At 44.5% G+C, this 57,671-nt stretch carries 43 protein-coding genes and 1 pseudogene (2 of these 44 running past the window's edge); 21 read left to right on the top strand and 23 right to left on the bottom strand.

Annotated elements, in window-relative coordinates; translation table 11 throughout:
- From AB8613_RS18700 to AB8613_RS18670, 7 genes are all read right to left on the bottom strand, one after another.
- A protein-coding gene (locus AB8613_RS18700) for a family 20 glycosylhydrolase (protein WP_372385546.1) crosses the window boundary here: on the bottom strand, positions 1 to 1,648 show its 5' portion. 803 nt of this gene lie to the left of the window's left edge; only the first 1,648 of its 2,451 coding nucleotides appear in the window; it begins with the start codon at positions 1,646 to 1,648; its stop codon lies beyond the left edge, outside the window.
- Positions 1,649 to 1,725: 77 nt separating this feature from the next.
- Complete coding sequence (locus AB8613_RS18695; RefSeq protein ID WP_017111229.1) at positions 1,726 to 2,421, bottom strand: oligogalacturonate-specific porin KdgM family protein; 696 nt, start codon at positions 2,419 to 2,421, stop codon at positions 1,726 to 1,728.
- 174 nt (positions 2,422 to 2,595) lie between these two features.
- Positions 2,596 to 3,225, bottom strand: a complete 630-nt coding sequence (locus AB8613_RS18690; RefSeq protein ID WP_146491170.1) for a bifunctional 4-hydroxy-2-oxoglutarate aldolase/2-dehydro-3-deoxy-phosphogluconate aldolase — start codon at positions 3,223 to 3,225, stop codon at positions 2,596 to 2,598.
- Between the two features lie 19 nt (positions 3,226 to 3,244).
- Positions 3,245 to 4,192, bottom strand: a complete 948-nt coding sequence (locus tag AB8613_RS18685; RefSeq protein WP_372385544.1) for a sugar kinase — start codon at positions 4,190 to 4,192, stop codon at positions 3,245 to 3,247.
- A gap of 92 nt (positions 4,193 to 4,284) precedes the next feature.
- Positions 4,285 to 5,799: a sodium:solute symporter family protein gene (locus AB8613_RS18680; RefSeq protein WP_146491172.1), complete on the bottom strand. Its 1,515-nt coding sequence runs from the start codon at positions 5,797 to 5,799 to the stop codon at positions 4,285 to 4,287.
- Between the two features lie 206 nt (positions 5,800 to 6,005).
- Positions 6,006 to 6,398 carry a RidA family protein gene (locus tag AB8613_RS18675; RefSeq protein ID WP_061016111.1) on the bottom strand — a complete coding sequence of 131 codons (393 nt, stop codon included), beginning with the start codon at positions 6,396 to 6,398 and terminating at the stop codon, positions 6,006 to 6,008.
- 104 nt (positions 6,399 to 6,502) lie between these two features.
- Positions 6,503 to 7,936 carry an amidohydrolase family protein gene (locus tag AB8613_RS18670; RefSeq protein ID WP_372385541.1) on the bottom strand — a complete coding sequence of 478 codons (1,434 nt, stop codon included), beginning with the start codon at positions 7,934 to 7,936 and terminating at the stop codon, positions 6,503 to 6,505.
- A gap of 176 nt (positions 7,937 to 8,112) precedes the next feature.
- Between AB8613_RS18670 and AB8613_RS18665 the strand changes: the two genes are divergently transcribed.
- Both AB8613_RS18665 and AB8613_RS18660 read left to right on the top strand, forming a co-directional pair.
- Positions 8,113 to 9,387 (top strand): amino acid deaminase, encoded by a 1,275-nt coding sequence (locus tag AB8613_RS18665; RefSeq protein WP_372385540.1) that lies wholly within the window; start codon positions 8,113 to 8,115, stop codon positions 9,385 to 9,387.
- Between the two features lie 89 nt (positions 9,388 to 9,476).
- On the top strand, positions 9,477 to 10,340 hold the full coding sequence (locus tag AB8613_RS18660) for a MurR/RpiR family transcriptional regulator (protein ID WP_229647596.1): 864 nt from the start codon (positions 9,477 to 9,479) through the stop codon (positions 10,338 to 10,340).
- On the opposite strand, the gene AB8613_RS18655 is transcribed toward AB8613_RS18660, so the two are convergent.
- The gene (locus tag AB8613_RS18655; protein ID WP_372385538.1) at positions 10,337 to 10,876 is read right to left on the bottom strand and encodes an isochorismatase family protein; all 540 of its coding nucleotides are present in this window, start codon (positions 10,874 to 10,876) and stop codon (positions 10,337 to 10,339) included. The two genes, AB8613_RS18660 and AB8613_RS18655, sit on opposite strands and share 4 nt — an antisense overlap.
- Before the next feature lie 189 nt (positions 10,877 to 11,065).
- Between AB8613_RS18655 and AB8613_RS18650 the strand changes: the two genes are divergently transcribed.
- The 3 genes from AB8613_RS18650 (at position 11,066) to AB8613_RS18640 (ending at position 14,302) form a co-directional block, all read left to right on the top strand.
- The gene (locus tag AB8613_RS18650) at positions 11,066 to 11,638 is read left to right on the top strand and encodes a porin family protein (protein ID WP_171732682.1); all 573 of its coding nucleotides are present in this window, start codon (positions 11,066 to 11,068) and stop codon (positions 11,636 to 11,638) included.
- Between the two features lie 226 nt (positions 11,639 to 11,864).
- Positions 11,865 to 13,487: a phosphoethanolamine transferase gene (locus AB8613_RS18645; protein WP_372385536.1), complete on the top strand. Its 1,623-nt coding sequence runs from the start codon at positions 11,865 to 11,867 to the stop codon at positions 13,485 to 13,487.
- Positions 13,488 to 13,669: 182 nt separating this feature from the next.
- Positions 13,670 to 14,302, top strand: a complete 633-nt coding sequence (locus AB8613_RS18640; RefSeq protein WP_327784637.1) for an acetyltransferase — start codon at positions 13,670 to 13,672, stop codon at positions 14,300 to 14,302.
- A 166-nt stretch (positions 14,303 to 14,468) separates the two neighbouring features.
- Here AB8613_RS18640 and AB8613_RS18635 read toward each other — a convergent pair whose 3' ends face one another.
- Positions 14,469 to 15,443, bottom strand: a complete 975-nt coding sequence (locus tag AB8613_RS18635; RefSeq protein WP_372385534.1) for an arginine deiminase-related protein — start codon at positions 15,441 to 15,443, stop codon at positions 14,469 to 14,471.
- A gap of 544 nt (positions 15,444 to 15,987) precedes the next feature.
- Here AB8613_RS18635 and AB8613_RS18630 point away from each other — a divergent pair.
- Positions 15,988 to 17,838, top strand: a complete 1,851-nt coding sequence (locus AB8613_RS18630) for an ABC transporter ATP-binding protein (protein WP_215402661.1) — start codon at positions 15,988 to 15,990, stop codon at positions 17,836 to 17,838.
- A 285-nt stretch (positions 17,839 to 18,123) separates the two neighbouring features.
- Positions 18,124 to 18,828 carry a DUF445 family protein gene (locus tag AB8613_RS18625; protein ID WP_239718625.1) on the top strand — a complete coding sequence of 235 codons (705 nt, stop codon included), beginning with the start codon at positions 18,124 to 18,126 and terminating at the stop codon, positions 18,826 to 18,828.
- Between the two features lie 113 nt (positions 18,829 to 18,941).
- Here the strand turns inward: AB8613_RS18625 and AB8613_RS18620 are convergent, their stop codons facing one another.
- On the bottom strand, positions 18,942 to 19,430 hold the full coding sequence (locus tag AB8613_RS18620) for an Lrp/AsnC family transcriptional regulator (protein ID WP_004732526.1): 489 nt from the start codon (positions 19,428 to 19,430) through the stop codon (positions 18,942 to 18,944).
- A gap of 278 nt (positions 19,431 to 19,708) precedes the next feature.
- On the opposite strand from AB8613_RS18620, the gene AB8613_RS18615 reads away from it, so the two are divergent.
- Complete coding sequence (locus tag AB8613_RS18615; protein ID WP_086714671.1) at positions 19,709 to 19,879, top strand: hypothetical protein; 171 nt, start codon at positions 19,709 to 19,711, stop codon at positions 19,877 to 19,879.
- An 876-nt stretch (positions 19,880 to 20,755) separates the two neighbouring features.
- Here the strand turns inward: AB8613_RS18615 and putP are convergent.
- The 4 genes from putP to AB8613_RS18595 form a co-directional block, all read right to left on the bottom strand.
- Positions 20,756 to 22,282 carry a sodium/proline symporter PutP gene (putP, locus tag AB8613_RS18610; protein ID WP_186728108.1) on the bottom strand — a complete coding sequence of 509 codons (1,527 nt, stop codon included), beginning with the start codon at positions 22,280 to 22,282 and terminating at the stop codon, positions 20,756 to 20,758.
- A 149-nt stretch (positions 22,283 to 22,431) separates the two neighbouring features.
- Positions 22,432 to 23,136: a 1-pyrroline-5-carboxylate dehydrogenase gene (locus AB8613_RS18605; protein WP_372385532.1), complete on the bottom strand. Its 705-nt coding sequence runs from the start codon at positions 23,134 to 23,136 to the stop codon at positions 22,432 to 22,434.
- Between the two features lie 11 nt (positions 23,137 to 23,147).
- Positions 23,148 to 26,285 carry a bifunctional proline dehydrogenase/L-glutamate gamma-semialdehyde dehydrogenase PutA gene (putA, locus tag AB8613_RS18600; RefSeq protein WP_372385530.1) on the bottom strand — a complete coding sequence of 1,046 codons (3,138 nt, stop codon included), beginning with the start codon at positions 26,283 to 26,285 and terminating at the stop codon, positions 23,148 to 23,150.
- 182 nt (positions 26,286 to 26,467) lie between these two features.
- Positions 26,468 to 27,292 (bottom strand): AraC family transcriptional regulator, encoded by an 825-nt coding sequence (locus AB8613_RS18595; RefSeq protein WP_123305774.1) that lies wholly within the window; start codon positions 27,290 to 27,292, stop codon positions 26,468 to 26,470.
- A 517-nt stretch (positions 27,293 to 27,809) separates the two neighbouring features.
- Here AB8613_RS18595 and AB8613_RS18590 point away from each other — a divergent pair.
- From AB8613_RS18590 to AB8613_RS18580, 3 genes are all read left to right on the top strand, one after another.
- Complete coding sequence (locus AB8613_RS18590; protein ID WP_372385528.1) at positions 27,810 to 28,913, top strand: PEGA domain-containing protein; 1,104 nt, start codon at positions 27,810 to 27,812, stop codon at positions 28,911 to 28,913.
- 187 nt (positions 28,914 to 29,100) lie between these two features.
- Positions 29,101 to 30,930, top strand: coding sequence for an SUMF1/EgtB/PvdO family nonheme iron enzyme (locus tag AB8613_RS18585; RefSeq protein ID WP_371714092.1), 1,830 nt, complete (start codon positions 29,101 to 29,103; stop codon positions 30,928 to 30,930).
- A gap of 374 nt (positions 30,931 to 31,304) precedes the next feature.
- Positions 31,305 to 32,087 carry a PAS domain-containing protein gene (locus tag AB8613_RS18580; protein WP_372385527.1) on the top strand — a complete coding sequence of 261 codons (783 nt, stop codon included), beginning with the start codon at positions 31,305 to 31,307 and terminating at the stop codon, positions 32,085 to 32,087.
- 124 nt (positions 32,088 to 32,211) lie between these two features.
- Here AB8613_RS18580 and pdxH read toward each other — a convergent pair whose 3' ends face one another.
- Complete coding sequence (gene pdxH / locus AB8613_RS18575; RefSeq protein ID WP_061015981.1) at positions 32,212 to 32,847, bottom strand: pyridoxamine 5'-phosphate oxidase; 636 nt, start codon at positions 32,845 to 32,847, stop codon at positions 32,212 to 32,214.
- A 167-nt stretch (positions 32,848 to 33,014) separates the two neighbouring features.
- On the opposite strand from pdxH, the gene AB8613_RS18570 reads away from it, so the two are divergent.
- From AB8613_RS18570 to AB8613_RS18545, 6 genes are all read left to right on the top strand, one after another.
- Positions 33,015 to 34,952, top strand: coding sequence for an ATP-binding protein (locus AB8613_RS18570; protein ID WP_372385526.1), 1,938 nt, complete (start codon positions 33,015 to 33,017; stop codon positions 34,950 to 34,952).
- Between the two features lie 68 nt (positions 34,953 to 35,020).
- On the top strand, positions 35,021 to 36,316 hold the full coding sequence (locus AB8613_RS18565) for a sigma-54 dependent transcriptional regulator (RefSeq protein WP_285953448.1): 1,296 nt from the start codon (positions 35,021 to 35,023) through the stop codon (positions 36,314 to 36,316).
- A 112-nt stretch (positions 36,317 to 36,428) separates the two neighbouring features.
- A complete protein-coding gene (locus tag AB8613_RS18560; RefSeq protein ID WP_327784632.1) occupies positions 36,429 to 37,820 on the top strand; it encodes an HlyD family type I secretion periplasmic adaptor subunit in 1,392 nt (463 codons plus the stop codon).
- 59 nt (positions 37,821 to 37,879) lie between these two features.
- A complete protein-coding gene (locus tag AB8613_RS18555) occupies positions 37,880 to 38,548 on the top strand; it encodes a transglutaminase-like cysteine peptidase (RefSeq protein ID WP_186728107.1) in 669 nt (222 codons plus the stop codon).
- A gap of 5 nt (positions 38,549 to 38,553) precedes the next feature.
- A complete protein-coding gene (locus AB8613_RS18550; protein WP_285953429.1) occupies positions 38,554 to 40,464 on the top strand; it encodes a LapD/MoxY N-terminal periplasmic domain-containing protein in 1,911 nt (636 codons plus the stop codon).
- 18 nt (positions 40,465 to 40,482) lie between these two features.
- A complete protein-coding gene (locus tag AB8613_RS18545) occupies positions 40,483 to 42,597 on the top strand; it encodes a type I secretion system permease/ATPase (protein ID WP_060980817.1) in 2,115 nt (704 codons plus the stop codon).
- Between the two features lie 148 nt (positions 42,598 to 42,745).
- On the opposite strand, the gene AB8613_RS18540 is transcribed toward AB8613_RS18545, so the two are convergent.
- From AB8613_RS18540 to AB8613_RS18525, 4 genes and pseudogenes are all read right to left on the bottom strand, one after another.
- Positions 42,746 to 44,416, bottom strand: a complete 1,671-nt coding sequence (locus tag AB8613_RS18540) for a DUF342 domain-containing protein (RefSeq protein ID WP_146492678.1) — start codon at positions 44,414 to 44,416, stop codon at positions 42,746 to 42,748.
- A 391-nt stretch (positions 44,417 to 44,807) separates the two neighbouring features.
- Positions 44,808 to 46,909 (bottom strand): annotated as a pseudogene (locus AB8613_RS18535) (tRNA(Met) cytidine acetyltransferase TmcA).
- A gap of 93 nt (positions 46,910 to 47,002) precedes the next feature.
- Positions 47,003 to 47,977 (bottom strand): ParB/RepB/Spo0J family partition protein, encoded by a 975-nt coding sequence (locus AB8613_RS18530; RefSeq protein ID WP_371714099.1) that lies wholly within the window; start codon positions 47,975 to 47,977, stop codon positions 47,003 to 47,005.
- A 5-nt stretch (positions 47,978 to 47,982) separates the two neighbouring features.
- Entirely contained in the window at positions 47,983 to 49,200 is a 1,218-nt protein-coding gene (locus AB8613_RS18525; protein WP_285953426.1) for a ParA family protein, read from the bottom strand.
- A gap of 1,259 nt (positions 49,201 to 50,459) precedes the next feature.
- On the opposite strand from AB8613_RS18525, the gene AB8613_RS18520 reads away from it, so the two are divergent.
- On the top strand, positions 50,460 to 52,439 hold the full coding sequence (locus tag AB8613_RS18520; RefSeq protein WP_086714653.1) for a replication initiator protein RctB domain-containing protein: 1,980 nt from the start codon (positions 50,460 to 50,462) through the stop codon (positions 52,437 to 52,439).
- Between the two features lie 381 nt (positions 52,440 to 52,820).
- On the opposite strand, the gene AB8613_RS18515 is transcribed toward AB8613_RS18520, so the two are convergent.
- From AB8613_RS18515 to AB8613_RS18505, 3 genes are read right to left on the bottom strand one after another with little or no spacing between them, the layout of a single operon-like run.
- Positions 52,821 to 53,339: a transcriptional regulator gene (locus tag AB8613_RS18515; RefSeq protein ID WP_371714101.1), complete on the bottom strand. Its 519-nt coding sequence runs from the start codon at positions 53,337 to 53,339 to the stop codon at positions 52,821 to 52,823.
- Positions 53,336 to 54,268: an ATP-binding cassette domain-containing protein gene (locus AB8613_RS18510; RefSeq protein ID WP_285953424.1), complete on the bottom strand. Its 933-nt coding sequence runs from the start codon at positions 54,266 to 54,268 to the stop codon at positions 53,336 to 53,338. The genes AB8613_RS18515 and AB8613_RS18510 overlap by 4 nt, the downstream gene beginning before the upstream one ends.
- A 9-nt stretch (positions 54,269 to 54,277) precedes the next feature.
- Positions 54,278 to 55,102, bottom strand: a complete 825-nt coding sequence (locus tag AB8613_RS18505; RefSeq protein WP_146492671.1) for an ABC transporter ATP-binding protein — start codon at positions 55,100 to 55,102, stop codon at positions 54,278 to 54,280.
- A 362-nt stretch (positions 55,103 to 55,464) separates the two neighbouring features.
- On the opposite strand from AB8613_RS18505, the gene AB8613_RS18500 reads away from it, so the two are divergent.
- Both AB8613_RS18500 and AB8613_RS18495 read left to right on the top strand, forming a co-directional pair.
- Positions 55,465 to 55,659, top strand: coding sequence for a PA3496 family putative envelope integrity protein (locus AB8613_RS18500; RefSeq protein WP_372385520.1), 195 nt, complete (start codon positions 55,465 to 55,467; stop codon positions 55,657 to 55,659).
- Positions 55,660 to 55,849: 190 nt separating this feature from the next.
- Positions 55,850 to 56,410, top strand: coding sequence for an NADAR family protein (locus tag AB8613_RS18495; RefSeq protein WP_261886730.1), 561 nt, complete (start codon positions 55,850 to 55,852; stop codon positions 56,408 to 56,410).
- Between the two features lie 228 nt (positions 56,411 to 56,638).
- Here the strand turns inward: AB8613_RS18495 and AB8613_RS18490 are convergent, their stop codons facing one another.
- Positions 56,639 to 57,397 (bottom strand): substrate-binding periplasmic protein, encoded by a 759-nt coding sequence (locus tag AB8613_RS18490; RefSeq protein WP_372385518.1) that lies wholly within the window; start codon positions 57,395 to 57,397, stop codon positions 56,639 to 56,641.
- Positions 57,398 to 57,485: 88 nt separating this feature from the next.
- Here AB8613_RS18490 and AB8613_RS18485 point away from each other — a divergent pair, with 88 nt between their 5' ends.
- Positions 57,486 to 57,671 carry the start of a response regulator gene (locus tag AB8613_RS18485; RefSeq protein ID WP_285953422.1) on the top strand. 2,220 nt of this gene lie beyond the right edge of the window, so only the first 186 of its 2,406 coding nucleotides appear in the window; it begins with the start codon at positions 57,486 to 57,488; the stop codon falls past the right edge of the window.

Raw genomic sequence — 57,671 nt, 5'->3', positions numbered from 1 at the left:
TCACGCAGCCTTCAACATCACTGCTCGCGATCACTTCCCCTGTGGTTGGCCAACGCACGTTACCTATCAACTGGTAGCTGCCTTCAGCAAAGCCATTCGGATTCAGGTTCAAGTTAAATTCCGTGTAAGACATGAAGTTATCAAAGTAGCCGACAAAAGTTTTACCCGGCACATAATCAAGAATGTAGATCTCTTCGCGAGACTTGCCGTTGTAATCACTGAACGCTCGGAAAGTACCGTCTTTCGCTTCAATGATAGTTAGTGTTCCCTTACGTGGGCTGCCCTTAGAGCGAGGCTTTTGCCATTGGTAAGTCACAAACTTCTCACCACTGTGCAGCTTGTCATCAACAGTGATGCCACTTGGCATTGGATCATTTCGATAGTGGTAACTGGTTGGCTGAGGTTGGTCTAGGTAGTAACCGGTAGACAGAATACCTGGGTAGCCCTCTTTCGCTGCACGACCAATGCTGTCGTGTCCTTGCCAGCTTTGAATCACAATAGAAGTTGGCAGATCTTTATGCCAAATCTCATCCCAACCGGTCATCTTCTTGCCGCGCTCTTCCAGCATCTTTTCAACTTTTACGTTGAGGTAAGACTGTAAGCCGCGCTCACCATCGATATTGTTCTCTTCGATAAACTGTTGGTGCTTTTCACTGTTTTTCCACTGCGCATAATTTGGCTCATCGCCACCAATGTGGAAGTACTCATCTGGGAACAGTTCTGTCACTTCATCAAATACGTCGCCCAGCATTTCATAGAGCTCTGGGTTTAGTGGGTCCATCAATGGCTCAAATACGCCCCAGCCACGTTCTTGTTCGTAGCTTTGACCTTCACCACCCGACATCAAACGTGGGTAAGCGTGCGCCACAGCAGAAGAGTGACCCGGCAGCGAGACTTCAGGAATCACACGAATACCAAGATTACGAGCATACTCAACTAGGTAACGAACTTGGTCTTTGGTGTAGTAGTTACCATCGGCGGTTTCTGACCATAGACGCGGCCAAGATTCCGTTTGAATACGGATACCTTGGTCGTCCCAGAAGTGCCAATGGAACACATTCATCTTCGCCGATGCCATCGCATCTAACTGACGAATCAGCACATCGAATTCAATAAAGTGACGTGAAGTATCGTAAGAAACACCACGCCAGCGGAAGCGAGGCTCATCGACAATGGTTACGGCAGGAATATGGTAACCAGTCGCTGTCGTTTCAACGAGCTGTAAAAGGGTTTCGATGCCGTGAATTGCGCCATAAGGGCTTGGTGCGCTCAGCGTGATTTGCTCACCCTGAGTGGTAATTTTGTAGGACTCTTCGGAGTCGATATTTTGTACTTCAGACTTTGGGGCAGCGTCAATATCAATGATCAGGTTCGCTTCGTCTTCACTATCAACCTGCCAGTCTAGAATCGGCACACCCGTCTGACGCTCAAGGCGATCAATAAAGCGTTTCGCTGTATATTCGACACGGTCAGAGTTAAAGCCTTTGATATAAACTTTAAAATTACCATCTACTTTCACTTGGCCTGATTTTAATTCCACAGTTTGTGGATAAGGCATTAAATTCAAGTCTGTATTTGGAGCCATTGCTAAAGCCATTGGAGAAACTACTGAACCGGATATCAATAGTGACAATATAGTTTTTTTCATTATTAATTTTCCTATGTAACTTTCATTGTATTTTATTTATCAGAGCCTATTCACAAAAATAACTAGGCTATGTTGTTTTAGAATGAGAAATTAACACCAACTCGGAAACGCCAATCCGTTTTATCGTTTTCTGATTGCACCGTATCCGCATCAACCACTTCAGCGTATGGCCTCACTGTTGGTTTCCATTTGTAGACTGCTTTGACGGTATGCTCGCGGGCATTTAGATCGCCGGTTGCAAGCTCTGTCGTATGATGCGTAATCTGATCGAAATACGTAAAGGCATACGAAATCATGTATTTGTCTGTATTGTATCCCGTCCAAATATCATAACGGTTTCGCTTTGCTGTCTCTTCATTGCCATAGTCATTCACTAAAGCTTCGGTCGAAAAGTCATAACGATAACGGCCATGTACAAAGAGCCCATTGTCAAAGTTGTAATTAAGCTTTAGATAAGGCATCAAGAAGGTATTTGAGCCTTGAAAATTCATCACTACGCCAGGGTTCAGCATAAAATTGTCATTGATGGCATAGGTGTAATAATGGGTAAACTCGGTATTAATCACCTTCGTTTCGTCATACGCTCCCGCTGCATGTCGAACATTCGTCAGTGTTTCTAAACCATACCCATTATCAAAATGGTGACCAACAATAAAACGACTTCGATACTGATCTGTCGTACTTCGATACTCTGCCCTTAAATCGACATAACCCCCGGCAGTTGAGGTCATTGGTAATAATGCTAGTAGTGTTAAAGGAAGTAATTTTTTCATAGTTCACCGATATTATGATTATAAAAACCCATCGCACATTGATATATGCAGAAAGATGTAAATTCGGAGACTACCTTTTTATTTCTTATTAATTATTTTGATTGTATGAAGTGTATTTATAGCTACTGCTCATATTCAGTAGCTATTATTTATTTTTATAAATGCTTAATTTGACTATTTCACCAATTCAACGGCTTCACGAACCAACACTGCGATCTCATCCCATTGCTCGTTCTCAATCATCTTCGGAGAAACCATCCAAGTGCCACCACAACACACCACGCGATCCACCGCTAAGTAATCATTCACGTTATGCTTGCCGATACCACCTGTAGGCATTAGTGACACGTCAACATATGGCGCTAACAAAGATTTCACCATGTTGATGCCACCAGAGGCTTCCGCTGGGAAGAACTTCAAGAAGTTAAGGCCCAGTTCCAGCGCTTGCTCAACTTGGCTTGGGTTGTTTACGCCAGGAACGATTGGCATACCGATCTCTTGGCAACGCTTAACCGTGTTTGGGTTTAGGCCCGGCGCTACGATAAACTCACTGCCCGCTTCTTTTGCAAGGTCGATCTGTTCTGATGTTAATACCGTTCCGGCACCAATACACATCTCTGGGTAGGCGTCACGCATCGCACGAATAGCATCTGCTGCTGCTTCAGTGCGGAATGTCACTTCAGCGACTGGCAGGCCGTTTTCTACCAACACTTTGGCTAGTGGAACCGCGTGCTCAACCTTGTTGATTTGGATAACAGGGATAACTTTGAATTGCTTAAGTGTGTTGATCATTTCTTGAGACATAATAGTTCCGCTTTTTATTTTATTTTTTAATCAGTTGGCTCATAGCGCTCATAGGGATGATTGCGCCTGAGTATTGAATAACGATGGAAGCCAGTTTGTGGCCGAGTTCAGCCGCTTCAGTAGCGCTCTCGCCCGTTAGGCGTGCCGCTAAATAGCCCGCTGCAAATGAATCGCCAGCTGCGCAAGTATCGACAACGTTCGCTACAGCTGTAGCTGATACGTAGTACTCTACTACCTTGCCGCTTTCTAGCTGAACGATTTTGCATGGCTCACAGCCACGCTTGATAACGATCTCTTGGCAACCCAAACGAAGGCAGCGTTGCTGAACGCTCTCTAAGTTGCCCCATACAAGCAAGTCGTCGTCTTCGGTTATCAGCGCGATATCCACCAGCGGCAGTAACTTGGCATACCAATGTTGTGCTTGTTCGGTGCTCCAAAGCTGTGGGCGATAGTTATTATCAAAAATAACCTTGCCACCTTGGTTTGAGAAAACGCTAATAGCTTTAAGCAAGCGCTCACGAGAAGCGTTATCCAGAATCGCGATACTAATACCGCTGATATAAACCGCATCAACTTGCTTCTCTGTCAGTGCGATTTCAAGCTTATTCAAATCATTAGCGTGAAAGTAAGATTTTACTGCCGCATCGTTACGCCAGTAATGAAAATGTCGCTCACCCGTTTCGTCGGTTTCTACCATGTATAAGCCCGGCAGCTTGTTTGGGATGCGTTCAACGAAATTGGTTTGAATACCCTCTAACTGCCAGTTATCAATCATGTTCTGAGACAACTCATCGCTACCCAGACCCGTCGCGTAATGAACCGATAGATTTTGATGTTGAGTTAAACGAGAAAGGTAAAGCGCGGTATTAAGCGTGTCACCGCCAAACTTTTTGGTTAATGGAGAGCCGCTTATTTCGACCATACATTCGCCGAAGAAAGCAATATTGAACAGAGAAGATGCCGACATAGCCGCTCCTAAAAATAGAGGTAATTAACTTTAGAAAAGGCCCAACCGCTAAGCAGGGCCTGAATTAAGCAAACCAGTTGTGGAGACTAGGTTTAGCTTGTTTGATTTGCAGGACGTTGTGGTGCCGCTTCTTCTTCAAGTACACCTGATTCAGACATTTCCATCTCCATAAGAGCACGCTCATCATCAAGAATCGCTTTTGCCATTTCTGGTGTTACTTGGTTAGCCGGAGTACATAGGCTCACTGCGACACCTGCTGCTAGAGCAAACAGACATGAAGGAATCACAGGGTTGCCCCAGAATGCTGTGTAGTCAGCGTTTAGCATTACTACGAATGAAGCCACAGAAGCACCCGCTAGCGTCGCAAGAGCACCTTGCCAGTTGTAGCGTTTCCAGAATTTACCCAACATACCGCACACGAACATGCCCGACATTACCGTTGAAATCATCTTAGTAATGTAGCCAATGATGTCGTTTGACGTAAGGGCGAACAGCAATGCAAAACCAATGACCACAACCAGAGCTAAGCGAGAGTAGTTCAGCATCGACTCTTTATTTGGTACACGGCCCGTGAACATCACGTAAACATCACGCAGTAGGATAGACACGCCCGCAATCGCATCAGAGCTTGCACTCGACATCGTTGCAGAAAGACCGGCGATAAGAACAATCATGCCAACGCCAACCGGAAGCACCGTTGCAGCTACGTAAGGGAATGAGTAGTTCGGGTTATCCAATGATGGGTCGATTGCGTGCGCAGCCATACCAATGATTGCAGGGATGATTGAGAAGAATAGGTACAACACACCCGAGGCTACAAATGAGCGACGAATGGTTTTAACGTCTTTGCCTGAATAGATACGTTGGCGGAATGAAGGCGTTGCAAGTACACCCACACCGATAACCACAGCCAGAGAAACAGCAGGCAGAAGACCCAGTTTATCGATTGCTAAAAAGCTCGTAGCAGCAGGGTCCATCGCAGCATAAAGGTTATCCATGCCACCGATGTGATCCACAGACATTACCGCCATCAAGATGAAGCCAGCAAAAAGGATGATAGCTTGGATAGTATCGGTCCACACAACCGCTGTGTAACCACCGATCACTACGTAGATAGTGAATGCCGCAGCAATAATGATTTTCGCAAGGTTAAGGTCGATGTCAGCAATCCACGCTAGGTACATGCCACCGCCTAGAATGTGCGCACCCAACCAACCGATTGACGCGATAAAGATAAGCAGACCAACCACGTTTTTCACGATGCGGTTAGCGCCTACATAGTAAGCCAGCTCTTCACTCATGGTCATGAAGTTCAACTTACGAACCGGAGCAAACCAAAGGGCTAGCAATAGGATGCCTATAGCACCACCAATGCCGTACAGAGCGCCTGCCCAACCATTCGCATAGCCGAAACCAACCGCACCCATACTTGAACCCGTACCGACCATTGTCGCGACGGTTGTACCAAGTACTAAGAATAATGGTAGGCCACGGCCGCCTAATAAGAAATCTTCGCCAGATTTTTGATTACGCGAGACAAACCAGCCTAACCAAATTAAAAAACATACGTACACGCCGAAGCCTGTAAGAAAAAGTGTGCTGTTCATTTGACACCTCTCAGTGAAATATTAAGATCATTCCTGAACTTTTATTTATGATTCATTCATTTTATATTTCATATAATTACTTTATTTGTTTTGTATATTTTAATTAAAGTAATTTTTATAAATGTAGGGTGAGAGTATTAAAAGATAATAACAGGGATGACTACCCTCTAATACTCTCTAAGTAGGTTATTGTGATTAGGTTATAACTAAACGCGATCAGCGCGGTAGCAAGTCACATCTACTTCAACTTTCACGTCTACTACTAGGTCACAGACCATGCAAATACGTGCCGGTGGGTTAGCACCGAAGAACTCTTTGAATACCTTATTAAAAGATTGGAAGTAACGAGAATCCGTTAGCACAACCTTTACGTGTACTACGTCTTCTAGGCCGTAGCCCGCTTCAGTCATGATATCGACACAGTTTTGGATCGCAAGGCGAGACTGGTCAACAATACCGCCCTCAACCACTTCACCATCTGTCATCGGTGTCTGGCCAGAAACGTATAGGAAACCACCCGCTTCAGTTGCGCGTGCAAATGGTAAATGTTGTCCGCCTGTACCTGTACCGCCTTCAACACCGTAACGTTTAATAGTCATTTTTTAACTCCACTTCTTTATAGATAATATTGGTTCTGTTCCAACATATTTAAATTAATTCGTCATTTTTATATTTACCGTAAATTTAATTTGATAATTAAACTTTAGTTTCGGTAAATAAAAACGCCTGAACGATTATCTTTTACTTTTCCTTGCTGGTAAGTTAACTCACCATTTACAAATACGCTTTCTATTCCCGCAGCAACTGAAATAGGATTTTCAAATGTTGCTGTATCTTTAATATTCTTTGGATCAAATAAAACTAAATCAGCAAAGGCACCACAGCGAACTTCGCCTCGGCCCGCTAAGTTGTAACGCTGAGCCGACATTCCAGTCATCTTGTGAATCGCTTCTGGCAACGAGAACAGTTTTTCATCTCGGCAGTAGTGACCTAACACTTTCGGGAAGGTGCCCCACAATCTTGGGTGTGGATGCGGGTCATTAGGTAAACCGTCTGAACCAACCATGGTCAGTTTATATTTCAATACGCGCTTTACGTCGTGCTCATCCATGCAGTGGTAAACCGCACCCGCTGGTTGAAGCGCTTTTGCTGCGTCCATCAGGGGTAGGTTCATTTCACCAGCAATCTGCTTCAGCGTTTTGCCTGCATGTTCTGGTTTTGCTTCAGACCAAGTGATGAAGATGTCGAAATCGTCGGTCACTTGTTTCAAATCTAATGTCGAAGAGCTCGCAGAGTATGGGTAGCAGTCGCAAGACACATCTTGATGCTCAGAAACCTTGTCCATCAAATCGAGTACTTCAACCGTTCTTCCCCAGTTGCCCGCACCTGCACATTTAAGGTGGGAGATAACCACTGGAACTTTCGCATATTGTCCTGTCTCAAACGCTTCTTCCATCGCGCTTAAGATCTCTTCAAATTCGGTACGCATATGCGTGGTATAGATGCCGCCATGGCTAGACAGCACTTTCGCTAACTGCATCACTTCGTTAGCGTTCGCTTGTTTAGCGCTTGCGTAAGCCAGGCCTGAACTCAAACCTAATGCGCCTTGCTCCATTGCTAAATCAAGGTTGGTTTGCATCTCTGCAATTTCTTCTTCGCTTGCAGTGCGTTGCAGATCGTCCATCACTTGGTTACGCAATGTGGTGTGACCCACTAACGCTGCTACGTTTACTGCGGGTTGAGCTTGCTCTACCGCTTGCGCATACGCCGCAAAGGTTGGGTATTTAAAATCAGCCTGCGCGCCTAAAAGGTTCATTGGGTCAGGTGGGTCGCCAGCCAAAACCGTTGGCGATGCGCTGATACCACAGTTGCCAACAATCACGGTTGTGACACCTTGACTGATCTTAGGTAGGCAGTCTGGGTAACGAATTACGTTGGTATCGTCATGTGTATGTACATCGATAAATCCAGGAGCCAATGCTAAGCCTGCTCCCTCAACCAATTGGCCACAATCTTCGTGATCGATCTGACCAATTTCGGCGATTTTTCCATCGCGGATTGCTACATCGGCACAAAACGATTGTTCGCCGGTGCCGTCAAACACCTCTACATTTTTGATTATCGTATCGAACAACATCTTTCACTCTCTCAATCCACTGTGTTGATGGAGCTATATTAAGAATCCAGCCGATTATTTTCAGTGACAAAACACACATAATATTTTAATTTGTGTGATAGTTTCTATCACAAAACGAACACAAGATGTATTTAAACATTAAATAACAACCACTTAAATCATGTTAGGAATCAGCAATGAAACATAACCCTGCACAAAAAGATGTTATAAAGTATCAAGAAGATTGTTTCGTCTTGACTGAAAGAGGCCAAAAAGGGAGAGCAATATCACAAACTGAGAACGGCGTTTATCGACTGGTTGATGAAGATATTTCGCTTCCGGTAGCAATTATCAAACAATCAGCGTTGACCAATAACCTAAATTGGATGCAATCATTCGCCGATCACCATCAGGTTAAATTGTCGCCGCATGGTAAAACATCAATGACCCCTGCATTTTTCCGCCAACAACTAGAAAATGGCGCTTGGGGTATTACAGTAGCGACGCCTGCACAGGCAGAAGTTGCCGCTATGGCGGGTGCAAAACGAATCATCATGGCCAACCAATTGGTGGGTAAAACCAACATGGCGATCGTTGAACAACTTATTCGTGAATTCAACGTCGACTTTTACTGTTGTGTTGATTCATCGGCAAACGTGCTGCGACTTAGCCAATATTTCGCCAACACCAAACAGACACTAAAAGTACTGATCGAATTTGGTGTACCGGGCGGTCGCTGTGGTTGTCGTTCACCTCAAGAAGTTCTTGAACTGGCGCAAGTTATCCAGGATACACCTACCCTTTCACTCGCGGGAATTGAGGTGTACGAAGGTGTTATTCATGGAGATAACGCAGAGCAAGATATTCGTACCTTCCTAAATCAAGCTCTAACCTCTGTAGAAAGCCTCGCATCAGATGGCCTAATTACAGGGCAACCTATCATCACTGGCGCGGGTTCTGCTTGGTATGATGTGGTTGCAGAGTGTTTGGCGAATTTAACCGATTCTTTGGCGATCATCCGCCCAGGTTGTTACGCCATTCACGATACTGGGATCTACCTAGATGCCCAAAGCAAGGTGTTGCAACGAGCTCAAGCCAATCAAGGCTATGCGTGTGAATTGGGTGGTGATTTAGAGTCGGCACTTGAAGTGTGGGCATATGTTATCTCTCGCCCAGAGCCGACCAAGTTCGTGATTGGATTAGGTAAGCGTGATGTGGCCTTCGATGCCGGTTTACCAATAGCAGAGCGCGGCTATCGTAACGGCGAAGCTATCTCAGTAAAAGGGCTCACTGCTACCGCGGTAATGGATCAGCATACCTTTGTTGAAACAGACGGTTCTTCTGAGATTGAAGTCGGTGACATGATTGCTTTCTCAACCTCACACCCGTGTTTGACTTTCGATAAGTGGCGTTACATAGCTATCAGCGATGACGACTATCAGGTAACAAACTGGGTAGAGACCTGCTTCTAGCTCGATTTTTCAATAAGCTAGAATCAGCGAAGCATTCAGATATACTAACGGGGCTAAGGCATAGCCCCATCAACAAAGGATCAGGATCTTTGAGTTTAGAAGTAGATATCATTTCACAGATAACAGAGCGTTTTCCCGTTCTCCGTGATGCAGAGAAGAAAGTGGCTAAGCTAATCATGGACGACATTGATTTTGCTGCCAATGCCAGCATCACAGAGCTTGCTGAAAGTGCTCAAGTGAGTGAAGCCACCATTACGCGTTTTGCTAAGGCTATCGGCTGCAGCAACGTACGTGATATGAAGATAAAGCTTGCTCAAACACTGACAGTCGGCCAGCGTTTTATTCTCGAACCTGTTGACCAAACGGGTTATCAAGGTATCTACGAATCGATCAAGCAGAGCCTAGACATCAACCGCACCTTGTTCAAAGAGCAAGACGTTGAAACCGCTGTCAGCTGGCTGCATAACGCGAGACAAATCATTGCTATCGGCATGGGTGGTGGCTCGACCATCGCTTCTCAAGAGTTGCAACATCGACTGTTCCGACTGGGCTACCCAGTGGTCTCTTACAACGATGGATTGATGTCACGTATGGTTGCCGCAACAGCCGATGCCAATGATGTTATGGTGATGATCTCAGCAACCGGTTTTACGCCAGTAATCACTGAAACGGCAGAACTGGCCAAGCAGTATGGCCTTAAGATCATCGCAATTACCCCACAAGATACACCGCTGGCAAAGATTGCCGATATATTGCTACCCATCAAACACATGGAAACAGACTTCATCTACAAACCGTCGGCGTCTCGCTACGCAATGTTAGCCTTAGTGGATGTGCTTTCTATGGGGATAGCAGTCAATCACAAGAACCGATCTCGCGACAAACTACGCCGCTTGAAGGTTGCGCTTGATTCCTACCGAGGCGGAGGCGATAGACAGCCCCTAGGTGACTAACGAATTAAGGATAAAATGAGCTTAAATTCTGGCGAGCGGCAGTCCTTTACCAGCTCGTATAAGCTCATTTCTAACCCTGTAATTTGCACGCCTACAGCTACTAGTCGACGGATTGCCAGATCCTTGTTGAATGCCGTTCGCGAGCTAATACAGTCGCCAACTACCTGAACCTTGCACCCAAGTTCTAACAACCCCATTGCGGTTTGATACACGCAAATATGAGCTTCAATACCACACACCAGCCAAGTCTCGACATCCTTGGCTTGCACCGCCTCAACAAACTTGGGCTCATCACACGCGTTGAACGTGAATTTAGTTACTGGCTCAACATCGCTCAATAAGTCATTCAGTTCGCTGACTGTTGCTCCCAATTTATCTGGATTCTGTTCCAAGTAAATGATGGGCAACCCCAAAACCTGCGCGCCCTTAATCAGCTTCCGACAGTTAGAAATAAGTGTCTCACTCTCATCAACAAGGCGTGCGAGCTTGCCCTGAACGTCCACAACCACCAAGCCTGTCTTTTGTCTCATTAGCATGTGTATTCCTTGTTTTGGCAGCCTAACTTACTAAGCAATCTGATGAGTATGTTTTCTACTATGTAACGATTTAGCTTACAAAGCCATACAGTAATACGTATAAGACTACGGAATAATACTCACCAACGGTCGAAAGGCCGAAAACAAAAATAATTGATACTGCATGACATTAAAGAGTGAGTAAGAACAATGAACAAATTCGCGAAATCAGCATTAGCACTGGGCTTAATCGGCGCGGTTTCTCTTCCAGCATTAGCAGCAGGCACTAACGGCGGTGCGTACATCGGTGGTGGCCTTGGTGTGTACCAAGATTCTGATACAGACGGTCAAGGCAACCTAGACTCAGACGGCATGGGTTACAACCTATATGGTGGCTACCAGTTCAATCGTATTGTTGGTGTTGAACTTGGCTACAACGATTACGCTGACTACAAAAAAGGTGCAGAAAAAATGTCTCCGACGTCTGTTTCTGTATCTGCAAACCTAGGTTACACGTTCGACAACACAATTCGTCCGTTCGTATTGGCTGGTCTTAGCTCTGTTGACCTAAACGCAAATAAGAGTGCTGGTTACGCTGATGACAGCGGTACAGGTTTCCACTTTGGTCTGGGTGTTGAATACACGCCAATCGAAAACCTAACACTTCGCCTAATTTCACAAGCTGATGCTGTGAGCGTAGAAAACTACTACGGTCCATTCAAAACCGAAGATAAGACACTGGCATTCAGCAGTGTTAGCCTAGGTGGTTCTTACAACTTCTAATGTAGCGAGCCTACGTAGAACACCCTAACGTAAATAATTCACTTTGCTGTTCCACCTTGTCATGAAGGTCACTCAGTAAAGTGAATTTTTTGTTTCTACACACCTATCGCGTCATTTCACTTTAGTCGGTTTATCGCCGCCTATCTGAGCTTTATGCGTTGATATTAGAGCTTTCTTGGTAGCCAGACTAAAATAAAGGGATAAGAGACGCAGGAAAATAAGACCTATGAATCTACCAAGCTTAAACATGTCGATAAACAAGCTGCCTTTTGTGTTGGCCGTGTATTACCTGCTTGTAATCAACCTACCTCTCACCCAAGAGCTGTTTAGTATTGTTCAGGCATCCAAGTCTGAAAGCGTTGCCTTTCTTATATCCATCCCTATCTTCTTCCTTGCTGCCTTCAATTTTATCTTCCAAGTCTTCAACTGGCCGATATTCTCCAAGCCATTTTTTATCTTCTTGCTGATCACCTCAACACTCGTCAGCTACAGCATGTTCAATTACGGCATTTATGTAGACTATGGGATGATAGAGAACGTCTTCGAAACCAATAGTGGCGAAGCAGCAAGCTATGTAAGTACCCACTCCATCTTGTGGTTATTTGCGATGGGGATTGTCCCGTCACTGCTGCTACTCTTTACCAAGCTTAAGCGAGAGTCATGGAAAGATTTCTTTGTCTGGAAGTCGATTGGATTGCTCTCTTCATTGATTGTCATCGCGATTATTGCAGGACTGTTTTACAAAGATTACGTCTCGTTTGGCCGCAATAACTCGCACATCAAAAAGATGATCATTCCGACTGAGTATGTGGCATCAACGGTGAAATACATCAATAACACCTACATCAAACAGCCCATCCCATATCAAGAACTGGGCTTAGATGCTCAACTCAAACCACAAGCAAAAACGGCAAGCAAGCCGACCTTATTGGTGTTTGTACTTGGCGAAACTGCTCGCGTGTATAACTACCAGTATTATGGCTATGAGAGAGAAACCAACGCTCATACCAAGCCTTACAACCCGATATTTTTCTCTGATGTTCAGTCGTGCGGAACAGCCACCGCGGTTTCTGTACCGTGCATGTTCTCGAACATGAATCGCAGCAACTACGATCGGGACAAAGCCTACAACCAAGATAACGTAGTCGACATTATGAACCGCGCGGGCATCCACTCTATCTGGCGAGAGCATGATGGTGGGGATAAAGCTGTCGCGCATCGAATCAAAGAGATGACGCTCGTCGCCAAAAACAGCGATCCATTGTGTAATAACGATGTGTGTTACGACACGGCGATGCTAGAGAACTTCGAGCAAGATACTCAAGATCTTAAACAAGATAGCATCATTTTCTATCATATTTCGGGTTCTCACGGCCCAACGTACTTTGAGCGTTACCCAGAAGAACATAAGAAGTTTACGCCTGACTGCGCTCGTGCAGATATTGAAAACTGCACCAAAGAGCAAGTGGTTAACACCTACGACAACACGATTTTGTACACAGATTTCTTTCTCTCACAGGCGATTCAAAAGCTAGAGAAACTCACCGATAAGTACAACGTTGCACTGATGTACATTTCCGACCACGGTGAATCTTTAGGGGAAAACGGCGTCTACTTGCACGGCATGCCTTATTCATTGGCACCGAAAGAGCAAACCCACGTTCCTATGATCATGTGGATGTCTGATGGCTTTGCAGAACAGAAAGGAATAAACCAAACCTGCTTAAGAAAGGCAGGCAAAGAACAGAGCTTCTCGCAAGACAACCTGTTCGACTCTTTGCTCGGCTTGATGGACGTGCAAACCAAAGAATACCGAGAGAACCAAGATATCTTCGCTTCCTGCCGCTAGCTTGAAAGAGTGACTCATACATATTCCAACCAATGGGGCTCATTTATGAGCCCCTTTTTCTAGCCAAAACTGTCGTTTTTATTGAAAATATCTCTGTCTGTTACATCCCATTCGCAGCAAGTTTTGTTGAGTTTAGAATTGCGACTCCATATACTGGAAACATCATCAGACGGAGGGCAATAATGAATAATAAAAACAAACACATAGTGTTAATTCATGGTCTGTATATGCCTGCGTTGATCATGCAATATCTGGATAGAAATTTCAAAAAACGTGGCTTTACAACGCACAAGTTCGCTTACAACTCACTGCGTTTCCCTTCTGCTGCTAAACGCCTCAACCGCTTCGTGAATGCACGTTTTGATGAACACGATGAGGTCTACTTCTTTGGTCACTCGCTCGGTGGCTTGCTGATTCGTCATTACTTTAAGTTCTACCAACCCGACTTTGCCGACACCTGCATCATTACCGCGGGGACTCCACACAATGGCGCGACTATCGCGAAAACACTGTCGAATCATGGTCTTGGTTTTATATTTGGTTCGAGCAAAATGATCTTAAGTGATGGTTTGGGTGACTACGATATTGATGTGCCAATTGGCGTAATTACGGGTACCTACGACGCTGGTGTTGGACGTATCGTATTGGGCCGAAACCCAGGGGATGGTACCGTTACGCTCGAAGACGCCAACTTAAGAGGCGCGACAGATACTTGCGCCCTCAAGCTTAATCACACCGCGCTTGTGTACTCTAAGGAAGTGGTGGCACTCTCAACTCAGTTCATCGAACACAGGGCTTTTAAGAGCGCTTCATAGCTTTTTTCCGTTAGCTTTTGCGCGCTAGTTCCTGTATCAAGCTTTGGTTTTGTTATTTCTGTTTTCTTATTTGTGATAGATAAATACAAAAATACCACTCTGCTATGAGAGTGGTATTCAGAAATTCATGACTGAAGTCAGTCGCTTGCTACACTTTCTATACTTGCTACAGGAGATTAACTCGCGTTGGCAAGAACACCTCACCCAACATGCATCTCACCGAACCACCACCGATGTCTTCGATCGTTTTCACGTTAAACGGTAGTAGCTTTCCGTGTGTCGAAAGCTGAGCTAACTGAGCGGGAGAAAACGCATCGTAAGCCGATTGAGACATCGCGATTACCTTATCGCCATTCACTGTTTCCAGTTGCAGAATGTTGCCGCAGAATCGGTTCATCTGATCGATCGAGATAGAGATAACCTGCTTGTCTTTAGCAAGTGATTTCACCACAAAGCGGCGCTCAAATTCTGGAATCACTTCATCACAAATCACGCAGAAGTTATCACCAATCGCCATCATCACATTGGTATGGTAAATCGGCTGACCCGACGGTAATGCTGTTTGGAAGGAAACCACGCGAGAATAACCAATACGCTTCGCATAGTCTTCTAACACTTCACGGTCACAACGCTGAGAAAGCGCGGCGTAAATGGTCTTATTGATATGGTCGATCACCATCACGCCAGTGCTCTCTAGGTAAGAACCTTGAGCGATGTAAGACTCTAGAGACTCGCTGTGGTTAACAATGCGACCAGATGCTTCAAGCGCTTCAATAAGGGCACTTGGCTTCACTTCATTTTGGCGGTTTTCACACGCCATAGGGAACGTAAATAAGCTTCCGTCACCACAGGTGCTGAACCAGTTGTTAGGGAATACCGCATCTGGGGTTTCCACACCAAGTTCTGGGTAATCAAACTCTACAACTTGCACACCTTCTTTACGCAACGAAGCGACCATCGCCTTAAATTCGGCCATGGTTTCTAATTTTACCTCAGCTTCAGTCAGATTAACTCTGTGCTGAAACTCATTATCTTGTGCCGTTTCTTCATTAAATTTAAATTCTTTTGGCGGCACCATAACAACGCAATTGGCGTTTTGAACATTAGTAATGTGAAGTGATTTTTTGTGTAGGTTTAACATCTCAACCGTCCCTATCTTTTATTTACCTCAGAATTGTAAACAACTTGTTACGATAAGATTCACTGAAAAGAATAATGATTTGAATATTTATCCCAAACAATTACTGCAAAACTCAGTTTATTCGGTAAATTTTACTGCAAGATAACAGCACATCAGAAAGAACCAACTGTTTGCATATTAGATACAGAATTTGTTGAATAAATATCCGAGCTTCATTCTCTAGCTTGCTGCGGGTTTAGGTTACAATTTAATCCATTTAGCGTTAGGATTATCACCGTTGCATAACAATCAATTACGTTTGAAATAAGCTTAACTTTTCCTGTCCGATTCACTCTAAAATACGCGTCATGAAAGACACTCTTTGGACCTTTCCTGCGGCATCGCTTAAACCAAAATCCATCGAATGACTTAATGCTTATAAGAACGAATTGGCACTTATATAATTTCAAACTAAGACTGTAAAATTTCAAATCAAACCTATAAAAACAAAGCTACACAGACGATGCAGTTGCTAATCGATGCATTCGTTTATAAAGGGAAATCTATGTACAAAAAATTTGAAGGCTTTACTGAAGCCTTTCCAAAGGGAGAGCCGATACAACCTCCTACTGGAATACTGGCATTTTGCCGCCATTACACTCGTGGTTTTGAAAAGCCGTTAATCTTGCTCGGCCTAATGAGCATGACCATCGCGATCATCGAAGTCGCGCTGTTCGGTTACATGGGTCAACTGGTTGATTGGCTATCAACCAGTAACCCAGAAACCTTCTTAGCCGATAACCAGTCCACTCTTATGGGTCTTGGTGTGCTGCTGTTGGTCGTGATGCCAATCTTGATCAGTGTTTACTCGCTTTTGCTTCACCAAACTTTGCTGGGCAACTACCCAATGTCGATTCGTTGGTTAGCGCACCGCTATCTTTTGAAGCAGAGCTTGTCATTCTATCAAGATGATTTTGCTGGCCGCGTCGCCACCAAAGTAATGCAAACATCGCTCGCAGTACGTGAAACCGTGACCAAGATGGTTGATGTGTTTGTCTACGTGACGGTTTACTTCACCGCGATGCTGTTCATGCTGGCTGAATCAGATTGGCGCTTAATGGCTCCGATGCTGATTTGGCTATTCGTTTACATCGGAATCCAACTGCACTTTGTACCAAAGCTAAAAGACGTTTCTTCAGAGCAAGCGGATGCGCGTTCATTGATGACAGGTCGTATTGTTGATAGCTACACCAATATCGCAACCGTGAAACTGTTCTCACACAGTAAAAGAGAAACTGAATACGCCGAAGAAGGCATGGAAGGTTTCTTAGATACAGTACATCGTCAAATGCGCTTAGTTACTGGCTTCAATATCTGCGTTGAATTCGCTAACTATCTGTTGGTGTTCAGCATTGCGGGTATCTCTATCTACTTATGGTTAGACAACGCAATCACTGTGGGTGCGATCGCGATTGCGGTCAGTTTGGCTCTGCGTATTAACGGCATGTCGAAATGGATCATGTGGGAAATCGGTGGTCTGTTTGAAAACCTAGGCACTGTGATTGATGGTATTAAAACCCTGTCTAAGCCCATCGCTATCGAAGACAAGAAAGACGCAAAACCTTTGGACGTTCCACAAGGTGGCATCCATTTCGACAACGTGAGCTTTAACTACGGTGAGAATAAGGGCGTGATCAACAACCTTAACCTCAACATTAAGCCGGGTGAAAAAGTGGGCTTAGTGGGCCGTTCAGGTGCGGGTAAGTCTACCCTAGTGAACTTACTGCTGCGTTTCCACGATGTAGAGAGTGGTCGCATCCTGATTGACGGTCAAGAGATCTCAACAGTGACGCAAGATTCGCTGCGCAGCAACATCGGTATGGTGACCCAAGATACTTCACTGTTGCACCGTTCGATCAAAGACAACATTCTTTACGGTCGACCTGAAGCATCAGATGAAGAAGTTTACGCAGCAACCAAACAGGCTCACGCACATGAGTTTATCGAAACTCTAACCGACCCGTTTGGCAACGTGGGCTACGATGCTCAAGTAGGTGAACGTGGCGTTAAGCTATCTGGTGGTCAGCGTCAACGCGTCGCTATATCACGTGTTCTTCTGAAAAATGCTCCGTTACTTGTTCTCGATGAAGCAACTTCTGCACTCGATTCTGAGGTAGAAGCGGCCATTCAAGAGAGCTTGATTGAGCTAATGGAAGGCAAAACGGTTATCGCGATTGCACACCGCCTGTCGACCATTGCTGCGATGGACCGCCTGATCGTGCTTGATGCAGGCAATATCGTAGAAGAAGGCACGCACCAAGAGCTAATTAATCAAAATGGCATCTATGCACAACTATGGAATCACCAAACAGGTGGCTTCATTGCCGATGATCTTGAGCAAGCTACGAGCGCTTAATTTTTGTGCTATTTTAAAAGTGCGGCGTGATTCACACCAATTTGTTAATTAGCGGTAAATTACACGTGGCAGAATGTTATGTCGTAATTATATAATGACATTAATACCAAAGACGCCTCGCTTGCGCGTTCTGGAATAAGGCTAGACTTCGGGGGAGGCTAGCCTTTTTTATGCCTGTTATTTGGCCCTCTTTACTACCTGTCCAATAAACTTCATCGATCCTTTTGTTTTTTTCTTGGCGTTTTTTTCTTAAAATGCGCGCAATATTTTTTCTAGAGATTAACCATGAACAAAAGTGTCTTAACTAACGTTATTGCGTTAGCACTGCTTGCTGGCGGCTATGTCACAGCAAACCAATACTTGCTTTATGCAGGTCTATTCGCATTTTCTGGTGCCATCACCAACTGGCTTGCGATTCACATGTTGTTCGAGAAAGTACCCGGTCTATACGGTTCTGGCGTTATTCCAGCACGCTTTGAAGAGTTCAAGGCTGCCATCAAGCAACTGATGATGGAACAGTTCTTTACTGAAAGTAACATCGACCGTTTCCTAAGCAGCGAGATGACAGGAAAGTCACTCAATCTAGAGCCTGTAATTCAGAAGATCGACTTTAATCCAGCATTCGACTCGTTAGTAAACGTTATCGAGAATTCACAGTTTGGTGGCATGTTGGCAATGTTTGGTGGCACAGAAGCACTAGAGCCTATGAAAGCGCCATTTGTGGAGAAGATGCAAGAATCTGTGATTGAAATCAGCAAGAGCGATTCAGTGAAGAATGCCATCAAGGAAGAGCTGGAATCGCCAGCAATGATGGACGAAATCAAAGAGAACATCGAAGCAATCATTGATCAACGTTTGAATGAACTGACACCTAAACTGGTGAAAGAAATGGTTCAGACCATGATCAAGAAACACCTTGGCTGGTTGGTCGTCTGGGGCGGTGTATTCGGCGGTGTTATTGGTCTTATTTCAGCGGCGATTACACTGTAAAGCGCCTATGACTGCGCTTATCTGATTGTCCTTTCTGGCAGTCACAAAAAATGGAAGCTCATCAGCTTCCATTTTTTATATCTAGACAAGCATGATTGAAGTAAAAGCCAGCCCTATTTTAAGGTTGCCAATAACTCAGGGTTAACACCAAAGCCCTTCTTATGCTCTTCAATCACCACTTCACTACGTGTCTGAATCACACCAGGTAAGGTACCCAACTTAGTGGCCATAAATGCTTGGTACGCCTTCATGTCTTTCACTCGAACCTTAATCATGGTGTCGAAGTCTCCCGATAGTGAATAGCACTCTTCTACTTCGGGCATCATTTCCACGGCTTGAGCAAACTTATCAAAGATTGAAAAACTGGTTTGGTCAAGACGAATATGAATGAAGACTTGAACATCGAGTCCCAACTTCTCTGAGCACAGCTCAGCATGGTAACCCGTTATGTAGCCCTCTTTTTCCAATCGCTTGAGTCTATCAGAGCAAGGAGACGTGGTTAGGTTGACCTGCTTGGCCAACTCAACCACGGGTAAACGCCCTTTCATGTGCAGAATTCTTAGTATCTCTTTATCGATACGATCAAGTTGATGCTGAGACATAACATTCCTTAAACATTCTAAATTCTGCTCAGTATATTCCATACCTAGAGCAATCGAAGAAAACCCCGCTCACACATTTAAAAACTAAACGCACAAGTGACATTCATATCAAATATAAATCAATACAAACCGATAACACGCCTTATAAATCAAACCCTGGTTATTAACAAATTATTATAGAAATGACCCGATAAACAAATAAGTTGAGCCAGAAACGAAAGAAAGGATATATGGCAAAGTGAATAATAGAATTATCAAAGAGAAAGGATGACTCTATTATGAAAACACAAGAACTCGCATATAAGCCTTACGGTATTGGTTCATGGACACACGTAACGGTATCAAAAGATGTGGCTCAGGCACTAGCAAATGAGTACTCAAGCTATGGTTGGGATGTGAAGATTGATGGCGACGCCATTGACGCTGAGCTAGCACTCAAAGCCGCATAGAAACGCAAAAACCTCCTAAAGCGGAGGTTTATCGATCTAAGTTAGCAAGCACTTACTATAAGTTAAGCTAAACCAACTTGGGGTACAGTACTTCCTGTTTCGCAACGGCAATTACACGTTCGGCAAAAGTGCTGCGTTTCCATATCATAATATAAGTTGCCACTAAATAGCTTTGAGGTCCATTGCATCATACGGCCAGAGGCTGTCTCGGGCTCTGATTCACAACGTTTCATTATAGACTTATGTAGTGTTGTTTTTTTACATCCTTTGCAATAGAGATCAGGCATACCTTTGTCCTATAGGTCTTTAGTGGTTACTGACAATTGACACATCATGTCCAATTCAGTTCAACAATTCACCGAGCTAATGACAAAAGTGAGCGCTAAGTTCAAAAAACAGCCAATTTTCCCTTTGTTTTTTGATATCAAGCGTCATCAAGATCCTTCTTCTATTTATCCCCCCTTTAATCATTCGGTTTCGATTTACATTGTAAAACCCGATAACGGCAGTACTTCACCCGAATTTGAAATAAGACAAAAGTCGCACCCACATAAAAAACTCGGCTTTTAATGATCACAAAAAACATATTGATCGAGCACGAAGCAATAAACACCAATATTGATAAGGAACACTAGGGTCACGTCATGGAGAATTGCGGGGGCAATGAAGAGACATGTACAACTGACACAAGCTGTTTGAGATGATGGAGCCAAGTGCCCATCAAAAGAGTTTGGAGTCATTGAAGATAGACCAGCACGAGGTCGAAAGCATTAGGAAATGGTCAAAAAAATAGAGCCACCGAAGTGACTCTATTGTTTTTATCAATTGGTTGTTGCCAATGTTCTTAGCTAATTTACATCTGCTTTACAATGTAAATTAGTCTAGCTCAACTAGGTTCTTCTCGAACTCAGCATGTTGCTTCTTAACTTCATCTTCTGGCTCGCCAGTAATCAAGCTAACCACAACGATAGAAATCGTTGATAAGATGATTCCCGGTACGATCTCGTACACATCGAACCAACCGCCTGTGAACTGTTTCCAAAGTACAATCGTAACACCACCAACTACGATACCCGCTAGAGCGCCGTTACGGTTCATACGAGACCAGTACAGGCTCAATACGATAGCTGGACCGAATGCAGCACCAAAACCAGCCCATGCGTAAGATACAAGGCCAAGTACTGAACTGTCTGGCGTCATCGCTAACACAAGAGCAATCAGAGAGATTAGGATAACCGCGAAGCGGCCTACACGAACGATCTCTTCAGACGTCGCATCTTTCTTAAGCACTTGCTTGTACAAGTCTTCTGCCATTGCAGATGAAGAAACAAGAAGTTGTGAATCCGCAGTACTCATGATTGCCGCTAGGATTGCAGCAAGTAGGATACCTGCGATTACTGGATGGAACATCGCGTTCACAAGAAGCATGAAGATCTTCTCGCCATCGTCTAGCTTAGGTGCGCCAGAGTTCGTCACGTAGATTAGACCAACAAGACCCACCAGCATTGCACCAATCATAGACAGTGCAGTCCATACCACCGCGATACGACGCGCTGTTGTTAGGTCTTTATTGCTACGTGTTGCTTTGAAACGAGCAAGGATATGTGGCTGACCGAAGTAACCTAGACCCCATGCCGCTAGCGAGATGATCGCGATAGCAGAAAGAGGCTCACCTTTCGCATCATTCCATAGCGTTAGTAGCTCTGGGTTGATGTTGTGTAGGTCGCTAGATAGCTGACCAAGGCCGCCGTTCATTGCCGCGATTGGTACAATCAATAGCGCAGCAGACATTAGTAAACCTTGAACCAAGTCAGTCCAAGATACCGCTAGGAAACCACCAAACAGGGTGTAAGAAACCACACATACCGTGCCGATAATTACTGCCGTTGTGTAATCTAGGCCGAATACCGTTTCAAACAATTTACCACCTGCTACCAAGCCTGAACTTGTGTAGAAAAGGAAGAATAAAAGGATAAAGAAAGCAGAAATTGTTTGGATCAGCTTAGAGTTATCGTTGAAACGACGAGATAGGAACTCAGGCAGCGTCAGTGATTCAGTCGTAATGCTGTAAGTACGTAGACGTTTTGCACTGATTAACCAGTTTGCCCAAGTACCAACAAGTAGGCCACCAGCAAGCCAAAATGCTTCAAAGCCAGCAGCGTAAGCGTAACCAGGCAGGCCAAGTAGCAACCAACCACTCATGTCTGATGCACCAGCAGAAAGTGCAGCAGGCCATGGGCCTAACGAACGACCACCTAGGAAGTAGTCAGTTGAGTTAGATGTACGTTTGTAAGCAATAACACCGATCGCCAGCATCATAATTAGATACGCAATGAACGTCGTCGTTATTGCAAAACTGTTTTCTATCATTTGATAGTCCTCATTTTGTAGAAAGCCTTCCATGCCTAATTCAATGCAAGGCACTCACCGTAAAGGCAAGCAAGTGCATTGAGTTAGGTATTCAGGCTCCAAAGCACTATGAGTTAAATCCAAAGATGGTGAAAACCAAAGTTGGAAAAACCAAAAGTGCTTAGAGCCAATTTTACTGAAGGTTAGTGAGCTTCGCTTCCAAGTTCGAGCAAGGTCGCGTTACCGCCCACGGCTGTTATATTTATAGTTCGCGTACGCTCGGTAATGAAGCGCAGCGATAGGTGTGGATCATTGGCAACATTCATTGTCGCCAGATCCGTTTCAGCGACTAAACCGACGATTGCACCGTCACGCTTAGCAAGCTGTAAATTGATAGCTTGTGCCGTTTGCGAGTTACCCACGTAACCCACGCTACGTACATCGCAAGACAACAACTGTTGAGCAGCGTCATACGAGGCAACTTGCACCAAGTTCGTTGGCAGATTCGCTTGTTTCGCGGCATCAGCAATTAATGTGTTGAACTGCACGTCATCACTGCACAATTGAACGCTGTTCCCTGCCAATAGCGCAGCAGTAATCATCGCCATTGCGGTTTGCTGTGCGGGCACTTTCTCTTCGCAATCATCAACAATTACCAAAGCCACACCACGACCTGCAGCATACAGCTCATTGGTTTCGCCCGTAGGGCCAGCCATTAGATGATGTTCAGAAAGCAGCGCAGACGCTTGCTCTAGGTGATAAGTCGCCACCGCTGCCAAAAGCTTAGATTGACTCTCGATCTCTGATTTAAATGAAAGTACCTGAGCACTCTTATGATCAAAGTCGGTAAGATTCCATTGTTCCCACGCTAACAAAGCATCAGAAAAACCTGTCACTTGATGAACCATGATACTGCTCCTTATGCCTTGTCTTGTGATTGAGAAAAATGAACATCAGTAAAGCGATATAGGTAGTGAGGACCGCCCGCTTTAGGGCCTGTACCCGACAAACCTTGACCACCAAATGGTTGAACCCCAACAACAGCGCCCACTTGGTCACGGTTGATGTAGCAGTTACCCACACGAACGTGTTTTTCGATCCAACGGTAAGTTGTTTCGTTACGGCTGTGGATACCCATGGTTAAACCAAAACCAGTTTGGTTAATTTGATCAACCACTTGCGCCAGTTCACTCGCTTTGAAGCGAACAATGTGCAACACAGGGCCAAACTGTTCTTCTTTCAAGCAACTGATGTCATCAATTTCAAATGCACTTGGTGGGACAAAGTCACCATGTTCACAATCCGTACCTAGAGAAAGTTGAGCCACCTTCTTCTGGGTATTGGTCATGTTTTCTAAGTGAGCCAACAACTTCTGTTTCGCGTTTTGGTCGATAACAGGGCCAACATCGGTTTTATGAAGATGTGGAATGCCAACACTCAATTCGTCCATTGCACCGTGAATCAATGCAATCACACGGTCTGCAATGTCTTCTTGAATGTAAAGCACACGTAGCGCAGAACAACGTTGACCCGCAGAAGCGAAGGCAGAACGAATTACATCACGAACCACCTGTTCAGGCAGTGCGGTACTGTCGACGATCATTGCGTTCTGACCACCCGTTTCCGCGATAAACGGAACCGGTTTAGCATTGCGACTTGCCAGTGACACGTTGATACGTTGTGCCGTTGGTGTTGAGCCCGTAAAGGCAACGCCTGCAATCGCATCATGGCTGGTTAGTGCACTGCCGATCTCAGCACCGCGACCTGGTAGTAACTGAATCGTGCCAGCAGGGAAACCCGCTTCATTCATCAGTTCAACGGCGCGAGCTGCAATCAAGCTTGTTTGCTCAGCAGGTTTCGCCACAACCGTGTTACCCGCGACTAGTGCAGCTGTAATTTGGCCAAGGAAGATCGCCAATGGGAAGTTCCAAGGGCTGATACAAACGAACACACCACGACCTTGTCGAGAGGCGATTCGTGTTTGGCCATCAAAACCTTTTAGTTCGAAACCTTGCAGATTATCAGCTTGCTTTGCGTAGTAACGACAGAAGTCGACCGCTTCACGCACTTCATCAATACTGTCGTGAATAGTCTTACCCGCTTCTTGATGACAAATTGCCACCAGCTCAGCTAGGTTCTCTTCCATCAGATCAGCCAGCTTCTCAAGCGCAGCGGCCTTAGTTTCAACCGAAGTTGCATTCCAATCAGCAAATGCTGCGTCTGCGCCAGTGATCGCTGCGGAAACATGATCAAGGTTAGCGAAAGCCACCTGACCGACATTAATACGACGATCGTAAGGTGCCGTGACTTGTTCAACGTTCTGATCAGCCTTGATCATGCTTTCGGCAAAAGATTCACCGTTGATCACAGGTCCAGCAGTCCATTGATTGTTAAGGAAAGACTTAACCTGCTCTTCGAATTGATGAGCTTCACTTTCGATATCAATGTTCACACCGTAAGAGTTCTTACGCTCAGGGAATACCGCTGGCGGCAGAGGAATCTTAGTGTTGTTCAGCGTATCGAACGCAAGAAGCATATCGACTGGGTGTTGAGTCAGCTCTGCCACTGGGCAGCGAGCATCAACCAATCGGTGTACAAACGAGCTGTTTGCACCGTTCTCTAGCAGACGACGTACTAGGTATGGCAGTAGATCTTTATGGCTACCAACTGGCGCGTAGATACGTACCGACTGTTGGTAAGCTTCCATTGCATGGTTATAAAGTGAATCACCCATGCCGTGTAAGCGTTGGAATTCAAAGTCTTTATGATCGGTCATCACTGCAATAGCAGAAACCGTATGAGCATTGTGGCTCGCAAACTGCGGGAAGATATTGCCACGAACGCTTGGGCTCAATAGGTAACGCGCACATGCAAGGTAAGCTACGTCTGTCGCTTCTTTACGTGTGTAAACTGGGTAATCAGTAAAGCCAGCTTGTTGCGACCATTTGATTTCGCTGTCCCAGTAAGCACCTTTAACTAAGCGAAGCGGGATCAAATCACCCTGCTCTTTCGCTAGGCGGTTTAGCCATACTAGAACTGGTAGCGCACGCTTTGAGTATGCTTGAATAACCAGACCAAATTTACCCCAACCTTTTACAAGGTTAGTGCGGTACAGTTTTTCGAATAATTTAAGAGAAAGCTCTAAGCGATCCGCTTCTTCCGCATCAATCGTAATCGCAACATCGAGCTCTACTGCTCGGCGTAATAACTGCTCAAGCGTGTCGCAAAGTTCAGTCAGTACGCGGTCTTCGTTCGCCACTTCATAACGTGGGTGAAGCGCAGAAAGCTTGATAGATACCGATGGAGCTGGGCTCGATTTTGAAGAGACATACGTGTCTCGACCTACGGCTTCAATCGCCATTAGGTAATCTTTGAAGTATTTGTTTGCGTCAGCTGTAGTCAGTGCCGCTTCACCTAGCATGTCGTATGAGTAGGTAAAACCTTTATCACGCATAGACTTACCGTTCTTTTGCGCTTCAGCAATGCTGCGACCAAGAACGAATTGGTGACCCATCACCTTCATTGCTTGGTGCATCGCTTTACGAATCACCGGCTCAGAAAGCTTGTTCACTAAACGGTTAACCGCTTGACCTGCACTCTGCTCTTTAGATGAAAGTCCAACTACCTTACCCGTTAGCATCAAGCCCCAAGTGGATGCGTTAACAAACACCGAATCAGAATTCTTAAGGTGAGACTTCCAATCCGCAACGCTTAGTTTGTCGCGAATAAGCGCATCAGCCGTTGCTGAATCAGGAATACGCATCAAGGCTTCCGCCAGACACATCAGCAAGATGCCCTCTTGAGTATCTAAGCTGTATTCAAGCAACAGTGCATCGATCATCTGGATAGAAGTCTTATCCGCACGGATAGCCTCGATCAATGATGTCGTTTTCTCTGTGATTTGCTGCTTTTCAGACTCAGAAGGGGTAGCTAGTGGCAGAAGTTGCTCTAGCCATTGGGTTTCATCCACCATATATAATGGTGAGATAAGCGACCATAGATCAGCAAGCGACTGCTCATTGAATTCTGGCTTTAACACATCGGTAGCTGTAAACATGCGTTTTCCTTAATCTCACACCCGGAATTAGCCCGGGGATCTCTACAATGGCTGCAGTGTATTTAGAGTATATAAGGATTACTTGTCAAAAACTCCGAGTTTTTTGCTAAAAACTCGCTTTATTAACAAAACAAACACAACGTCACATATGAAACTTTAAAATAATATGCCGTTTTGTTTCACTATTTAACAGAAATTTTCTTTTTGTATTGGGATGGTGACATGCCTTGAAGACGTGAAAAGGTGTGAGTAAAGGAGGATTGACCGGAGAAACCAGCAAGTTCTGCAACCTGACCAAGGCTCAGATTACCTTGTTCGATCAAGCGGCGAGAGCGGTCGATACGCTTACCTAATACATACTGGTGAGGGGTAATACCCATCTGCTCTTTGAACAACATATGAAACTGGCTTTCACCCAAAAACACACTGCCTGCCAGCTGCGCAACCGAGATCTTATTCGCGAGGTGTTGCTCAATGTAGCGATCCAGAGCTTCAAGATCGAAACGCGAATCTTTGATTGAGGTTTCAAACGCCGAGATGTGTCTTTGCATCAGTGCAATCACCGTATCATTACAGGCACGGCTTAATAGCAGATCATCAGGGCTTGCCTGCATCTCTTGCACCAACATATGGATAAGCTTTTGAATTTGCGCGTCTAATTGGAAGTAGACGTTAGAAGACTCGAGCTGATTAATCTTCTCTAACATCAGAGGGTCGTCGTCACTTGGCACAGGCATGTTGAGCACTAGGATATCCGACTGACCGACCACACCACCGAAAGCATGATCAGAGCTTGCTGTCACCACACATCCTTGGCCGGGACCGACAAGATTGCCCTTACCACTGACTTCAAATTCCGCCTGACCTTTTAGACCGATCACCACCTGAGAATAATGGTGCTCGTGGCAATCCATATGCGATGGCAAAGTAATGATCTCTGCGGGACGAGGGCCAGTAAGGCCTAGCGGAGACAAGTCTAGGTTTGGAAAGGGTAAAGGTTTTGGCATGACAGCAAAATACTCAAGTCAACATAGTAAGAATAATACTCTGAAATCTGCACAAGATGAATTTGTAAATGATCATGAGAGTCATTTCCTGACCTCAAAGAAAAGATCATCACTGCGATCGTCTTGATCATGCCTCCGGAAAGATGATCAAGAGTGTACAAACTACGGGCATTGTAAAACCAATCGTTCCGACGAGTTTAGGGACTTCACAAGCAATCACACAAGCAATCACACAAGCAATCACACAAGCAATCACACAAGCACGAAAATCATGTCATAAATAAATGCTTCATAGCACCAACATAATGAATAAATTTTCTTATATAGCTCAAATAATTCGCTTTCAACTTGTAAAAAGTGTATCCGAAGTACCGAAACTTGGCTTTTGAGTAGATTGAAATGCAATAAAACGGTATAAAGACGGGTACTGTGTTAATTGCTAATAACTAGTGACTGACAACTAGGAAGTAGACACTTTATTAACGAGCCAATTTCAATCTATAAGTTGCAGGGACCTATGACTAACTTTCGAATTTCAGCGCTTTTACTTGCGCTATCCCCTCTTTGGGTATCTGCATCGGTATCAGCTGAAGAACTGAATCAAGTCGATCCTGTTTCAGCTATCGATGCAAAGCTAACAGAGAAAAACTCAGATATTGAGCGTATTTCAGCAACCAAAGTATCGGCGACTGAAAACCTAAAACAACTACAGAACAAAAACAGTAAGTTGTTACGCGAAGGTGAAGAACTTAAGGCAAAACGTAACAGAGCTAAGTCTGTACTCGACAAACAGTACAGTCGCTTACTTGAAGATCCCGAAACAGATTTGGTCTCTTTCCAGAAAAGTTACCAAGATGCCTGGGCTGCGGTTAAAGATAATCAATCGGCTCAGCTAGACAATGAACAAGCAATCAACGAGAGCGAAATTCACCTTTCTCAAATCAAACAAAAGCAAGCTCGCCTAAACAATGAGCTGGCTAATTTGAGAGAATCAAAAGTTGAAGCTCGTGTTAAACGTATTGCAACAGAACTGCGTGAAAGTGCGGTTCTTGAAACCAGCTACACCACTACATGTGCATCAACAATGACACTGGGTGAGTGTACTGCTCAAGGTAAATACCTAACCAATCAAAAAGCCGTGCAGACGTTCAAGAGTCAGTTACTTGAGCAGCTCACAGAAAGTACGTTGGCGAAGCAAAACTTGCAGGGTGTTCAATTGAATATCCATGTTCAAGACAGCCAAGCAATCAAGAGTGGCTTCTCTGGTAACAACTCTTACTTCATTCAAATGCAGGCTCAGCTTCAAGCAAAACCTGAAGCGGTTGCTGCGTGTAACTTATTGAACGTTTCAACGCGCTACTGTTTAACGGGCAGTGACGCAGCAGTCGTTAAGAAGAGTGACAAACAGTGGGCTAACGTGACGGTACGTTCTGATCAGTACAACGACTCAGTAACGATCAACGGAATTAAATATGGCAGTACACCTCTTGAGGTTGCGCTACCAAGTGGTCGTCACCAAGTAACCATTTCAAAACAAGGTTACGAGTCTTACAACCGCACAGTTACCATCAACGGCAGCGACACGATTTGGGTTAAGCTTCTTCCTAGCAAGGAAAGCTAAACACCCTTTCTACATAGAGCTGAGACGATACAAAACGCTCAGTGCTATATCAGATAGCCGTGCCTATTTCACAAAGCTGAATGAATACTCGCCATTTTGTTGATAGTTATAGAAAGTAGCTGCAGACGAAATGGCGTTTTCGTTTAGAATATTCGATTAACCTAAATTACGATTGAAGTAGCCCATCATGCGCCAAGGTCTTCCTACTCTACTATTTGCACTTGCTCCCTGCCTAATGACTCCTGCTGTTTTCGCTGAGGCAACACCGCCAGCGATCGCGTCTTCTGTCACCGACATTGAAAGCTCACTATTCGAAAAGCATGCCGACTTAACGGCTGTTAAGAAGAAACTGGCTGACAAACAAAATGAAGTCGACAATCAGACGCAGCAAATGGCACGTCTAGCGAAGTTATCCGCTCAAGCAGAGCAGACACTCGCAAAGGCGAAAGCGAGTCTAGAGCAAGATTATACACGTATGATTGATGAGCCTGACTTTGATATCTCGCCAGCTCAAATTCAATTCCAAGACGCTTGGAAAACCGTAAAAGAGAGCAAGCTTACGATTTCAGGATCAGAACAGAAGCAGCAAGGCTTGGTGATGGAACTTGAGGCTATCCAGGCCGAAAAAGCGGCGGTACAAGCTTCAATCGCAAACCTGAACCAAGACAAGCTAAGAGCAAGGGCAGAGCGACTAAGAAACGAGATCACTCAGACGGAAGAGCAGACCGTTAGTTTTACTAACCGTTGCAGCAGCGATATGACACTGGCGCAGTGTTCAGATCAAACGGTGACCTTAGCACTTCAAAAAGCGGTAAAACAGTTCCAGCACAGCTTGGTAGACAACGCGACTGAATCGAACACAGTGAAAGAGCACCTTGCGTCTGCTTCTCTGAATATTCACGTTCTGCAACACAAAGTAAAATCCTCTGGCTTCTCTGAAGATAACCGTTACCGAGCGGTAATTGCGGCGAACCTAGAAGCTCGCCCAGATAAGAACACTCCTTGCCGGCTACTTGGTATTCAGTCATCAAACTGTTTCACGCAAAGCGAGCAACAAACCAACGACCAGCAAAAAGAAGTCGCTTGGGTTAACTTGGTGGTGCGTTCAAATCAATACAACGACAATGTTTCTATCAACGGCGTGAACTATGGCAGCACACCGGTTGAAGTGATGTTACCTACGGGCCAACACATGGTCACGATCGAAAAAGAAGGCTACCTTTCTTTCCACCAAGAGTTGAAGATAGCCCGCGATCACAACCTACGAGCGGTATTACAAGCCAAGCAGAACTCATTGAATGTCGGTACCAAGTTTGCCGATCCGATGGGGAACGACATTCAAAGCCCTGAAATGATTGTTGTCGGCTCTGGTCGCTACCTACTAGGTGAAAACAATGCACAACAAGTGACGATCAAACAGCCGTTTGCATTAGCAGCAACACCAACCCGTGTTCAAGACTTTAGAGCATTTATTAAAAGCACAGGCTACCAGACAGACGCGGAGCTGATGAACACATGCGATACGTTCGTCAATGCAGAAATCACAACTGTTTCAGACAATGACTGGCAAAACCCTGGCTTTAAACAAGCAGATAGCTCACCCGTTGTATGTGTCAGCCAGAACGATGCAAAAGCTTATACTCGTTGGTTGTCTAAAAACACAGGTTTCACTTACCGTTTACCAACGCCACAAGAGTGGGAAGCCGCAGCAAGAGCTGGCCAAAACACCAATTTCTGGTGGGGCAACGAATTCAGCTCTGGCAAGGCCAATACAGGTTGGGCAGGCACACCTTGGTCAAACGTAAGCACCTCCCCGGTTAAGTCATTCTTACCAACCCCTACTGGTTTCTACGACATGGTGGGTAATGTATGGGAATGGACAACCATTCAGAAAGGCCTAGCGAAGGGTGGCGCGTGGAGCTTCTCTCCAGAAGAAGCGAAAGTGTATAACGAACTGAACGTTGCACCTTCAACCGCAGCCAACTACCTAGGATTCCGAGTATTGCGAGAGCTGTAAGCTCTCCATTAGGTTCTGAAATTTTGAAATATTTACTCTAGGTTCTCAATTCTCACATTGAGCAGCATTTATAGGGGAATTCCCCCTTATGCATTAGCACTCCTAGGAGTAGATTCGTCGATAGAGTAGTAAGTCACTCTGGGTATCAAATTGATACCTCAGTTTAATTTACCTGACCCTCGTAAATTAGACTGAAAATCTTCTACATGTCGACAAGGCATATCTTGTCTTTAGCCAGCCCCTCTTCAGGCTGGCTTTTTTTTGCCTATTTATCACTCTTTATGCCTACCCATCCTACGTAATTGAAGTAGTTCGTCAGCAATCCGTTTAACTGTCATTCACCCCTTATTTTTCGCACGGACTACAAACTCTAATTGCCATTGCAGCACTATAAGAAACTGATATCATTATCATACCTCAGCTTACGAGATAAAAAATTGCCCGAACCACTCAACTCCATACATCGTTCTTTATTCGAACAACTTCCAGGCTGCTGGGGCTGCAAAGATACTGACTCGGTCTTTGTGTACGCCAATCTTGCTTACAACCAGTTAATTGGCTTAAAACCCGATGAGACTTGTACTGGCTTGACCGACTTCGATATGCCCAGTCAAACTATTGAATGTGCACAGGATTTCAGAGCCCAAGACAAACATGTGATGGATACACACAGCACCCTTAAGATCCTCGATATTCACCCTTATCCAGACGGACGCTGGCATGCCCATATTTTTACCAAAACCCCTTGGCTTGATGATAATGACAATGTCCAAGGCACTATCTTCTATGGGCAAGAGCTCACTGATACTGCAATCTTAGAGGTCGGTCATTGGGTTTGTCAGGCAACAGGAGCGAAAGGTAATCAAGCATCACTTGCGGGATCAGAGCCGCGTGTGTCTAAGCTGCAAAAGCGGCTGACCTCTAGAGAATCAGAAGTGCTGTTCTTACTGCTTTACGGAAAAAAACCTCAATACATAGCGTCTACGTTAAACATTTCAATCAAAACGGTCGAAGGTCATGTCGCGAGATTGAAGCAGAAATTCGACGCTCGCAGTAAAAGCCAATTGATTGAATATGCATTGGACTCGGGGTTAGGCTCAGTGATCCCTGAAACTCTGCTCAAAAAACAGATCTCCGTTGTTCTGCACAGTGACTAGTTAAGTAATTGAAGGCCAGTTGGTTATTGGTTTGACAAGAGTGCAGACAAAAAAATGCCGTTGATTAGATAAGTATCATCAACGGCACTTTTGGATCTATTAAGCAGCTAAGCGATCAAGCAACCTAAGGCGCTAGTCGATCAATATCCCAGCTGTCGTCTTGGCGTGAGAACAAGAAACGGTCGTGCAAGCGGTGTTCGCCACCCTGCCAAAACTCAATGCTATCCACACGTACGCGAAAGCCACCCCAGAAAGAAGGCACAGGAATCTCGCCTTTGGCAAACTTCTGTTTAAGCTCTAGATACTTACCTTCTAGAATCCCACGCGCTGAGATGCGGCTACTCTGCTTACTTGCAATCGCGGCCAACTGGCTCTCTTTTGGACGTGACGAGAAATACTTCATATTTTCCATAGCTGTCAGCTTTTCAGCCGTGCCCGTAATATGAACTTGTCGCTCAAGTGGATGCCAAGGGAAGTGCAAACTGATTTTGCTGTTGTGCTGAAGCTGGTGCGCTTTACGGCTACCTAGGTTGGTGTAAAAAACGAAACCGTCTTTATCAACATTCTTCAGCAGAACAATTCGTTGGAATGGCTGACCATTTTCATCAACCGTAGCAACTGTCATGGCAGTAGGGTCCGTCAACTTCGCTTCAATGGCTTGCTCTAGCCATAGATTGAATTGCTCAATCGGGTCTGCGGCCAAGTCTTTGCGTCTCAATCCACCCTTAGCGTATTCGCGACGAATATCTGTCAGTTCCATTTGGTTGCTCCTTTCAATTTTTTTGTGATTTTGCGCTGTAATCCTTTGAAACACAAGTCTCAGTCATAGTTTTGTCTCACTGAAGATGCTCTGTGTTAACAAGATCTCGGTACTCTCTCAATCATATTGATAATCTTTACACAAACCGATGACAAGCTGAGAACCAAGTGACCAAAATACTGCCTAACCTAATGACTCCCTTTGTTTTATTCTCATTGCTATTGGGAGCTGCAGGACTGACTGCTACTCATTTTTTGGCCGGTCAATTCCAAGAAAAAATCGTCACTCAGCAACTCAATGAAGCAGCTAATAAAGCCAATCTACAAATCGATTCTGAACTGGATAAATTCAAACAGATCCCTGATTTACTCAGTCATGACCCGCGCCTACTCTCTTATTTTGACTCCTCACCAAAAGCAGACAAAATTTCCGCTGCGCAGCTCAATCAATTGCTGTTTGAGTGGTCGAATCAAAGCCAGGCCGACACCATCTATATTCATGACCCAAGCGGGACTGTGATCGCATCAAGTAATTACCAAAAGCCACGTACCTTTGTTGGTCAAAATTTCTCGTTTCGTCCCTATTTTGCTTCTGCAATTCAAGGCAATAACACGCACTATGTCGCGCTGGGTGCCCGATCTAATGTACGCGGTTACTTTTTATCGTCACCGTTGTATCTAGAAAGTGATATTGTCGGGGTGATCACCGTAAAAGTAAGCTTAGAGAACCTTGAAAACATCCTAACCAGCGACGACTTTGAGATCGTGGTACTCGACTCAAACCAAGTGGTGTTTCTATCAAGCCAAGCTCCGTGGCTTTACCATTCATTGTTGCCATTAACTCAGCAGCAACAAACAGATATCGCACTTCAACGCCAATACGGTCAGAGCAAAATTTCGATCATCGAAGTCTTTCGTTCTTCAAGCTCTCAGTCAGAAGCTAGCAACGCCAATCAACCTAATACAAATCGATCTAGCAACCTTCAATCAAACGAAATCCGAAAAGAACTCACCGCTAACCAATTATTTAAACTCGGGACTTTTAATCTTTACCCTGCAACGGTCAGCAACAACCAGTACCAAGTCGTCGCCCTAAAAGAGACCAGAGCTGAGCTTATTAAGGTCTTGCAGGTCGATGTCATCTTCGTGGTGATTTACAGCTTGGTGATGCTCATCGCTTGGTCGTGGCGCCAGACTTATCTCGCGAAAGTGGCGTTGACCCGACTCAACCAAAACCTAGAGCAAACCGTTGATAAACGTACTCACTACTTGAAGCAATCCAATCAACAGCTGCAACAAACCATCTTTCAATACCAAGAGTCGCAGTTGAAGTTGAAACAGACAGAACAAGAGCTGACACAAACCGCGAAACTAGCGGTACTCGGTGAGCTGTCAGCCAGCATTAACCACGAAATCAACCAACCACTTGCAGCGCTGCGAACCTACAGTGAGAACAGCTTAAAACTACTTGAGATGGAACGAACCGATTTGGTGAAGAACAATCTTGAGAAAATGATTGGCCTCAACAACACCATTACCGACATCATCGCGCGACTCAAAGTCTTTACTCGCAAAGTCACTAAACAAGAACATCATGTGGCCAACCTACACCAAGCGGTCAACAATGCCACCAGTATTCTCAGTGCGCTGATGATCAAGCAAGGCATTACACTTAGGTTAAGCACGGTGCCCGATGACATCAACATTGCGATTCATCCAACCGAACTTGAGCAAGTACTGGTCAATCTGATTCACAACGCGATTCAAGCGCTTCAACAGCAAGTTCTTGAACAGAAAATCTTGCAGGAGCAACAAAACCTGGAAAACGTTGACCAACAGGCTAACCCACAGATAGGCATCGAATGGCAACTGCATCATAACTCTTGTCAGCTGATCATTTGGGACAACGGAATTGGCATGCAGGATGACAAACTAGAACAGCTGTTCGACCCGTTTTTTACGACTAAACCGGAAGGCTTAGGGTTAGGGCTTTCAATATCGAAACGGATTATTGAAGCGTATCACGGCACGATCAGCGTAAACCGGTTAGAGCCTTCAGGCATGGTATTCTCGCTAAACATCCCGTTATATAACGATAAAAGCTAACGCGCCGTTGTTAACATTGATTAGAAAACGAATTTCACATACTGCTAAGGACTCGACTTTTGCACTCTATGCCTAAACTCTATTTTGTCGACGATGAACCTGCGATTCGCGACTCAGTAGAACAAGCCATGCTCATTGAAGGCATCGATATAGTCTGCTTTCCCAACGCTATTGAGGCATTAAAGAAAATAGATACGTCGCAAGCCGGAATTGTCATCACCGATATTCACATGCCGGTGATGGATGGCATTCAATTAACGCAAAAATTACTGAGCCAACATCCTCATTTTCAGGTCATCGTACTTACCGGGCATGGTGACGTACAAACAGCGGTATCTGCGATGAAAGCCGGCGCTTATGACTTTCTAGAAAAGCCATTTGTGGTCGATGCCCTACTCACTGCCGTTAAGAAAGCCGCGGATAAACTCGCACTGGTTGAAGAGAACAACCTATTGCGTAAAGAGTTGGCAATGCAAAATCAAGTTGGCCCAAAACTGATTGGTCAATCACCATCAATGCAGGCATTACGCCGAGAGTTGATCACCCTAGATACCAAAACCAACCCACTTTTATTATTTGTTGGTGATTTAGGAACGGGGAAAAGGGTCACAGCACAATACACCCATGATCTACACAGTCATCAAACTGCGGAGCTTTGCCCTGTCGCAGCATTTAATTTGCCTCGCAGTGACGAAGCGACATTTCATCAATTTGTTTTGCAACTGTTTTTGAAGCATCAAGGTGGAACACTCTATATCCATGAGACAGAAGCATTAACTCAGGATCAATGGCTGTGGTTCGCCAATCTAAAACCGACTCTACTTCGTGAAAACTCATGCAAGACCAATGCAACTTGTATCATTATCGCAAGCACAATAGTTCCTACTACAATTATAAGTGAGTTCCGCCGATTTGATTTACTCACCTTGGCGCAACGAACCGAAGATATTGGCTCTTTGTTTAAGCACTTTGCTCGTGGTGCAGCAAGTCGATATCAACTACCTCCGCCCGTCATTACAGAAAAAGAGATTCAACGACTCATCGCGACTCATTGGACAGAGAACATTCGTCAGCTTCGCCAACATGCCGAACTCAGAGTGCTGACTCAAATCAAACAGCCATCACTCGATAGCGATACTAATGAGCAGAGCGACGAAAATGAACTTGATGTGAGCATTGAGGTACAACAACTATCGTTAAACCAACGTACCGATAGCTTTGAACAAATTATCTTGATTGAGGCACTACATCGCCATCAAGGTCGTTTAAAAGAAGTACAACAAGAGCTGCAGGTGTCGCGAAAAACACTGTATGACAAACTAAGAAAGCACCAGCTCGATAAAACCGATTTCAAAAACCGATAAGTCTTAAAAAATATATAAATTCAAAGATTTAAAGGAACAAAATCTTAACATTTATCAGAAGTAAGAATACACTCAATAGGCTTGCACTTTTATTTAGCGAACAAGGACTGTTATGAGTCAGAAAAATTTCAGCAAATTGAACGAGACCGAGCTTGAGTATGTCGATGATAAAACAGCGGCACTGCTCCTCAATACGCCCACCAGTGCGCGTATTATGTTGTGGGTAATCGTTCTGTTTTTTGTTGCTGCTATTGGGTGGTCTGCTTGGGCTGAGATCGACAAAGTCACTGTTGGTCAAGGCAAAGTGATCCCTTCCTCTCAAATCCAAGTGGTGCAAAACCTTGAAGGGGGATTGGTTAAAGAGATCTTGGTTAAAGAAGGTCAACGCGTTCAAAAAGGGCAACAGCTACTGTTAATCGATGACACTCGTTTTCGCTCGGATTTTCGCGAACGTGAGCAACAAGTGGCCAACTTAACCGCCAGCGTCTTAATGCTTTCAGCCTCATTAACCAGTGTTGTTATCGACGAAGATTTCTCTGTAGCAGAGTGGAAAAAAAGTGTCTTACTCGACTACGGTAAACTGGCTTTCCCTCCAAAATTTTACGAGCTTCAACCAAAACTGGTGAATCGCCAGAAAGCAGAATATCGTCAGGATCTTAATAATCTAAAAAACCAACTTTCCGTTTTTGATCAACAAGTTGAGCAGAAACAGCAAGACCTTATCGAAATTAAAGCACGTGTTCGTAACCTAAAACAAAGCTACAAGTTTGCTCGCCAAGAACTGGATATCACCAAACCTCTTGCCGATGAAGGGGTGGTACCAAGAATCGAATTACTTAAGCTACAAAGACAAGTCAACGACACTCGCCGAGAAATGACCTCAAGCGAACTCAAAATACCTCTTCTACGCTCGGCAATCAAAGAAGCTATGCTCAGCCGTATTGATGCCGCACTGAACTTCCGCTCAGAACAACAAGAAAAACTCAACCAAGCACAAGATAAGCTCTCTGCATTGACCGAATCAGCGGTTGGTCTTGAGGACAGAGTAAACCGTACCGTGGTGGTTTCTCCGGTAACTGGCACCGTTAAAACACTCGGCATTAATACTGTCGGCGGTGTTATCCAACCGGGTATGGACATCGTTGAGATTGTACCAACTGAAGACTCACTGTTAGTTGAGGCGAAGATCGCCCCGCAAGATATCGCATTCCTACGCCCAGAATTGACTGCCATCGTTAAATTCAGTGCCTATGACTTCACTAAATACGGTGGTCTAGAAGGCGTGTTAGAGCACATCAGTGCCGATACCACTCAAGATGAAGAAGGTAACAGCTTCTACATCGTGCGCGTGCGCACCGAAAAACACAATTTTGGACAGAACGAAGAGTTGCCAATCATTCCGGGTATGACCGCCTCTGTCGATATCATCACGGGTAAAAGAACCGTGCTGGAGTACATGTTGAAGCCACTATTAAGCGCTCAAAACAACGCACTAAAAGAGTAAGGACGTTTGATGCTTGATGACGCCTTTCAATACACAGCAAACAGACGAGAGCAGAGGCTATGAGATCTCGGATTTCTCTATTGCTGCTGGTCCTCACCTCTTTTACCTCTATGGCGCTCAATAAGAGCGACCAACGATGGATAGACGCGGTTACTGCAACCTACGGGGAAAGAGCAGGAAAACGAGTAGCAACATGGCGCTCAAATATGACGTCATACGAAGGGTTAAGTGAAAAAGAGAAGTTAGATTCGGTAAATCGATTCTTCAACCAAATGTACTTTGTCGATGACAACATACTGTGGGGAAAAAACGACTACTGGGCAACACCACTGGAGTTTCTAGGCAGTAACGCCGGTGACTGTGAAGATTTTACTATCGCAAAATACTTCTCTTTGCTTGAACTGGGCGTCCCAGATAAGAAATTACGATTAGTGTACGTAAAAGCACTTGAGTTAAACCAATTCCACATGGTGTTGGCTTACTACTCAACACCCAGTGCAGAGCCACTAATTTTAGACAACTTAAACCCTGAAATAAAACGCGGTTCTAAGCGCGGAGATCTGCGACCGATATACAGTTTCAATGGTAAAAACCTTTGGCTGATCAAGTCGGCAGCAGGCAGCGGTAAGTTAGCAGGGAAATCATCAAGACTGAGCTTATGGAACGACCTACGTTCTCGTGAGCGCAATCTAAAACTAAACAAACCCATTATCAATTACGATGAGTAGGTACAATGACTTTATATAAACAGCTTGTGGTCGGGATGGTTGCGGTATTCATACTGCTGATGACGTCAGTTTTTATGATCGAATTCAATACCACCCGTGGATACTTAGAAGAGCAGCAACGCTCTGAGGTAAGTAATACCATCAATACTGTTGGACTGGCTCTCGCCCCTTACCTAGAAGAAAAGGATAAGGTGGCAGTGGAGTCTGTTATCAACGCCCTGTTTGATGGCAGCTCTTACTCCGTCGTTCGATTGATCTTTCTTGACAGCGGTGAAGACATTCTTCGCTCATACCCTGTAAAGCCAACCGGCGTACCACAGTGGTTTACCAACCTTAACTTGTTTGAGCCTGTTCATGACCGCCGCGTAATCACCAGTGGCTGGATGCAGCTAGCAGAGGTTGAGATTGTGAGCCACCCAGGTCCGGCCTACGACCAACTTTGGCAAGCATTCATCCGCTTATTAACCATCTTTGGCACGATCTTCTTGTTAGGTTTAGTGTCTATATCTTGGATCCTCAAACGTGCCTTACGTCCGCTCTCGTTGATCATTACTAAGATGGATCAGATCGCTAAAAATCAGTTTGGCGAACCACTGGCTCGTCCGAAAACAAAAGATCTAACTTTAGTTGTCGATGGTATCAACCACATGTCGACTCAAGTTGAACTGGCATTTAAGAACCAAGCGAAAGAAGCTCAAAAGTTACGTGAAAGAGCGTATATCGACCCAGTATCTCAGCTAGGTAACCGTGCTTACTATATGTCTCAGTTAACTCAGTGGTTAGAAGAGTCCAGCTTAGGTGGTTTAGCGGTACTTAAAGCCGAGTTTATTAGTGAAGAGTACGATGAAAAAGGCTATCAAGAGGGTGATGCCTTGGTTCATCAGCTAGCTGAGCAGCTGCAAGCTTCAATTTCATCACCTGATATCACTATCGCCCGCATTTCTAGTGACGAGTTCGGCTTCATTATGCCAAACATTGATGAGAGCGAACTTAAACTTGTCGCGAGCAGCATCGTAAACTGTATACAAAGCCTAGGTTCAGACCCAACAGGCACTGCAAATCCACATATTGCTCTGGGTGTGACCTACAGCAACAAGCGTAAGACCAGTACTGAAATCATGTCGCTGGTGGATAACGCTCTTTCAAGTGCCAAGGCGAACCGAGAGCTTTCTTACGGCTACGTAACTGCAGACGATCACGGCGCTGTTATGGGCAAACAACAATGGCGCATGTTGGTCGAAGAAGCGATCATCAACGACCTCATTACCTTCCGTCTTCAAGCTGCAAACAATTCCTTTGGCAAAACCTATCACCAAGAGGTGTTCTCTGCGATTGAAAAAGATGGCGTACGTTACGGTGCCAACCAGTACTTATACGCACTAGAACAGCTTGAAATGAGCCACATTCTCGACCAATACGTTATCGAGAAGATGATTGAAAAGCTTAATACAAAAGAAGTAACGAGCCCTGTTGCTATCAACATCTCACCAAGCAGTATTTCTCAACCAAGCTTCATTCGCTGGATTGGTAAAACACTTGAACAAAACGCTTCAATCGCTCACCTATTGCACTTTGAGATACCTGAAAACTGTTTCATCAACGTTCCGCACTACACGGCACTGTTGTGTAACACCATTCGCAACGCCCAAGCGGTGTTTGGTGTCGATAACTACGGACGTAATTTCCAATCTCTGGATTACATCAACGAATACCGCCCAAGCTATGTGAAGCTAGATTACCTATTCACACATAACCTTGATGACGAAAAACAGAAGTTCACCTTAACGTCGATCTCTAGAACCGCTCACAACCTAGGCGTCACCACCATCGCGTCTCGAATAGAAACTCAGACTCAGCTGGATATCCTGTCTGATAACTACGTAGAAGTGTTCCAAGGCTTCATTGTTGATAAATAGTTGTAAGGGTTATATCACATGCAAGATCCACTATTGAACTCACTGATCTACGTTAGCCGGTATTACGGGCTAGCTAACTCGCCCGAAGCGTTGATCAATGGGCTACCACTATCTGATGGAAAGCTAACCCCTTTCCTATTCCCTCGTTCTGCGGAGCGAGCGGGATTAGTGGCGAAAGAAAACCGTTCCGACTTAGAAAAGATCCCTCACCTGATACTGCCTGCGGTTTTACTGCTTAAACAGGGCGAAGCGTGCGTTCTCAACAGTATCGATTTAGAAAAACAAGAAGCGGAAATCATTACAGCGGAAAGCGGAATGGTGCCAATCATCATTCCTGTCGAAGAGCTGAAAGAACAATTCATCGGCCGCTACTTCTTGGTAAAAAAACAGTTCCGTTATGATGAACGTTCACCAGAGGTTCTAAAAACCCGTAAAGGTCACTGGTTTTGGAGCACCATTTGGGAATCGAAAAACATCTACCGAGATGTGTTGATTGCCTCCATTTTAATCAACATCTTCGCTATTGCCGCGCCCATGTTCACACGTTTGGTGTATGACAAAGTTGTACCGAACCTCGCCTTTGAAACCTTGTGGGTGCTAGCCAGTGGTATCTTTGTGGTGTTCCTATTCGATTTGCTGCTCAAATTGATGCGAAGCTACTTCATTGATGTTGCCGGTAAGAAATCCGATATCCTCATTTCATCCAAACTGTTCAGCAAAGTTCTGGGCATTCGTATGGAAGCAAAACCTGCTTCTGTCGGTGCTTTTGCCAAAAACTTGCAAGAGTTCGAATCAATCCGTGAGTTCTTTACCTCTGCAACCATCGGCTCGTTAATCGACCTGCCCTTCGCACTGATGTTCTTAGCGCTCATTTGGTTAATGGCCGGAAACCTTGTATTTGTTCCTGTTGTCGGCGTGGTCATTCTGATCATCTATGCACTGTTAATCCAAGGGCCACTGCGTCGTACTATTGAAGAAGGCTCGCGTCTTGCTTCTCAAAAGTACGCGAACTTAATTGAGAGTTTAGCTGGTTTAGAAACCGTTAAACTGTTCAGTGCGCAAAGTCAGTTCCAATTCCGTTGGGAAGAAGCGGTTGCTCACATGGCGAATTGGAATATCAAAAGTCGTCGTATTACCGACAGCATCCAAAACACCGCCGGCTTTGTTCAGCAAAGTACTAATGTAGGTATGATCATCTTTGGTGTGTACCTAATAGCGGAAGGCGAGCTTACGATGGGTGGCTTGATTGCCGCAACCATGCTGAGCGGCCGAGCTATTGGCCCTCTTGTTCAACTGTCTTTGCTTTCTACACGTTACAACCAAGCGAAGTCGTCGATGACTCTGATTGAACAAGTAATGTCGATGCCTGATGAACAAGAAGAAGGCAAACGCTACATTCACCGCCCGATTATTCAAGGTCATATCGCGTTAGACAAAGTGACGTTCCACTACCCTGACTCACCAGTCGCTTCTATCAGAGACTTAACGCTGCATATTAAACCTGGTGAAAAGGTGGCGATCATAGGCCGAATTGGTTCAGGTAAAACAACTCTAGAGCGCCTGATTATGGGCCTGTACAAGCCTACAGAAGGCCATGTTCGCATTGATGACACCGACATGGAGCAACTGCATCATGTCGACGTACGACGCAATATAGGCTGTGTTCCGCAAGACAGTAACCTGTTCTACGGCTCAGTAAGAGACAACATTACCTTGGGTCGTCCATTGGTCGATGACCGTGATGTAATGGATGCAGCGAACCGTGCAGGTGTTACCGCTTTTACTCAGCAAGATCCAGCAGGCTTAGAACGACAAGTGGGCGAAGGCGGTGGTTTGCTGTCTGGTGGTCAACGCCAGTCGATTGCTATTGCTAGAGCCTTCCTAGGCCGCCCTCCGGTGTTATTGATGGATGAGCCGACCAGTGCCATGGATAATCGCTCAGAGATGCACATCAAGCACCAGCTTAACCAATTGCTACCAAGTGAGACGTTAATTCTGATTACACATAAAACGTCGATGTTGGACATTGTAGACAGAGTGATAGTGATGGAGAAAGGCAGCATTATTGCCGACGGACCAAAAGCGCAAGTTCTATCAGACTTGAAGCAAGGTAAGGTAAGAGCTGCAAGTTAAAGCGCTCATGTGACTTAAAGAATCTAACTAAAGCAATATCAGTAAAAAGTAAAGGGGGAGCATCAGCTCCCCCTTTTTGTTTATTCGAATATATAGAATACGGTTCAAACCGATCTAGTCAGAATCGTTCAGTTTGAGAGTCTTTCAATCACAATGAGATATCTTCTTGTTCCATCTTGAATGAACATTGAATCTCGTATTGATTGAATGAGAAAACACTGCCGCCGTGAGTTCGCTTAGTCGTGACCGTCTCATCACCAAACTGAATCGTCACTCGGGTATACACCTTTTCGTGTGCCTCGACGGTGGACTCGACAAGGTTAGTTTCAAACTCAGCTTCGAGTGTATCTAACTGCGACTTAGTATTTTCAATCGCAAGGTTGTTCTTTTCTCGTTGCTGATCAATTTCCAACGCTTGCTCTTCGCTTCTCTCCGCTTTTGGTCGCTTCTTAAATTCGAGCTCTTGGCGAATCACATCCATGGTTTGCTCTTGAGCGTGTTTATAGATTTCTTTTAGCTCGGCTATCTTTTGTCGGTAGCCGTCGTAGCGGGCAAAACCATGCACCTTGGTTACGGTATCTCCCTCAACACCTAAGAATACACATTCTACTTTTCCACCGACTTTGGCTTCACCACCGCTGAGCGTACCATGCTTCTTCATGGTATCCATCACAATAAGATTATTACCACAACGAATTTCGTTTCCCATACTGTGTACACCAAGTCGAAGATCGTTGGCCGTTTGTAGCTCGGCATTCTGTGCGTAGCTTGCTGTGATAGAGCCTTTGCTAAATACCTTACAACTTTTTGCCTCGCCCTCTTTGGTCGTATGGCCGATAATCCCTTTGGCGACTTTGATATCACCCTGAGCTTGAACTTCTGCCGATTCGATAAAGCCACCAACCGTAACACTACCGGTCGCTTTGACGATCATTCCCGGTTCGATGTTGCCAGAGACAAATACATTGCCTTTGAATTTAACGTGCCCAGTTGAGACATCGACGTTACTAACACACAAGGCATCATCCACTTCAATGGTTCGATCTTTAATGATGGGTAGTCCAGGATATGAGGCGAGTAGTAAGTTAGGGTCGTCAGGGGAGATATAGGTGCCTTTGCCAGGCTTAATTAAACTATCTTGTCCGGGAAGAGGAGGGATAATTCGACCTTGGACGGTAAAGCCAGCGATACCTTTGGTTGCGGGAGTACGTTTCATTAAGTGGTCATTTTGGCCAACGGTAATGGTTTGTCCCAAGTCTCGCATATCGATCTTGCCTTCGTCTTTACTACGAGGCTTCAAGACTTGGCGAGTAATGTCTTCAACCAAGGCGGCAAACTTAGCGTCTTTACCCTTTACTGGTTGTGTCCCCTTAGCGACTGGCTGAATAAACTTTTCGCCAGGCTTAAGTTTGCTACTCATCATCAGAACTTTTCTGAGCGCTAACTTATTAATTCCTTTTGTTATTTGAGCTTGGGATAAACAATGGATGATGTCGCTGCCACGCAGTGGACGTCCATTATATGGACCAGTGACTACAAGACTCGCGAGCATCTCATCATCCGACAGTTCGACCGTAACACTGGCATTTCGAACTTCGGCAATCAAGATTCCTTCATAAGCTTCACCTTTACCTTCTTTAGCAAGAGTGACGAAACGCAAAACCTCTTCTTCGAAAAGAAAATAGTTTGATGCATTCAAAGCTTCCAAGGTTGGTGGCAGTGTCTTATTATCAAAGCTTGTGTCGACCACAAACCCAGTAGGCAGACATGCCATCACTTGTTGCTTGTCTTCCGACAATGTAACGATGTTATCCCACATTCGAATTGAGTATCCCTAATGACTCAGTTGTTATTCAGTCTATATAATTCGTTGTGCGCTTAGAATCACATTATTGGAATAATCAGCGTCACATCACTTACTTTCGATTCTGCAAACATGACTCATAAATAAGACTTAACTATTTTATGATCCGCTTCACCTTTACAAATATAAAGGTGAACTGTTTCAACATTTCCCACGCGAGTGAACGTTGATTCTATGTGATATCAAAATGACAAAAACGAATAAGTTTAGAAGATTAAGGGCTGTCATGAAGCTAGCGAAGGAAAATTGGACTTCGAGATGGAGTTTCAGTTTACAGTGTAAATCGAATATTCTAATTTACACTGTAAATCCAATTAACCCCAAAACGGGTGGGAAACCAAACTACCTATTTACAGTGTAAATTTGATAATAGGAAATCGACATCTTGTCGGAACTGAACCTCAGCTTGTTTACGACCAACGAGATTAAACTGTTCGATACAGGCAGCCCACTCTTTCTGCTGGACGACCTTTGCGATAAGTAAGTCAGAAATACTGGCTTCTCGAGCGTTACTGAGCAAAATCAAATTCAATACACTGAAGCTAATCGCATCATAACTGTTGCCGCCATTCACATAACTTCTGACTAACTGAATTTCAAACTCGCTAACGGCTTGAACACTATTTGGCAGCAGTACGCGCACCATATCGGTTTCAAGGGAAGCCAAAGAACCAGAAACAAGAAAACAGAAACTACGCTCAAAATGATTTTGAATTTGTTTCAGCCAGCTTTGAGGGGATGAGTTAAGCGCCTTGACCATAAGAACCGAGTGACAGCCACTCGCCTGATCTCGCTGATGACCGATATGCACAGCTTCGAATTCACTACTATTCCAAAACGAAATTAATTCGCTGTTCGCGCCAAAGCTTGTCGCCAAATAATCTGCTTGCTCTGTTTGTACAGCTTCCTCAGATAACCGCTCTAACATCCAACGGCCAATACCTAAACCTTGACGGCGTATCGAGACAGCAATGCGCATCACTCGAAGACAACGGCTAGTTGCCGCTTCAACAGAACCGAACTGGTTAGCTAAAAGGACTGGAGCTAGGTGACCTTGCGGACGACGTTTTCCAACTTGAACTTGTGCAATCAACTCTTGATCTAAACCCCCTCCTCCGTCACCAACATACAACCAAGACACTCGTCTTGCTGCCAAGCGGCAAATAAATGAATAGCTGGGTTATTGAGGAACTGCATTAAATCATTAGGAGACGTCTGATAATGAGCATCGACTAAAAGAGAAAAACATTGTAGGAGTTTTTGAGGGTTAACCAAACAGTCTGCTTTTGACAACTCAACCAAACTAAGTTGGTTGAGTGCACCATCAGGAAGTTCTTCTGACTCATCAACCGCTGGTTCACTCGGGCAAACATCATCACCAAGAAGGAAACAATCAAATAGCCAACGCTCGAGTGGGTCGTTTTTACTCCAGCGGATGGGTTGTTCAAGCTTGTAACCCTTCCATCCAGGGCGGTGCTCAGAAAGCCAAGCTTCAAACTTAATTCCAAAACCTCTTCCACTGCCTTCGTAACCATGAACTGTGGTTGAAAAAACCATGCGATGATAACTACCGACCATAGATTTAAGCATTGGGATTGGAATGGCAGCGGCTTCATCAACCAACAACAGATCGCAATCAGGCTTAGATTTAAGTAATTCATCTGGCGCGACAAATCTTAAACTTCCACCTTGATAACCAATGTGAGTCGCGTTAATTACTTCACACGTATCGAGTCGCTGTAACGCATGAGAAAATACGGGCTCAATCGCTTTCAAAGACGGAGCGGTAACAATAATATTTAAGCCCTGTCGCTCTGCCAAAAGCTGAGCAGCTGCAATACCCAGAGTTGAGCTCTTACCTCGTCCTCGGTCTGCAGTTAAAATCAGTGGGCGTTTTCGATGTCCCGTGACGACTTTCTTAACTAACTCAATCGCCGTTTTTTGCTGTTCAAATCGGTCAGTCACATTGTCGTCATTAAGTTTTTGAGGAAGCGAATTAACCGCTTCAATCACACCCGCCTGTTCGTCACTTTGCGAAACAGAAAGTAGTTTATCAAAATGTAGCTTTAACCAACGTTGACCAAAGCTCGCGCTATTTTTAGAGTCATCAACTTTTGGCGGCAACACCAACAACAGCCCGCCACCTACTAATGAACCCAGCGCGGCGCTAAAACCATTTGCATCGAACTGCTCTCTAAAATCACAAACAAGAACTTGGCACTCACGACCAAGCAGTTGTTGACCTTTTTTTACTGGAGCATGAATCACACCTTCAAATGGAGTACCGCCAATCTGGAAGATCCTAGGAGTTTGTGAGTCTTGAAGGAAGGTAAAAACAGCAGAGTTTTGCCAATCAAAATCACCATCAAAGACCACACCGTAACGGTGATCGTTATGTTGAGCAATATTAGAGAGTGTATGCAGAAAAGTGTTGGTTGGGTTTGTCATAGTTAGCGTCCAGATTCATCTAAACACAGTTTATCACAGCCAAATAAAAAGCCGCATAAAGCGGCTTTAGAGTAGTAATGAAAAGTCGTCGACTTAGTCGAGCTTCGATTGTACGAAAGCGAGGATTTCTTCCATTGTCGCATCATCAATTTTCTTAAGGTTCAACGCCAAGTTTGAACCCTTACGGCTGTATGATGCGCGCCCTTTAATAAGCTCAACTTTTGGAGACGCTTTCTTCGCTGGCGCTGGCGCCAATTCAAGAATCCAACCTTCCAAAGTTTCTGTCACGTCTTTAGTTAGACGAGTTACGCCTTGAGCTTCACTACGTTGCCAAACAAAACCTTCAGAAGCATCACACTTAATCAGCAATGTTTGTTGTTGTTCACTCGTCAATCCACCAAACTGCTTGTGCAGTTTAACAATCGTTGGACGACCAAGGTCACTCACATTAGGGTAAGCTTGTAGTAATTCAAGTGGCAAAGCCGCCGCTTTTAATGCGCCACTCACCAAAGCTTCACTGCACTGGAACATTTTCGCGAGTGCTTTCTGGTCTTCAGCTTCGCCTTTATCCAGCTTCGCTTGCATCTCTTTACCCTTCTCGTAAAGAGAAAGCGGTTTATGAGCGTTTGCAACATCAGATAAGAACTTAGCGTGTTCGCCGTTAATGTTTTCGGCAACGTAGATAAGGAACTCTTTGTCGGCCAAAATACATGACATACGACGACGGCTACCGTCGAGAACTTCAATCTTGCCGTCTTTGTTCTTACGACCAACCGCTGGGTATTGCTGGCCGCGTTCTTTTAACGTAGTCAGTACGTCTGAAAGCGCATGTTCATTTAAGAAAGATTGCTCACGTGCATTCTCTTCAAAAACAACCGTTCGAGTTGCCACTTCAGAAGCAGGAATTCGAACCAATTCAAATGAAACCAACTCTTCGCCCGCAACTGAAAGTTCAATCACTTGAGCCTGTTCTTTAGCAGCAGTTTGCGCTTCTTGAGGCGTTGCTACACGACGTTTGTTTGCTTTACCAAATAGCTTTGCATTTAAGTCAGATGTTTTAATTGCCATTGTTGTTATCCCTGATTAAGTGAAGGCCAGTTGCTGTGTAATACACGCTCTAATTCTAGAGCACTTTTTTGTACTGCGTCTTGAGCGACAGCCAGAGTTTTCTTACCACCTTCGAAGTCGCTAACCGTGAGATCGAAAACCGTGCTGTAGGTATCGGCGCAGGTTTCAAAAGCGCGGCTTCTTGGAATCGTCGCCATCATAACTTGGTCATTCAGCAGGTAGTTCATTTCAGTGAGAACCGAAACCTGTTTCTTGTTGTCATCTTCGAACATGGTTGGCATAAGGCGAACAAACTCAAGCCCTTTCCAATCGTCCGGGAACATCTCGTACACCGTTGGTAAGTGCTGGAAGAAGTTAACCGTTGAAGCCCAATCCAAACGCTTTGCAGCACATGGAATCAGAAGAGCGTTCGACGCGTACATTGCGTTCCACACTAGTGGATCTACGTGTGGGCCGGTATCAATCATAATCACATCAAAATCATCGGCGATTTTGTCGATAAGCTTCTCTTTCAGAAGACGAACGATATCAAGTGACTGATCTTGAGACAGGCTTTGCCACGCTTCAGCGTTAAACATCGCATCTTCTGGGAATGCAGAGATTGTCTTTAGGTTTGGATACTGAGTTGGCAAGAGTACGTTCTTGCGAAGAAACTCTAGGTCAACTTCTTGGCCTTCAGGCACGTTGTCCAACATGATATCAACGGCAGAATAAATACTGTCGTGCTCTGCACCACTGATTTGTGGGTTTAGGAACAGACGTAATGAACCTTGTGGATCCAAGTCAATCAGACAAATGCGGTAGCGCTTGTCTAAATTTAGAGACAAACAAGCTGCTAGGTGAACCGCGGTCATTGATTTACCTGTACCGCCCTTCTGGTTTTGTACGTTGATAATCCAAGGTTTGTTATCTGCATGCTGTTTGCGTTGGTGGAACTTTGGCACTTCCGCCGCGTCCATCAGCATGTGAGCTTCAGTCAATGAAATCGAGTAATGATTGGCGTTGTTCTTTGTGAACTGGTGACCATCCGCTTCAAGCTTGGTAATCGCCTCATCCAATTTTCGACGAGTTAAGCCAGAACGAGTCTCCATCATAGCTTTAGACATTGGAGGGAAATGTTCATCACTTCGCTCTTCCAGAATAATCTCAATTCGGTCAGCCTGAACTTGTTGAGTTTGTTCGGCCAGCTGATAGAGCTTATCAATCGTTTGTTCTCTTTTCATTGCCATTTTCCGTAATGATTAACTAAGTACAAATTGTACAGCGATTAACAACAAACACAACAAAAACATGAACATACATTTATGAGTAAAATCACATAAAATAGACTGTATTTTTACAGTTTGATGAAACAACGGCTAAGACAAACACAAAAAATGACCGTTTTTGTTATGTATAACCATGCTATTTCTGGCTTACATTTAAAATGTTACAGCATCACTTATTTACAATGTAAATGCAATTCCATCTAAAAACCTTCGGAACGATTGAAATACGACCGTAGATTACGGTTCATGTGATTTGCATTCGAAATTGTGAGCTTTTCAACCGAAAAGTAGTCAAAACCCAAAAATAGCATCGCAAATACGAAACCACGACGAGGTGAAGCGTCACTAGATAAAAGAGAGTTGAACCTAACACGGAAGAATGATCATGGAATACATCACGCGTAAGAGAATTGATAAGGCGTCATTACGAAGCATGATCAAGGTGTAAACTCAGCAATATTGATCCGCACGAGTGACAGTTCGAAATGATCAACTTCCGGAAAAATGATCAAGTAAATAGAGTTCCGGAAGCATATAATTTAGGAGCTAAGTTACGGACAAATGCTTTTGCAATGGGGATTCAAGGCCTATAAGGCCTCATTGCTTGGAAATTCAATCTGCACAGACTCTGAATACAGAAACATGACAATTTCGTGATCATGCTTCCTAGATAATGCACGTCCGCTTTAATGACATCCGAGCCAGCCGTTAACACTAACTTCAGAACAAATTTTGTACGTAATAGGGTGGGAACGATAGAAAAGAGCACTTACTTGATCATTGTTCCGATAGATAAGCCATTAAAACTATCCACATTGACGAGTTAGAAGTGACTCAACAGACCATGTTCAATTATGGACTGTGGATAAGCTGTACAAGTATAATGATCATGCTTTCGAACCAATAATGATCATGCTTACAATGGCTTAATGATCATCGTTCTGATGCTCTGTGATCATGCTTTCTTCTGTTTAATGATCATAGTTTCGGACTCTTTATGATCATGCTTTCCAAGCGGTTTTTTTTATATTTTAAATTCAGCAACTTAAGCGCAAGTTTACGTCCAGATCATTAGATCACTTAATCATTTAAGATCATATTAATCAAAAAGATCAGTTATTTAAAAGCCAATAAATTCTCTTTATTTATGATCATTCTTTCTTTATCATTCAGGAACTATAGTGAAATTACGGTTAGTGTGATACGGATCAAAAATGAAACCAGAAGAGAAATTGTTAATTAAGGCACGAAGCCACAAAGATGGTCATTTATTTGAGGTATCTGAAACAGCCGTTGAATGGATAGAACAATATCAACACTTCAAAGGTGTCACCAAAAGCATAGTTGAGCTTCTTAACCTAATTTCACTTCGTGGGTTTAGCAGCAAAGACGGATACGTTTCAACCACCGAGATTATTGAATCAACCGATGGTCAAGTCACTCGCGCGGCCTTACAGCAAAGGCTAAGAGCCGCAGTAAATATTGGATTGTTCAAACAAATCCCCGTTCGCTTCGAAGAAGGCCTTGCTGGTAAAACCATGCTGCACCGCTTTGTGAACCCAAACCAATTGATATCGGTACTGGGTGCCACCAGCTTGGTGACAGAAAGCGTGAAGCAAAATGAAAAGCAGAAGCGTTCTAAAGCACTAGCTCAAACCAAAGTAAACAAACGCTTACTCAATGAGCATGGACTTAATACTCCCCCAACGATGAAAGATGAAGCGGATCAATTCATTGTATCGCCAACCAATTGGGCGGGGATTATTGATCAAGCGTTAGCGCCACCTAGAACTCGCAAGAGCTATCAAAAATCCATGGTCTCGATCTCTGGCACTCGAGCTGTGATCGAGACACGATCTTCTAAAAATATCATGACAGTTGACGATCTGATGACGCTATTCGCGTTATTCACACTCACGGTTCAATATCATGATCATCATCAAGATGATTACCATCTAGACGCGAAGCATACACCGAACAAAACTCCACTCTACATCACTGATATTTTGTCTTTACGTGGCAAGAAAGACAGTGGCCCTGCTCGTGACTCGATCCGCGACAGTATTGATCGTATCGAGTTTACGGATTTCCAACTGCATGAGCTTACTGGCCGTTGGCTTAGTGAGAACATGCCAGAGGGCTTTAAGAGTGATCGTTTCCGATTCTTAGCTAGAACCATTACCGCATCGGAAGAGGCTCCTACAGAGGGCTCTGACGGCGAAATTCGCATTAAACCGAACCTATACATCCTGGTTTGGGAGCCTTCTTTCTACGAAGAGCTACTGACGCGTGATTATTTCTTCCTATTTCCGCCAGAAATTCTGAAACAACATACCTTGGTCTTCCAAATGTATTCGTACTTTAGAAGCCGTATGGCACGCCGTCATTCAGATTGCATGTTGCTCAGCGAGCTTAACCAGAAGTTGGCGCGTAACATCGATTGGCGTCGTTTCTCAATGGATCTGATCCGTGAGCTTAGAAAGCTTGGTGAAGCCGGCGATCAAGAAGATACTTTCCTGGTTAACCTTTGGGGTTATCACTTGACGATCACCGCGTTGATCGAAAAAGGCAAAACGACGGATTATCAAGTAGATATTAAATGTAATGTGGAAGAAGTATTACGATATTCAAGAGCGCGTACTACCAACGCCGGTAAGCGTAATATGGCGCCAACGCTGCCGAATCCACTTCGTAACGAGATGGTGTCTAAGCAGAAGCTGGAAGAGTTGTCTGAGATTATCGACGGTGAGTTTGAGCCAATTCAGCGTAAAGCACCGTCGCCAAGAGGTAAATTGGGACGTCGAGTTAAGCAACGTAAACATTCTGTTGAGATCAACGCTGACGAGATCATGATTACTCTCTCTAAATATACCTCTGCAGAGGCTCTAGAACGCAGTATAACGGCTTTATCCGCAATGACAGGGCACTCACATGCCTCAATCAAAGAAGAGTGCTCAGAGCTCATTGAGAAGCTTGATTGGTTGAGAGTAGGGGAAGACGTTATTCCGTACGAAACACTGAGTCGTTTGATTGAGCTTTACAACGACCGTGATAGCACCAGCAATCGACACTTGTCCATTGAACGTTTGATCTCTGGTTTAGCTGTGCGTCGTAAAGTGTGTAAACAGGTTCACGAAGGTCACCTTGACGAAAACGTGTTCCTTGCGCTCGATGAAATGGCGATTGGCCACTAGTTATTATCCTGTAGCGATAAGCCTGTATTTACCGTTGATGAATGGATAGTTTTGAACACATTAGATACTGATTAAAATCGCACCTAACGCTGACAAAGTGATGACAAAGTAACGCACCCAGTTGATTATTATTTATTCCGAATAGACAACCTTTGTCCTTTCTTATGATTAATAGATTGGCTCATATTTTGTTACATCATACTGAATAGATTTTTGCGAGTTCCTAAGGGACTCGCTTTTTTTTGCCTGAAATTCAGTGAATCATTAAAATTCAATAGCTTATAGAATTAAACTCCGAAGCATGATCAAGGCTAGATCATGCTTTCTACGGATCTAACTTTGATGAGATTTTGATTTGATGTTTGATCGAGAAGGACTTGATCAGTGGAGGTGGCGTTGAATACTACCTTGATCATCGTTTCGGGGATGGGTTGTCATAAAACGCACATGCGATTCGATCAATTTCTCTGACTCTGCTTTCCAACGTGGTTTTTGCTGTTGGTTCGTAAACTCCAAAGCCAATACACACAAGTGTTGTAGCCGTTGTATACACCACTCTTGTAAGGCTGGTTCTGATTTTGGGTCACATGACACGGCTTGCAGCTTGCTATAGGCAAACATCAGGTATTGGTAGGCCTTTTCTTGATGGCTTGAGTTGATGGCCTTCTGTGAAGCCAACTTCGGATTCGATAAGTCAGCGAGGTGGCGATAGAAAGTAAAGATTCTCAGACATCCGTCTAGCCAACATGCGATGCCTTTGCTTTGTTCATCCGTGATCAAAGGCCCCCAGAGTGCATCTGGAGGCGTTAAGATCAAAGGTTCTAACCGTTCCACTTGATCATGCTTTCGGTCTTTGTACCAATCTCCGACTCGCTCTAACCAAGTGTCTAGTTCATTCATGCAACATTATCCCACTGTTTTACAAAGTGATTATCAGCAACTTGCTTGATTTCATGCTGTATTTCGCTGCTCTGCTCTCGAATACGATCGGCGTCTATGGAATAGTTTGGCTCATTTTTTACGAGTTCACCAAATGGCAGATCAGGATCCGGCACTGCAGAGATCAACAACTTGGTATATGGGTGCTGCGGATTAGTTAAGATCGACTGAGTTGATCCCCACTCAACGATCTGTCCTTTGTACATCACTGCGGTCTCTTCTGCGATGTAATGAGCGGTCGCAAGGTCGTGAGTAATGTATAAGAAGCCTATCCCAAGCTCTTTCTTCATTTTTTGCATGAGATTGAGCACGCCAAGTCGAATTGAAACATCCAGCATCGAGGTTGGTTCATCGGCAAGAATGACTTCGGCCCCAACCGCAAGCGCTCTGGCTAGGTTAACCCGTTGTCTTTGGCCGCCACTGAGCTCGTGAGGATATTTGGCGAGCGTTTCGACGGGTAACTCCACCAGCGTGAGCAACTCTTTAAGGCGTGCTTCTAGAGCTGCTTTATTGGCGACTTGCTTATGAATCTTAAGCGGGCGAGTTAAGTGGTGCTCTATGGTGTGAGTGGGATTAAGTGAGCCAAACGGGTCTTGAAACACCATTTGCACGCGGCTGCGGTAATCCAAGATATCTTTGCGGCTCTTGAGCGTAGAGATGTCTCTGCCGTTGAACAAGATCTCTCCTTCTGTCGCAGGGTAAACCTTGGTCATCAGCCTCGCGCAGGTGCTTTTCCCGCAACCGGACTCACCAACCAGTGCCAGCGTTCTTCCTGCATATAGGTCGAAGCTCACGCCGTGCAGCGCTCTGAATATCTCTTCTTTGCCAAATCCACCGCCAACAGTGAACTCTTTGACGAGGTTTTTTACTTGAAAAATAGGTTGTGACATAGAGCTCTCCTAGCACGCTGTCGCGTGAGCATGTTCGTGAATATTAGGGAAAGAACTCCATAGCTTTTGGGTGTAGGAGTGCTGCGGATTGTTGCGAATCTCGTAGGCTTGATTGACTTCAACGATTTGGCCATGGCGCATGATGGCAATGCGGTCACACAGTTGGCTCATTAACGCTAAGTCATGAGTAATAAAGAGGATTGAGAAGCCAAACTCCTCTCTGAGTTGGTGTATCTGCTGCAGAATTTCACGTTGTACAACCACATCCAAAGCTGTAGTTGGCTCGTCCATAATGATCAGCTTAGGGTTGAGGGCGAGGGCAATGGCAATCACTAAACGCTGACGCATGCCGCCACTGAATTGGTGAGGGTATTCCGTGAGTCGGTTGCGCGGAATGTTTACCAAGTCGAGTAACTTTTCTGCGCGATCTTTGGCTTGTTCATTGCTCATGCCTTTGTGGTGGCGTAGCACATCAGCAAATTGTTCTTCGATGGTTAATACAGGGTTGAGTGAATTCATTGCACTTTGGAACACCATAGCAATCTCGCTCCAGCGCAAGGTATTCAAATGACTGTCTGATAAGCTCAGCAGATCTTGTCCACCAAACAATATTTGGCCTCCGGATATGAACGCGGGCGGCTTATGCAGACGGTTAATGGCAAACGCGATGGTACTTTTGCCACAGCCAGATTCCCCGGCTAAGCCAAAAATTTCACCTTGGCCTATGCTAAAGCTGACGGATTTGACCGCGTTGAAATCACCGTCATCGGTGATGTAATCGACACATAAATTCTTCACTTCGAGAAGTGGTGTATCTGAAATTCCCACAGACATGATAAATACTCAGTTATGATATTGATAACTATTATCATTAACATGTGTTGGATTTAGTGAAAGCGATCAGCACAAAAAGAATGAAGTGCCTCGAAATTTATCTTGGGTTATTTCACGAATTTTCAGCGGAAAAGAAGAATTGGGAGAGGGGAAAATGAGAGTTGGATCAAACCACATTTCTTATGGGGAATCTTTTAAATGTAATTGCAGAAAATGCCTTTGGCAAAGTTTAAATGAGGCATTTATTAATTAGCTTTGTGAAGCGTCGGAATCATCACATTTCAGTACAGATTTTCTTAACAAGCGAAATAGCATTTGCTACAGATTACCTGTCCATTACATGGTGCTTTTCGGAGGAAAACATGTCCATTAATTCTATCAACCATGATGAAATGACAAATATTGCAAACAAGTGGGATGCTGAAGAAGAAGTATCTTTCAAACCAGAAAAGAAAATGAAGTCCGCTGAAGCTCGTCGTCGTATCGAGGCTCTAAGAGAAATTAGAGAAAGCGGTTTGAGTCTGGACGAAGCGAGGGAGCTAGGTCTTATTCACTAATAATCCCCATTGCATTTAGAAGGGTGGCACCATGCCACCCTTTGATTTGTAAGTGCTTTTCCATAATTCCTGTCTATGTAAAATCAATAGCTTGATTCTCTTCTCTAGCTTGCAGCTTCGCTATGCCCTTTTTGATATCACGTCCTTCAGACTAAAAACACGCCCATGGCATACTCTTTACTCAAGTTGTTTGACAGCAATATGCAACGCCACTAATTTTAAAGTTAAAGCAAAAATATGCGATGTCGTTGGTAAGGAGAAGGCTATGTCTAATTCTGTGGCTCAAGCCAAAGAAGTGCTATTTTATGAACCTGAAGATCCAAACGGATACCTATCAAATTTTGCAGCTTGCCCCATCAAGGTTGATGACCAAATTTGGGCAACTAGTGAACACTATTATCAAGCCATGAAGTTTTCCTGCGAAGTACTTCGCAATACTATTCTGCAAGCTAGCACACCTGCTGAAGCATTCTCTTTGAGTCGTGATTACGAAGACCAAGTTCGTGAGGATTGGTATGAGATTCGCGTTGAAGTGATGCAGTTCATCGTCACCGAGAAATTCAGACAGAATCCGCAGTTTGCGCTGTTTCTTACCAATACCGGAGATTCGGTGATCAAGGAGCATTCACACAAAGATCATTTTTGGGGCGATGGCGGCGATGGAACTGGCGAGAACCATTTAGGTAAGATTCTGATGGCAGTTCGTCAACAGCTTCGTACTCAGCAACTGCATTTGATTGCTGCGCATTAATCCATTGACCTACGGTTGTTCCAAATTAAGTAGGTCGATTACGGGTAAACTCTTTTAGCCCTTAAAGATGAATCGAAAAGGCCGCCCTGTTTAGCTTGTGTGCTTAACAGGGCGGCCTTTTAAGTTTAAGAGCGAGCTAGGCATAGAAGAGAGCTAGGCATAGAAGAGAGCTAAAGTGCGTTACCTAAGCTATACGGTGACGCTGTGTTTATAGTGGTTCTGATGTTGCTATAAGTAACTCTGTACGATGTCGTTGAGCTGCCCATCGTCTTTCATCTGGTCTAGACGTTGGTTAATGAAGGTTTGCAGTTTAGGGTCCATCTCAGGGTCGAACGCCAAATGGATAGGGTAGTTATTTATGACAGAACCAAACTCTTGCATCTGGTAGTCATCAATACTCAGCTTCTGCTCGTTTAGGTTGTATTTGATTCGTGATTCCATTTCCACGAACACAGTATCACCAGGTGCTCGGTTCAGGACTCGAAAAGCCGCGCTGTAATCTTTAACTCGAATCTCGTTGAGCTTACCTTGTTTGATGTATGGCTCTAGGTTCGGATATTCAAACCCCACCAGCAATACCACTGCTTTTCCGTCTAAATCATCAATTGTATTGAACTCAAAGGGCTTCTTACCGCTGCTGAGTAACACATGTTTTACATTGTAAATTGGCTCTTCAGACAGGTTAACAGATTGGATATTTCCCCAACTCGGACTGCCATAGGTTACCCAGTTTGGGTTCTCTCTCGCATCGAGCTTGTCGATCATTCGGTTAAATGGGTAGGTGTGGTACTTGATCTCATACTGGCTGTCATCGAATACCGCTTCAACGATATCAGAAACCATTCCTCTGTGAGATGACCCGTCAGTTTCGATCTGAAAAGGTTGCGCTTGGCTCGCAATAATGTAGTAGTGAAGAGGTTCGCTTGCAAGAGCATAACTGCTTGAAAACAAACTGACTATGGATGCAACGATAAGATGTTTTTTCATAACCTTCCCTAGTTATTTGATGAATGACTACTATTATACTAGTTGAGTAATTGTAGTTTGCTAGGATAACAATAATGGTAATTTGTGTATGGTGAAAAAAGGAAAACGCTATATTGGACTCTCCCGACAGTTGATCGGGACTATCATAGCAATTAGTACCTTATTCACAGTTATAGTGACAGGTCTCGGGTTGTATGTAGAGTATCAAAGTCGAGTTTCTTTTATTAGTTCTCAGATCGAACAGGTGAAGGCTGGCTATCTTTCTGGCTTAACA

Origin of the sequence: Vibrio sp. BS-M-Sm-2 (assembly GCF_041504345.1) — a bacterium.
Taxonomy (GTDB): Bacteria; Pseudomonadota; Gammaproteobacteria; order Enterobacterales; family Vibrionaceae; genus Vibrio; species Vibrio satsumensis.
This window is presented reverse-complemented; position numbering and strand designations above follow the sequence as displayed.

Coding starts and splice junctions, on each gene's coding strand:
- AB8613_RS18505 (WP_146492671.1), bottom strand. CDS start 55,102: ATGTCTGTGGGAATTTCAGATACACCACTTCTCGAAGTGAAGAATTTA.
- AB8613_RS18560 (WP_327784632.1), top strand. CDS start 36,429: ATGAGTCAGAAAAATTTCAGCAAATTGAACGAGACCGAGCTTGAGTAT.
- AB8613_RS18650 (WP_171732682.1), top strand. CDS start 11,066: ATGAACAAATTCGCGAAATCAGCATTAGCACTGGGCTTAATCGGCGCG.
- AB8613_RS18595 (WP_123305774.1), bottom strand. CDS start 27,292: ATGCCAAAACCTTTACCCTTTCCAAACCTAGACTTGTCTCCGCTAGGC.
- AB8613_RS18670 (WP_372385541.1), bottom strand. CDS start 7,936: ATGTTGTTCGATACGATAATCAAAAATGTAGAGGTGTTTGACGGCACC.
- AB8613_RS18540 (WP_146492678.1), bottom strand. CDS start 44,416: ATGTGGGATAACATCGTTACATTGTCGGAAGACAAGCAACAAGTGATG.
- AB8613_RS18490 (WP_372385518.1), bottom strand. CDS start 57,397: ATGAAAAAACATCTTATCGTTGCATCCATAGTCAGTTTGTTTTCAAGC.
- AB8613_RS18605 (WP_372385532.1), bottom strand. CDS start 23,136: ATGGTTCATCAAGTGACAGGTTTTTCTGATGCTTTGTTAGCGTGGGAA.
- AB8613_RS18615 (WP_086714671.1), top strand. CDS start 19,709: ATGAAAACACAAGAACTCGCATATAAGCCTTACGGTATTGGTTCATGG.
- putP (WP_186728108.1), bottom strand. CDS start 22,282: ATGGAAGGCTTTCTACAAAATGAGGACTATCAAATGATAGAAAACAGT.
- AB8613_RS18525 (WP_285953426.1), bottom strand. CDS start 49,200: ATGAAAAGAGAACAAACGATTGATAAGCTCTATCAGCTGGCCGAACAA.
- AB8613_RS18510 (WP_285953424.1), bottom strand. CDS start 54,268: ATGTCACAACCTATTTTTCAAGTAAAAAACCTCGTCAAAGAGTTCACT.
- AB8613_RS18515 (WP_371714101.1), bottom strand. CDS start 53,339: ATGAATGAACTAGACACTTGGTTAGAGCGAGTCGGAGATTGGTACAAA.
- AB8613_RS18565 (WP_285953448.1), top strand. CDS start 35,021: ATGCCTAAACTCTATTTTGTCGACGATGAACCTGCGATTCGCGACTCA.
- AB8613_RS18630 (WP_215402661.1), top strand. CDS start 15,988: ATGTACAAAAAATTTGAAGGCTTTACTGAAGCCTTTCCAAAGGGAGAG.
- AB8613_RS18520 (WP_086714653.1), top strand. CDS start 50,460: ATGAAACCAGAAGAGAAATTGTTAATTAAGGCACGAAGCCACAAAGAT.
- AB8613_RS18590 (WP_372385528.1), top strand. CDS start 27,810: ATGACTAACTTTCGAATTTCAGCGCTTTTACTTGCGCTATCCCCTCTT.
- AB8613_RS18665 (WP_372385540.1), top strand. CDS start 8,113: ATGAAACATAACCCTGCACAAAAAGATGTTATAAAGTATCAAGAAGAT.
- AB8613_RS18530 (WP_371714099.1), bottom strand. CDS start 47,977: ATGGCAATTAAAACATCTGACTTAAATGCAAAGCTATTTGGTAAAGCA.
- AB8613_RS18585 (WP_371714092.1), top strand. CDS start 29,101: ATGCGCCAAGGTCTTCCTACTCTACTATTTGCACTTGCTCCCTGCCTA.
- AB8613_RS18500 (WP_372385520.1), top strand. CDS start 55,465: ATGTCCATTAATTCTATCAACCATGATGAAATGACAAATATTGCAAAC.
- AB8613_RS18675 (WP_061016111.1), bottom strand. CDS start 6,398: ATGACTATTAAACGTTACGGTGTTGAAGGCGGTACAGGTACAGGCGGA.
- AB8613_RS18620 (WP_004732526.1), bottom strand. CDS start 19,430: ATGTCTCAGCATCAACTTGATCGTATCGATAAAGAGATACTAAGAATT.
- AB8613_RS18695 (WP_017111229.1), bottom strand. CDS start 2,421: ATGAAAAAATTACTTCCTTTAACACTACTAGCATTATTACCAATGACC.
- AB8613_RS18685 (WP_372385544.1), bottom strand. CDS start 4,192: ATGTCGGCATCTTCTCTGTTCAATATTGCTTTCTTCGGCGAATGTATG.
- putA (WP_372385530.1), bottom strand. CDS start 26,285: ATGTTTACAGCTACCGATGTGTTAAAGCCAGAATTCAATGAGCAGTCG.
- AB8613_RS18640 (WP_327784637.1), top strand. CDS start 13,670: ATGAATAATAAAAACAAACACATAGTGTTAATTCATGGTCTGTATATG.
- AB8613_RS18680 (WP_146491172.1), bottom strand. CDS start 5,799: ATGAACAGCACACTTTTTCTTACAGGCTTCGGCGTGTACGTATGTTTT.
- AB8613_RS18690 (WP_146491170.1), bottom strand. CDS start 3,225: ATGTCTCAAGAAATGATCAACACACTTAAGCAATTCAAAGTTATCCCT.
- AB8613_RS18545 (WP_060980817.1), top strand. CDS start 40,483: ATGCAAGATCCACTATTGAACTCACTGATCTACGTTAGCCGGTATTAC.
- AB8613_RS18555 (WP_186728107.1), top strand. CDS start 37,880: ATGAGATCTCGGATTTCTCTATTGCTGCTGGTCCTCACCTCTTTTACC.
- AB8613_RS18635 (WP_372385534.1), bottom strand. CDS start 15,443: ATGTTAAACCTACACAAAAAATCACTTCACATTACTAATGTTCAAAAC.
- AB8613_RS18645 (WP_372385536.1), top strand. CDS start 11,865: ATGAATCTACCAAGCTTAAACATGTCGATAAACAAGCTGCCTTTTGTG.
- AB8613_RS18655 (WP_372385538.1), bottom strand. CDS start 10,876: ATGCTAATGAGACAAAAGACAGGCTTGGTGGTTGTGGACGTTCAGGGC.
- AB8613_RS18550 (WP_285953429.1), top strand. CDS start 38,554: ATGACTTTATATAAACAGCTTGTGGTCGGGATGGTTGCGGTATTCATA.
- AB8613_RS18625 (WP_239718625.1), top strand. CDS start 18,124: ATGAACAAAAGTGTCTTAACTAACGTTATTGCGTTAGCACTGCTTGCT.
- pdxH (WP_061015981.1), bottom strand. CDS start 32,847: ATGGAACTGACAGATATTCGTCGCGAATACGCTAAGGGTGGATTGAGA.